Origin of the sequence: Mycolicibacterium peregrinum (assembly GCF_001665625.1) — a bacterium.
Taxonomy (GTDB): Bacteria; Actinomycetota; Actinomycetes; order Mycobacteriales; family Mycobacteriaceae; genus Mycobacterium; species Mycobacterium peregrinum_B.
Genome location: NZ_LZSY01000067.1, coordinates 57,672 through 106,274, shown reverse-complemented (window position 1 = coordinate 106,274; position 48,603 = coordinate 57,672). Strand labels below are relative to the sequence as shown.

At 67.3% G+C, this 48,603-nt stretch carries 44 protein-coding genes (1 of these 44 cut by a window edge); 16 read left to right on the top strand and 28 right to left on the bottom strand.

The annotated features are described in order from the left end of the window. Positions 1 to 301: 301 nt before the first annotated feature. Together tyrS and A5779_RS09285 are read right to left on the bottom strand one after the other, a co-directional pair. Positions 302 to 1,588 (bottom strand): tyrosine--tRNA ligase, encoded by a 1,287-nt coding sequence (tyrS, locus tag A5779_RS09290; RefSeq protein ID WP_207549053.1) that lies wholly within the window; start codon positions 1,586 to 1,588, stop codon positions 302 to 304. Positions 1,589 to 1,615: 27 nt separating this feature from the next. Next, positions 1,616 to 2,227: a DNA-3-methyladenine glycosylase gene (locus A5779_RS09285; RefSeq protein WP_064881113.1), complete on the bottom strand. Its 612-nt coding sequence runs from the start codon at positions 2,225 to 2,227 to the stop codon at positions 1,616 to 1,618. Between the two features lie 80 nt (positions 2,228 to 2,307). Between A5779_RS09285 and A5779_RS09280 the strand changes: the two genes are divergently transcribed. Genes A5779_RS09280 through A5779_RS09270 form a run of 3 tightly spaced genes read left to right on the top strand, consistent with a single transcriptional unit; the run spans position 2,308 to position 4,478 of the window. Next, positions 2,308 to 3,093, top strand: a complete 786-nt coding sequence (locus tag A5779_RS09280) for an ABC transporter ATP-binding protein (protein ID WP_064881071.1) — start codon at positions 2,308 to 2,310, stop codon at positions 3,091 to 3,093. Next, positions 3,018 to 3,845, top strand: coding sequence for an ABC transporter permease (locus A5779_RS09275; protein WP_082941613.1), 828 nt, complete (start codon positions 3,018 to 3,020; stop codon positions 3,843 to 3,845). The genes A5779_RS09280 and A5779_RS09275 overlap by 76 nt, the downstream gene beginning before the upstream one ends. A 6-nt stretch (positions 3,846 to 3,851) precedes the next feature. Continuing rightward, positions 3,852 to 4,478, top strand: a complete 627-nt coding sequence (locus tag A5779_RS09270; RefSeq protein WP_064881069.1) for a TetR/AcrR family transcriptional regulator — start codon at positions 3,852 to 3,854, stop codon at positions 4,476 to 4,478. On the opposite strand, the gene A5779_RS09265 is transcribed toward A5779_RS09270, so the two are convergent. The 3 genes from A5779_RS09265 to A5779_RS09255 form a co-directional block, all read right to left on the bottom strand. Further along, positions 4,461 to 4,679, bottom strand: a complete 219-nt coding sequence (locus A5779_RS09265; RefSeq protein ID WP_055120282.1) for a Trm112 family protein — start codon at positions 4,677 to 4,679, stop codon at positions 4,461 to 4,463. The two genes, A5779_RS09270 and A5779_RS09265, sit on opposite strands and share 18 nt — an antisense overlap. A gap of 9 nt (positions 4,680 to 4,688) precedes the next feature. Beyond that, positions 4,689 to 5,192 carry a hypothetical protein gene (locus tag A5779_RS09260; protein ID WP_064881067.1) on the bottom strand — a complete coding sequence of 168 codons (504 nt, stop codon included), beginning with the start codon at positions 5,190 to 5,192 and terminating at the stop codon, positions 4,689 to 4,691. A 76-nt stretch (positions 5,193 to 5,268) separates the two neighbouring features. After that, positions 5,269 to 8,277 (bottom strand): acyl-CoA synthetase, encoded by a 3,009-nt coding sequence (locus A5779_RS09255; RefSeq protein ID WP_064881065.1) that lies wholly within the window; start codon positions 8,275 to 8,277, stop codon positions 5,269 to 5,271. A gap of 155 nt (positions 8,278 to 8,432) precedes the next feature. Between A5779_RS09255 and A5779_RS09250 the strand changes: the two genes are divergently transcribed. Continuing rightward, positions 8,433 to 10,226 carry an ABC-F family ATP-binding cassette domain-containing protein gene (locus A5779_RS09250; RefSeq protein WP_064881063.1) on the top strand — a complete coding sequence of 598 codons (1,794 nt, stop codon included), beginning with the start codon at positions 8,433 to 8,435 and terminating at the stop codon, positions 10,224 to 10,226. On the opposite strand, the gene argH is transcribed toward A5779_RS09250, so the two are convergent. The 9 genes from argH to A5779_RS09205 all read right to left on the bottom strand — a co-directional run bounded on the left by argH (position 10,223) and on the right by A5779_RS09205 (position 19,602). Further along, a complete protein-coding gene (gene argH / locus A5779_RS09245; RefSeq protein ID WP_064881061.1) occupies positions 10,223 to 11,650 on the bottom strand; it encodes an argininosuccinate lyase in 1,428 nt (475 codons plus the stop codon). The two genes, A5779_RS09250 and argH, sit on opposite strands and share 4 nt — an antisense overlap. Positions 11,651 to 11,725: 75 nt before the next feature. After that, complete coding sequence (locus A5779_RS09240; protein WP_064881059.1) at positions 11,726 to 12,925, bottom strand: argininosuccinate synthase; 1,200 nt, start codon at positions 12,923 to 12,925, stop codon at positions 11,726 to 11,728. Positions 12,926 to 12,948: 23 nt separating this feature from the next. Continuing rightward, positions 12,949 to 13,425 carry an arginine repressor gene (locus A5779_RS09235; RefSeq protein ID WP_064881057.1) on the bottom strand — a complete coding sequence of 159 codons (477 nt, stop codon included), beginning with the start codon at positions 13,423 to 13,425 and terminating at the stop codon, positions 12,949 to 12,951. Positions 13,426 to 13,429: 4 nt separating this feature from the next. Beyond that, positions 13,430 to 14,365, bottom strand: a complete 936-nt coding sequence (argF, locus tag A5779_RS09230) for an ornithine carbamoyltransferase (RefSeq protein WP_064881055.1) — start codon at positions 14,363 to 14,365, stop codon at positions 13,430 to 13,432. Further along, entirely contained in the window at positions 14,362 to 15,537 is a 1,176-nt protein-coding gene (locus A5779_RS09225; protein WP_064881053.1) for an acetylornithine transaminase, read from the bottom strand. The genes argF and A5779_RS09225 overlap by 4 nt, the downstream gene beginning before the upstream one ends. After that, a complete protein-coding gene (argB, locus tag A5779_RS09220) occupies positions 15,534 to 16,412 on the bottom strand; it encodes an acetylglutamate kinase (protein ID WP_064881052.1) in 879 nt (292 codons plus the stop codon). Before argB ends, A5779_RS09225 begins: the two co-directional genes overlap by 4 nt. Beyond that, the gene (gene argJ, locus A5779_RS09215; protein WP_110777044.1) at positions 16,409 to 17,626 is read right to left on the bottom strand and encodes a bifunctional glutamate N-acetyltransferase/amino-acid acetyltransferase ArgJ; all 1,218 of its coding nucleotides are present in this window, start codon (positions 17,624 to 17,626) and stop codon (positions 16,409 to 16,411) included. Before argJ ends, argB begins: the two co-directional genes overlap by 4 nt. A gap of 35 nt (positions 17,627 to 17,661) precedes the next feature. After that, positions 17,662 to 18,696: an N-acetyl-gamma-glutamyl-phosphate reductase gene (argC, locus tag A5779_RS09210; protein WP_064881050.1), complete on the bottom strand. Its 1,035-nt coding sequence runs from the start codon at positions 18,694 to 18,696 to the stop codon at positions 17,662 to 17,664. 48 nt (positions 18,697 to 18,744) lie between these two features. Further along, the gene (locus A5779_RS09205) at positions 18,745 to 19,602 is read right to left on the bottom strand and encodes a MerR family transcriptional regulator (RefSeq protein WP_064881109.1); all 858 of its coding nucleotides are present in this window, start codon (positions 19,600 to 19,602) and stop codon (positions 18,745 to 18,747) included. Between the two features lie 45 nt (positions 19,603 to 19,647). Between A5779_RS09205 and A5779_RS09200 the strand changes: the two genes are divergently transcribed. Further along, positions 19,648 to 20,277, top strand: coding sequence for a maleylpyruvate isomerase family mycothiol-dependent enzyme (locus A5779_RS09200; protein ID WP_064881048.1), 630 nt, complete (start codon positions 19,648 to 19,650; stop codon positions 20,275 to 20,277). Between the two features lie 3 nt (positions 20,278 to 20,280). On the opposite strand, the gene pheT is transcribed toward A5779_RS09200, so the two are convergent. Both pheT and pheS read right to left on the bottom strand, forming a co-directional pair. Beyond that, entirely contained in the window at positions 20,281 to 22,773 is a 2,493-nt protein-coding gene (gene pheT, locus A5779_RS09195) for a phenylalanine--tRNA ligase subunit beta (RefSeq protein ID WP_064881046.1), read from the bottom strand. Beyond that, positions 22,773 to 23,816: a phenylalanine--tRNA ligase subunit alpha gene (gene pheS, locus A5779_RS09190; RefSeq protein WP_064881107.1), complete on the bottom strand. Its 1,044-nt coding sequence runs from the start codon at positions 23,814 to 23,816 to the stop codon at positions 22,773 to 22,775. Before pheS ends, pheT begins: the two co-directional genes overlap by 1 nt. A 347-nt stretch (positions 23,817 to 24,163) precedes the next feature. Here pheS and A5779_RS09185 point away from each other — a divergent pair, with 347 nt between their 5' ends. From A5779_RS09185 to A5779_RS09175, 3 genes are all read left to right on the top strand, one after another. Further along, on the top strand, positions 24,164 to 25,141 hold the full coding sequence (locus A5779_RS09185) for a hypothetical protein (protein WP_064881044.1): 978 nt from the start codon (positions 24,164 to 24,166) through the stop codon (positions 25,139 to 25,141). Further along, positions 25,138 to 27,630, top strand: a complete 2,493-nt coding sequence (locus tag A5779_RS09180) for a hypothetical protein (RefSeq protein ID WP_064881042.1) — start codon at positions 25,138 to 25,140, stop codon at positions 27,628 to 27,630. Before A5779_RS09185 ends, A5779_RS09180 begins: the two co-directional genes overlap by 4 nt. A gap of 245 nt (positions 27,631 to 27,875) precedes the next feature. After that, positions 27,876 to 28,496: a hypothetical protein gene (locus tag A5779_RS09175; RefSeq protein ID WP_064881040.1), complete on the top strand. Its 621-nt coding sequence runs from the start codon at positions 27,876 to 27,878 to the stop codon at positions 28,494 to 28,496. 27 nt (positions 28,497 to 28,523) lie between these two features. Here A5779_RS09175 and A5779_RS09170 read toward each other — a convergent pair whose 3' ends face one another. Further along, entirely contained in the window at positions 28,524 to 29,441 is a 918-nt protein-coding gene (locus tag A5779_RS09170; RefSeq protein ID WP_064881038.1) for an adenylate/guanylate cyclase domain-containing protein, read from the bottom strand. Positions 29,442 to 29,668: 227 nt separating this feature from the next. Here A5779_RS09170 and A5779_RS09165 point away from each other — a divergent pair, with 227 nt between their 5' ends. Continuing rightward, the gene (locus A5779_RS09165; RefSeq protein ID WP_064881036.1) at positions 29,669 to 30,688 is read left to right on the top strand and encodes an oxygenase MpaB family protein; all 1,020 of its coding nucleotides are present in this window, start codon (positions 29,669 to 29,671) and stop codon (positions 30,686 to 30,688) included. Between the two features lie 27 nt (positions 30,689 to 30,715). Beyond that, positions 30,716 to 31,954 carry an acyl-CoA dehydrogenase family protein gene (locus tag A5779_RS09160; RefSeq protein WP_064881034.1) on the top strand — a complete coding sequence of 413 codons (1,239 nt, stop codon included), beginning with the start codon at positions 30,716 to 30,718 and terminating at the stop codon, positions 31,952 to 31,954. A gap of 9 nt (positions 31,955 to 31,963) precedes the next feature. Here A5779_RS09160 and A5779_RS09155 read toward each other — a convergent pair whose 3' ends face one another. Genes A5779_RS09155 through A5779_RS09145 form a run of 3 tightly spaced genes read right to left on the bottom strand, consistent with a single transcriptional unit; the run spans position 31,964 to position 34,211 of the window. Next, complete coding sequence (locus A5779_RS09155; protein WP_064881032.1) at positions 31,964 to 32,368, bottom strand: RidA family protein; 405 nt, start codon at positions 32,366 to 32,368, stop codon at positions 31,964 to 31,966. Between the two features lie 35 nt (positions 32,369 to 32,403). Next, positions 32,404 to 33,153: an IclR family transcriptional regulator gene (locus A5779_RS09150; protein ID WP_064881105.1), complete on the bottom strand. Its 750-nt coding sequence runs from the start codon at positions 33,151 to 33,153 to the stop codon at positions 32,404 to 32,406. Continuing rightward, positions 33,150 to 34,211, bottom strand: coding sequence for a sugar kinase (locus A5779_RS09145; RefSeq protein WP_269085838.1), 1,062 nt, complete (start codon positions 34,209 to 34,211; stop codon positions 33,150 to 33,152). Before A5779_RS09145 ends, A5779_RS09150 begins: the two co-directional genes overlap by 4 nt. 162 nt (positions 34,212 to 34,373) lie before the next feature. Here A5779_RS09145 and A5779_RS09140 point away from each other — a divergent pair, with 162 nt between their 5' ends. Both A5779_RS09140 and A5779_RS09135 read left to right on the top strand, forming a co-directional pair. Then, positions 34,374 to 35,681, top strand: coding sequence for an amino acid deaminase (locus tag A5779_RS09140; RefSeq protein WP_064881030.1), 1,308 nt, complete (start codon positions 34,374 to 34,376; stop codon positions 35,679 to 35,681). Between the two features lie 98 nt (positions 35,682 to 35,779). Then, positions 35,780 to 36,409 (top strand): bifunctional 4-hydroxy-2-oxoglutarate aldolase/2-dehydro-3-deoxy-phosphogluconate aldolase, encoded by a 630-nt coding sequence (locus tag A5779_RS09135; protein WP_064881028.1) that lies wholly within the window; start codon positions 35,780 to 35,782, stop codon positions 36,407 to 36,409. Positions 36,410 to 36,445: 36 nt separating this feature from the next. Here A5779_RS09135 and A5779_RS09130 read toward each other — a convergent pair whose 3' ends face one another. The 5 genes from A5779_RS09130 to infC all read right to left on the bottom strand — a co-directional run bounded on the left by A5779_RS09130 (position 36,446) and on the right by infC (position 39,060). Then, positions 36,446 to 36,886, bottom strand: a complete 441-nt coding sequence (locus A5779_RS09130) for a hemerythrin domain-containing protein (RefSeq protein ID WP_064881026.1) — start codon at positions 36,884 to 36,886, stop codon at positions 36,446 to 36,448. A 123-nt stretch (positions 36,887 to 37,009) separates the two neighbouring features. Then, complete coding sequence (locus A5779_RS09125) at positions 37,010 to 37,753, bottom strand: TrmH family RNA methyltransferase (RefSeq protein WP_064881024.1); 744 nt, start codon at positions 37,751 to 37,753, stop codon at positions 37,010 to 37,012. A gap of 23 nt (positions 37,754 to 37,776) precedes the next feature. After that, a complete protein-coding gene (gene rplT / locus A5779_RS09120) occupies positions 37,777 to 38,166 on the bottom strand; it encodes a 50S ribosomal protein L20 (protein WP_003885175.1) in 390 nt (129 codons plus the stop codon). Positions 38,167 to 38,206: 40 nt separating this feature from the next. Continuing rightward, positions 38,207 to 38,401 carry a 50S ribosomal protein L35 gene (gene rpmI / locus A5779_RS09115; protein WP_036449598.1) on the bottom strand — a complete coding sequence of 65 codons (195 nt, stop codon included), beginning with the start codon at positions 38,399 to 38,401 and terminating at the stop codon, positions 38,207 to 38,209. A gap of 23 nt (positions 38,402 to 38,424) precedes the next feature. Next, a complete protein-coding gene (gene infC, locus A5779_RS09110; protein WP_055114751.1) occupies positions 38,425 to 39,060 on the bottom strand; it encodes a translation initiation factor IF-3 in 636 nt (211 codons plus the stop codon). Between the two features lie 227 nt (positions 39,061 to 39,287). Between infC and A5779_RS09105 the strand changes: the two genes are divergently transcribed. From A5779_RS09105 to A5779_RS09095, 3 genes are all read left to right on the top strand, one after another. Then, positions 39,288 to 39,674, top strand: coding sequence for a DUF1844 domain-containing protein (locus A5779_RS09105; protein ID WP_064881022.1), 387 nt, complete (start codon positions 39,288 to 39,290; stop codon positions 39,672 to 39,674). Positions 39,675 to 39,741: 67 nt separating this feature from the next. Next, a complete protein-coding gene (lysX, locus tag A5779_RS09100; RefSeq protein ID WP_064881020.1) occupies positions 39,742 to 43,071 on the top strand; it encodes a bifunctional lysylphosphatidylglycerol synthetase/lysine--tRNA ligase LysX in 3,330 nt (1,109 codons plus the stop codon). Positions 43,072 to 43,118: 47 nt separating this feature from the next. Further along, positions 43,119 to 44,480, top strand: coding sequence for an alpha/beta hydrolase (locus A5779_RS09095; protein ID WP_082941610.1), 1,362 nt, complete (start codon positions 43,119 to 43,121; stop codon positions 44,478 to 44,480). Between the two features lie 3 nt (positions 44,481 to 44,483). On the opposite strand, the gene A5779_RS09090 is transcribed toward A5779_RS09095, so the two are convergent. Both A5779_RS09090 and A5779_RS09085 read right to left on the bottom strand, forming a co-directional pair. After that, positions 44,484 to 45,575 (bottom strand): hypothetical protein, encoded by a 1,092-nt coding sequence (locus tag A5779_RS09090; protein ID WP_064881018.1) that lies wholly within the window; start codon positions 45,573 to 45,575, stop codon positions 44,484 to 44,486. Then, entirely contained in the window at positions 45,572 to 46,912 is a 1,341-nt protein-coding gene (locus tag A5779_RS09085) for a hypothetical protein (protein WP_413784901.1), read from the bottom strand. The genes A5779_RS09090 and A5779_RS09085 overlap by 4 nt, the downstream gene beginning before the upstream one ends. A 63-nt stretch (positions 46,913 to 46,975) precedes the next feature. Here A5779_RS09085 and A5779_RS09080 point away from each other — a divergent pair, with 63 nt between their 5' ends. Beyond that, positions 46,976 to 47,419, top strand: a complete 444-nt coding sequence (locus A5779_RS09080; protein WP_064881014.1) for a hypothetical protein — start codon at positions 46,976 to 46,978, stop codon at positions 47,417 to 47,419. A 1-nt stretch (position 47,420) separates the two neighbouring features. Here the strand turns inward: A5779_RS09080 and A5779_RS09075 are convergent, their stop codons facing one another. Next, positions 47,421 to 48,603, bottom strand: partial view of a CHAT domain-containing protein gene (locus A5779_RS09075; protein WP_064881012.1) — the 3' portion only. It continues 14 nt past the right edge of the window; only the last 1,183 of its 1,197 coding nucleotides appear in the window; its start codon lies beyond the right edge, outside the window; the stop codon is at positions 47,421 to 47,423.

Genomic DNA, 48,603 nt, shown 5'->3' with positions numbered 1-48,603 from the left:
CCCTAAACGGGAAAAAGAGCGTGGCCAAAAACAACAAACAAAAACCACCAAACACACTATTGAGTTCTCAAACAACACGCCCGAGTTTGTCGCGCAGAAATCCCGCGGCTAAAAGCCGCTGAGCTTCTGCGGGCAGTGAGAATACCCACCGTAATGGGTGTCTCTCTCGGATTTTGTCTTCGCTCTCCGGCGCTTGTCCGTGTCGCTCTGACCTGGAATAAGTTACGTGAGCGCTAACAGCGAGTCAAATCGCCAGGTCACTGCGACGTTTTCCCAGGTCAGAGCGTGACTTCCGGACGCCCTAACCGCCGGTGCGCTCGACGCCGGCAATGTGCCGCTTGCCACGTCGCAACACGAGCCAACGCTCATGCAGAAAATCGGAATGCTGTGGTAGCCACTCGTCGCTTTCAATACGAATGTTGTTCACGTACACCCCGCCCTCGGCGACATTGCGGCGCGCGGCCCCCTTACTCGCCGCCAACCCGGTGCTCACCAACAAATCCACGATCGAGTCCGGGCCGCCCGGCTTCAGCTCGGCAACCTGCCCACTACTGGCCTCGCGCAGCGCGGCGCCGAGCGTCGATCCGTCGAGGTCGGCCAACTCGCCACGACCGAACAACGCCTGGCTGGCGAGCTCGACCGCCTTCGTCGCCCCTTCTCCGTGCACCAACGTGGTGAGTTCACGCGCGAGCCGCTTCTGCGCGGCGCGTTCATGCGCACGGTTCTTGGTCGCGTCCTCGAGCTCCCCGATCTCCTCCGGCGTGAGAAAGGTGAACCACCGCAGGTAACCGATGACGTCGGCATCAGCGGCATTCACGAAGTACTGGTACCAGGCGTAGGGGCTGGTCATTTCGGGGTCGAGCCACACGTTGCCGCCGCCGGTCGACTTGCCGAACTTCTTACCTTCGGAGTCGGTGACCAGCGGAGTCGTCATCGCATGCACGGTGGCACCCAGCTTCTGGCGCACCAATCGGGCGCCGGCGACGATGTTGCCCCACTGATCGGAGCCACCGATCTGCAATGCGCAACCATGCCGCTGGTGCAGTTCCACGAAGTCGTTGGCCTGCAGCAGCATGTAGCTGAACTCGGTGTAGGAGATGCCGTCGCCTTCGAGCCGGCGTCGGACCGTCTCCCGGTCCAGCATCACGTTCACCGAGAAGTATTTGCCCAGGTCGCGTAGAAATTCGATGGCCGAGAGCTGGCCGGTCCAATTGAGGTTGTTCTCGACGATCGCACCGGTCGGGCTGTCGTCGAATTCGACGAACCGCTCCAACTGACCGCGGATGCGGCCGGCCCAGTCCGACACCGTGTCGGCGGTGTTCAGCGTGCGCTCCCCCGTGTCGCGAGGGTCACCGATCATCCCGGTCGCCCCGCCGGCCAGCACGATCGGCCGGTGTCCGGCACGTTGGAACCGCCGCAACGTGAGCAACGGAACCAGGTGGCCTGCGTGCAGGCTGGGCGCGGTCGGGTCGAAGCCCGAATAGACGGTCATGGGGCCTTTGGCCAGGTCGTTCGCCAACGCATCGCGGTCGGTCGACTGGGCGATCAGCCCACGCCAGTCCAGCTCATCCAGGATTCCCATGCTCATGACGACGATCATGCCGCATTGCGCAGGTCAATCACTGGTGCCGGGCGCAGGTGCACGCGGGCTGCGCCGATATGCCGACACCTCTCCCCGGCCGGCAATCCAGAACCGCCATTGCCGGTCGGCGGCCTTGCTCACTCCGACCCGCGGGCCGTCGACTCCCGGGACCGCATCGCCCAGCGTCAACCGCACCGGACTACCGGCATCGAAGAGGTCAATCCCGTTGTCCTCCATAGCAATTCCCAACGCAGAGCACAGGTTTCCCGGCCCTCTCGCCAACGCAACGGGGCGCACCGCAGGCCCCCGGCGCCGCGCGGCCACCTCGGTGCCGGCACTTACCGCCGCAGCGCGCAGCAGGACCGCGCCCGCCACACCGTCGTAACCGCAGACCACATTCGCGCAGACATGGATGCCGTGGCTGCGGTAGGTGTACAGGTGTCCGGGCGGGCCGAACATCACGAGATTCCGTCCGCCTGCACCGCGAAACGAATGCGAGGCTGCGTCGGGCCAGGGGCCGTCGGGCGGGCCCCCGTACGCCTCGACCTCCACGATGACGGCGCGGACACCGCGTCCAGTCAGCTCGGCCCCCAACAGCCGACGGGCTGCGAACAGCGGATCTCCGGTCAGCAGTTCGGCGCCCATCTGCAAGCCCACCCGAGCGATTTTGCACTTCGCAACATCCACCGTTGACACCGGCCATACGCGAGCGCAGTATTCATCACATGATGACTTCATCGATCGATGAATTCTCGGCCGGATTCCCGTCCAATGCCGACGCCCCTGCCGTCGACATCACCGGACTGCAGGTCAGCCGTGGTGGCCGCCCCGCGATTCGAGACCTCTCGGTGCGGATCTCCCGCGGTGCCATCACCGGTCTGCTCGGCCCGTCAGGCTGCGGCAAGACCACCCTGATGCGCAGCATCGTCGGGACCCAGATCGTCGAGGGCGGCACCGTCATGGTCCTCGGACACCCCGCCGGTTCGGCACCGCTACGCCACCGCGTCGGATACGTCACGCAGGATCCGACGATCTACAACGACCTGCGGGTCATCGACAACGTCCGCTACTTCGCCGCGCTGTACGGCACGTCGGCGGACTCGGCCGCCGACGCCATCCGGGCGGTCGGACTCGACGATCACCGCACCGCCTACTGCGGCAACCTCTCCGGAGGTCAACGGACCCGGGTCTCGCTCGCCTGCGCCCTGGTGGCCGAACCTGAACTCCTGGTGCTCGACGAGCCGACCGTCGGCCTCGACCCGGTCCTGCGCGTCGACCTGTGGGAACAGTTCAACGAACTGTCACGGCGCGGAACAACCCTGCTGGTCTCCAGTCACGTCATGGACGAGGCCGACCACTGCGGTGACCTGCTGCTCATGCGCGAAGGCAGGTTACTCGCCCACACCACCCCTGACCAGCTACGGAAGGACACGGAATGCACGTCCCTGGAGGAAGCGTTTCTCACCGTCATCCGGCGCAGCGCCACAGCCGGGCACAACCGAGCCGACTGAGCCCGGCGGCCTACCTGGCCACCACCGGACGGATCCTGCGACAGCTCGCCGCCGACCATCGCAGCGTGGCGATGATCCTGTTGGTCCCCAGCCTGATCATCACCCTGATGTATTTCATGTTCCAGAACGCACCGCACGCGCCGGGGCAACCGACACCGTTCAACAATGCCTGCCTGATCATGCTCGGCGTCTTCCCGCTCATCGTGATGTTCCTGATCACCTCGATCACCATGCAGCGGGAACGAGTCTCGGGAACTCTCGAACGCATTCTGACCACGCCACTGCGGCGGTTCGACCTGCTCGCCGCCTACGGCACCGCGTTCTCGATCGCAGCCGCGGCGCAGGCCACCCTCGCCTGCGTCGTCTCGTTCTGGTTCCTCGGACTCCACACCGAGGGCAGCCCCGTTCTGGTGTTCCTGATCGCGATCATCAACGCCGTACTCGGCGTCGGTCTAGGGCTGTTGTGCAGTGCGTTCGCCCGCACCGAGTTTCAGGCCGTGCAGTTCATGCCGGTGGTGATCGCGCCCCAACTGCTGTTGTGCGGCATCATCGTGCCGCGGGCCGCGCTGCCGGACTGGCTTCAGTGGATCAGTAACGTGCTACCGGCCAGCTACGCACTCGAAGCCCTGCAGCAGGTCGGCGCCCACGCTGAGCTGACCGCCGTCGCGGCACGCGACATCGCGATCGTGCTCGGCTTTGCGGTGCTGGCACTGTGTCTGGCCGCGGCCACCCTGCGCCGTCGAACCCCCTAGGAACCCGTGAGTACCGACGTCGACTCCAGCAGAGAACGCAAACGGCCCGGCCGCCCGGCCGGACCATCGGACAAACGCGAGCGCATTCTGACCAGTGCGCGGGAATTGTTCGCCCGCAACGGAATCGACAAGACATCGATTCGCTCCATCGCCTCCGATGCCGGAGTGGACGCGGCACTGGTGCACCACTACTTCGGCACCAAGACCCAACTGTTCGCCGCGGCGATCCACATTCCCATCGATCCGATGACGGTGATCAGCCGGCTGAAAGAGGTGCCGGTGGACCAGATCGGGCACACGCTGCCGTCAATCCTGTTGCCGCTGTGGGATTCCGAGATCGGCAAGGGCTTTGTCGCGACGCTGCGCTCGATCCTGGCCGGCAACGACGTATCGCTGGTCCGGTCGTTTCTCCAGGACATCATCATCGGCGAGATCGGGCCCAGGGTGGACAACCCGCCCGGCAGTTCCCGGATCCGCATCCAGTTCGTCGCCTCACAATTGGTCGGGGTCGCGATGGCGCGTTACATCCTGGAGCTCGAGCCCTTCGCCACGCTGCCGGCGGATCAGATCGCCGAGACGATCGCACCCACCCTGCAGCGCTATCTGACCGGTGACTTACCCGGACTCGCCTGACCCGGCCAGCTCCATCAACCGCCGGTGCTCGGCGTCATCTTCGATGGCCACGGCCTCGTCGACCAGAAGGACTGGGATGCCGTCCTCGATCCGGTAGGCGCGCCGCAACCGGGGGTTGTAGAGCCAGTCCGTTCCGGCCAGCAGCAGCGGCCCGCGGTCCTGCGGGCACACCAGGATGCTCAGAAGCTTGTCGTCGACCACCACGTGAAGTTAGCCCAGCGGGATCTGGATGCCACCACTCGGGCCGGGCTGTCCCCCGCCGCCCGGAATGGGAGCGATACCTGGATTGACGACACCCTGCTTCGGAATCTGTGCCTGGGACTGCGCTTGCAACTTGCGCTGATATGACAGGGTGCTCTTGAGCGCGTCGATCAGCGGCACCTGATTGGGACGCTTGTCGAGGGCCTTGGTGATGGCCTCACGGTTGGCGTTCGACGGCTTGTACCCCTGTTGACGCAGCTTGAGGATGTCGTGGATCAGTGTCGAGATCTGCCCGCCGCCCTCGCCGGTGTCGTAGTCCTTGGCGATGATCGACAGGGCTTCGTCAGCAGTCATCTGCGGCGCCGCCGGCGCGTCGGCCGCCGGAGTCGGCTGGGCGGGCGCTACGGGGTCGGCGGTAGCCGTCGGCGCACCCGCGCCCACCAGCAGGCCCAGGACCAGCGCACCGCCGGTCACGACCCGACGCCAGCTGTTCGCACCCGATCCCGATGTCATCGATCCTCCAGTCGTTCTGCCGTCCGCCGGAGCGTAACAGCGCGTTCTGGCCCCGGCATCCCGTCGGGCGACGCGACTATTCGGCGTCCGCCTCGTCGTCGGCACCGCCGGCGACGAGTTCGGCCCGACTGGCCGCGGTCAATTTCTTGTACGTCCCTGTATCGGCGTCGAGGTACCAGCAGTTACGCCGGCCGGATTTCGGGATGCCCGCGGCCCGCAGCGGCGCGACGAGCGGGCGGTAGGACGCACCAAGTTCCATGTCGGCCACCACGTGCACCACGTCCGGCGGGTTGCCGGCGGCCAGATCCTCCAGAGCGAGCGACAGATCGGCCGTCGGGACGCTGCCGCCGGGGCGCAGGGCCAGGGCCGTCACTGCCAACTGCCGGCCCGACTCCTCGATGCCGTAGGTCACCGACATGTCGACCGCGTCGAGCCGCCCGACCGCGTCGTTGACACTGGTCGCGAACACCGGGCCCCGTTCGGTCCGGATCACCGCACCTCGGTTGTCGACCAGCCAGTAGTCACCGTCCTCATCGCGACGGAACAGGAACTCGGTGGACACCCAGGTGTCGGCCGGTGCGAAGACACCGCGCTTGACCACCGCGGTCGGATCGACCGGGCCACGCGGGTGTGCCAGGAGCACACCCACCTCGTTGGCCTCGGCCTTGCGCACGAACCCCTGCTCGTCTTCCAGGATCAGGTCGTCGTCGGCGTCGTAGGCGGCGAGTTCGACGGTGCCGCCACCGGGCAACGGCCGTCCCTTGCTGCCGATCTTGGCTCCGGACACATTGGCCAGCACGGCCTGTCCGTCTGTGGTGGCGAAGAACTCCACGACTTGGGCCGGCTCGAACACGTCGACCACGCGTTTCCACAGCCCGGCCGGCATCCCGGATCCGATGAACAGCCGGACCGGGTGACTTCCCGTGAGCGAGAACGACGGATCGTCGATGACCTCGCGCAGCATGGCCCACGTGTAGGACACGACGGTCACGCCGTACTGCCGGATCTCCTGCAGGAACCGGTCGGGCTGCAATCCGCGCGACAGCGCGATGCGTGAACCGCCGACCACGGCACCGCCAAGACTGACCAGCAGGCCGGACTGATGATGCAGCGGGGTCAGGCAGTAGACCGTGTCGCCGCGGCCCAGATTCGCCGCCGACGCGGTGCCGAACGCGGACAGCGCCCACCGGAAGTTGGTGATCTGGCGGGCCACGAGCTCCCCACCGACTTCGCTGAAGGCGACGAACGCCAGGTCGCGCGCGAGACCCGGGTTGGGTCGGTACCAGCCGGGCAGTTCGACGACGTCGGGGTCGATCTTCTCCATATCGACGACATCGGCGTCCTCGGGGACATCGAGGTCGCGGCTCTCACCACCGGGTCCACCGAGCGGCCCGCCGCTGCCGAGAACCAGCACGCGCATGTCGAGCTTGCAGGCCACATCGAGATGGCTCGGGTCGGCGATGATCTCGGCCACGCCACCGAGCCGGGCCGCCTCGGCCAGGTCCGCCTCTGGCAGCAGCACGGCCACCGCTCCCAGCCGGGACAGGGCCGCGATGGCCACCAGGGCACTGGGCCGGGTGTCCATCAGGACGCCGACCCGGGCACCCTGGCGCACACCGACGTCGATCAGTCCGCGAACCACGTTGTTGATCCGGCGATCCACGGCCTCATAGGTGTGCACACGGCCGTCGAACAGCAGTGCCTCGCCGTTGGGGACGCTGCGCGCCTGCTCGCTCATGATCCGGCCCAGCGAGATCCGGGTGTGGTCGTTGACCTGACCCAACCGGGCCAACCGGGGCAGCGTGCGGGCCGTCTCGATGACCAGGGTCCGGGCGTTCTTGTTCGCCGTCACCAGCGCGTCGGCGGCCGAGCGGGCCACGCCGAACGCCATCTCGGTGGCTGCGGTGGCGCCGTGGGTCACGCGGGCGGAGAACGACACCCCACCCTCGGGATGATCAGCCGGCTGCGATCCCATCGGCACCACGCCGTCGGGCATCTGTTCTCCGCCGAGCCATTTCACCCACTGCGCCACTGTCGGCCAGGTCTGGGTCGAGGCCTTGGACCCCACAACCAGGCCGAAATGTCCTGCCCTGATCAGGTATTCGTAGACGTCCGCATCCGGTGCGGCCCGTTTGATGCCGCGTACCGCGGCCGGTTGGCCGATGTCGTCGACCTCACCGATCACCGCCAGGATCGGGCAGTCGATGTCAGAAAGCGTGACCAGGTCCCCGTGGACGGAGAAGCCGCCGGTGATCATCCGGTTGTGCGCGATGAACTGCTTGAGCAGTTCGGAGATCGCCGGTCCGGACCAGGCGATCCAGCCCTCCGACGACAGGAAGCGGCGCTGCTGCTCACGCGGCAGCAGGGCCTCCCGGTCATGCAGTTGACGCAGGAAATCCAGGCGCGACTGCGCGGTCTTGATCGGGTCGAGCATCTGAAAGCCGGTGCGCGCCAACCACCCCGGGATGTCGATGCGGCTGAACACGTGGTCGGCCATGAAATCCGCGGCACCCGCGGCGACCCCCGCCGGAAGGTTCATCGGCAACGCGGCCAGGGTATCGACCGGCGAACCGAACGCGATGATGCTCGCCAGATCCTTGGACCGCCGGTAGGCCGCAGCCTGGTAGGCGAACATCCCGCCCTGCGAGTAGCCGGCCAGGTGCACGTCGCGGCCGGTGACCTCCTTGACGATGTCGATGGCCTCCGAGAGCGCGACCACGTGGTCTGCGAGGTTGCGCTGCATACCGCCCTCGACCTTGTCGGGCGAACCGAAGTCGATGACCCACGGGTCGACGCCTGCGGCGTGCAGGATGCCGACCGCACCGTCGTCGCGCGTCACGTCCCACATGTCGGCCGACATCATCATCGGATGCACCATCAGCACCGGAGGACGGAGATCCTGGGCACCAGGGCGGGCGTCGGGCGGGAAGTACCGCCGCAGCCGGTACATCGGCACACTCTGGATGATCTGGAACGGCGACGGGACCGCACCGGTCTCCAGGCCTCCGTAGCGCAGCACCTCCAGACCGTTCTGCGCGGTTGCCAGCAACCGCTCGACCGGTTTGGTCACTGCCGAGAAATCCACCAGTTAGCTCCCCACACCTGACAACTCACCCGACCCCCGATTGACGTCGTCATCATGGCATAACAGCAACCAATCGCCGATGTGATCAGCGCTATGCCGACAGTGGCCCCGTGCGATGCCGGATTCCCGGGCCCCGGACGATAGGGTCGGCGGCGATGGCACACCTGCTCGGGGGCGAAACCCTGCATCTGGAGTACCCCGCCGGGGTGGTGTTCGACTCGGTCACCGTCGGCGTCAGCGAAGGCGACCGGATCGGCATCGTCGGCCGCAACGGCGACGGCAAATCCAGCCTGCTGGCCATGCTGGCCGGCCGACTCGAACCCCATTCCGGACGGGTCACCGTGCGCGGCGGAGTGCGGATCGGCGTACTCGATCAGGCCGACACCCTTGACGACGCCGACACGGTCGGCCACGCCGTGGTCGGCGACGTGCCCGAACACGAGTGGGCCGGTGACCCCCGCGGGCGCGATGTCATCGCGGGACTGCTCGCCGACCTGCCGTGGGACGCCCGACTCGGCACGCTGTCAGGCGGACAGCGGCGCCGGGTGGCTCTGGCCAGGCTGCTCGCCGGCGATCACGACGTGCTGGCGCTCGACGAGCCGACCAACCACCTCGACGTGGAGGCGATCACCTGGCTCGCCGCGCACCTCAAGAAGCGCTGGTCCGCGTCGTCCGGCGGGCTGCTGGTGGTGACGCACGACCGCTGGTTTCTCGACGAGGTCTGTACGACCACATGGGAAGTGCACGACCGCATCGTCGAACCGTTCGACGGCGGCTACGCCGCCTACATCCTGCAGCGCGTGGAGCGTGACCGTCAGGCCGCCTCGATCGAAGCGCGTCGGCAGAACCTGGCCCGCAAGGAACTGGCCTGGCTGCGCCGCGGCGCGCCGGCCCGCACCTCGAAGCCGAAGTTCCGTATCGACGCGGCCAACGCACTGATCGCCGACGTTCCCGAGATCCGGGACAAGGTCGCACTGCAGTCCCTGGCGGTGTCCCGGCTCGGGAAGCAGGTCGTCGACCTGCTGGACGTGTCGGTGAGCTACGGCGACCGTGAGGTGCTGCAGCAGGTCGAGTGGCGGATCGCCCCGGGTGAGCGCACCGGGATCCTCGGCGTCAACGGTGCCGGAAAATCGACCCTGCTGGGCCTGATCGACGGCTCGGTGCAACCGACCTCGGGACGAGTCAAACACGGTAAGACGCTGCAGGTGGCGACCCTCACCCAGACCGTCGACGAGCTTGAGCCACACCTCGGCGATCCGGTGCGGACAGTACTGGCCAACCTGCGCACGACGTATGTGTTCGGCAGCGGGTCGAAGGCCCAGGAGCTCACGCCCGGGCAGTTGCTGGAACGTCTCGGGTTCTCGAGCGCCCAGTTGTCGACACCGGTCAAGGACCTCTCCGGCGGACAACAACGTCGCCTGCAACTGCTGTTGATCCTGCTGGCACAGCCCAACGTGCTGATCCTCGACGAACCCACCAATGACCTGGACACCGACATGCTCTCCGCCATGGAGGACCTGCTCGACTCGTGGCCCGGCACGCTGATCGTGGTGAGCCACGATCGCTATTTTCTGGAGCGGGTCACCGATCAGCAGTACGGGATCCTCGGCGGGCATCTGCGGCATCTACCGGGCGGGGTGGACGAGTACCTGCGGCTGCGGGCCGCACATGGGTCGGCGACCGGCGCGGCGCAGGCACCGGCCGCAGGCACGGCACCGGACGGGTTGTCCGGCGCCGAGCTGCGGGCAGCGCAGAAGGAGGTGTCCGCCCTGGAACGCCGGCTGGAGAAGCTGCAGGAACAGATCAACCGGTCCCGGACTGCGATGGCGGACCATGACCAGTCGGATTTCGAGGGACTCGCGGTCAAGGTGGCCGCCATCCGCGCGCTGGAGGACGAAGTCACCGAGGTCGAGGAACGCTGGTTCGAACTCGGCGAGCAGATCGGCTAGCGGCGCAGCCGGATCCGTAACTCTTCGGCGGTCTCGCGAACCACGCCGAGCTGCCTGGCGACCTGGACCGGTGACGTACCGCCACGCGCACTGCGCGCGTTGACCGAGCCCTCCACGGTCAGGACCTCGCGCACCTGTGCGGTGAGCGCGGGGTTGATCGCGGCGAATTCGTCGTCGGTGAGTTCGTCGAGCCCGACCCCACGCCCCTCGGCGACTCGCACGGCCTCCCCCGCGGCCTCATGGGCCACCCGGAACGGAACCCCTTCGCGGACCAGCCATTCGGCGATATCGGTGGCCAGCGTGTAACCGGCAGGTGCCAGCGCGGCCATCCGGTCCTCGTCGAACGTCAGCGTGCCGACCAGGCCGGCCATCGCCGGCAGCAACAGCTCCAGCTGGGCCACCGAGTCGAAGACCGGCTCCTTGTCCTCCTGCAGATCCCGGTTGTAGGCCAGGGGCTGCGCCTTGAGCGTGGCCAGCAGGCCCGTGAGGTTTCCGATCAGGCGTCCGGACTTGCCGCGGGCCAACTCGGCGATGTCCGGGTTCTTCTTCTGCGGCATGATCGAACTGCCGGTCGACCAGGAGTCGTGCAAGGTCACGTAACCGAATTCGGTTGTGCTCCACAGGATGATGTCTTCGGCGAGCCGGGACAGGTCCACCCCGATCTGGGCGAAGATGAAGGCCGCCTCGGCGGCGAAATCGCGGGCCGCGGTGGCGTCGACGGAATTGTCTGCCGCTGAGGCGAATCCGAGATCCGCGGCGATCGCATCGGGATCCAGGCCCAGCGACGATCCCGCCAGCGCCCCGGAACCGTAGGGCGAGACGGCAGTGCGGTCGTCGAAGTCGGCGAGCCGGTCGACATTGCGCAGCAGTGGATGAGCGTGCGCCAGTAGATGATGTGCGAGCAGGATCGGCTGAGCGGCCTGCAGGTGGGTCTTGCCCGGCATGATGGCCGTCGGATGCGCGGCAGCCTGCACCGCCAGGGCGTTGACCACCTCGAGCACGCCGTCGGCGACGCGACGGACGGCGTCGCGCAGCCACATCCGGAACAACGTGGCCACCTGGTCGTTTCGCGAACGTCCGGCCCGCAGCCGGCCACCGAGATCCGGCCCGACCCGGTCGATGAGGCCGCGCTCCAGCGCGCCGTGCACATCCTCGTCGGTGACCAGCGGCCCGAAACTGCCGTCGGCAACGTCGGAACCCAGGCTGTCCAGGCCCGCGAGCAGCCCGTCCCGCTGCTCATCGGTGAGCAGGCCGGCCCGGTGCAGAACTCGGGCGTGGGCCTTCGACGCGGTGACGTCGTACGGCGCCAGCACCCAGTCGAAATGGGTCGACTTGCTCAGCGCGGCAAGGGCTGCCGAAGGACCGTCGGCGAACCGGCCGCCCCACAGCGAGCCTTCGTTGGTGGTTCCGTCGTTGGTGCTCATCTCACTTCTTTCCGCGAGCAGACGCGTAGGTACCCCGCACACGGCGATTTCGGGTACCTACGCGTCTGCTCGGCATCAGAGGCCCAGGTCGCGCTTGGCCGAGATCTTGGAGCTCAGACCGTGCAGCTGCACGAAGCCCTTCGCCGCGCTCTGATCGAAGCTGTCGCCCTCGTCGTAGGTGGCCAGGTTGAAGTCGTACAGCGACTCACCGGAACGGCGGCCGTTGACGATGACGCTCCCGGCATGCAGAACCAGCCGGATGTCGCCGGAAACGTGCTCCTGCGTGTGCTCGACGAACGCCTCCAGCGACCGCTTCAGCGGGCTGAACCACAGGCCGTCGTAGGTGAGCTCGCCCCACTTCTGGTCCACGCCGCGCTTGTACCGACCCAGCTCACGCTCCAGCGTCACGTGCTCGAGCTCGGTGTGCGCGGTGATCAGCACCATCGCGCCCGGCGCCTCGTAGATCTCGCGGCTCTTGATGCCGACCAGCCGGTCCTCGACCACATCGAGCCGGCCCACACCCTGGGCACCGGCCCGGGTGTTGAGCTCCTGGATGATCTCCAGCACGCTGAGCGGACGACCGTCGATCGCGATCGGGCGGCCCTTGTCGAAGCTGATGATCAGCTCGTCTGGGGCGTTGAAGTTGACCGTGGGGTCCTGGGTGTAGTCGTAGACGTCCTTGGTCGGCGCGTTCCACAGGTCCTCGAGGAACCCGGTCTCCACCGCGCGGCCCCACACGTTCTGGTCGATCGAGAACGGTGAGCGCTTGGTGACGTTGATCGGGATCGCGTTCTCCTCGGCGAACGCAATGGCCTTCTCACGGGTCCAGGCGTAGTCGCGGACCGGGGCGATGACGTCCAGTTCAGGTGCGAGGGAAGCGAAGCCGACCTCGAAGCGCACCTGGTCGTTGCCCTTGCCGGTGCAGCCGTGCGCGACGACAGTGCCGCCGTGGGCACGCGCGGCGTCGACCAGATGCTTGACGATCAGCGGGCGGCTGATGGCCGACACCAGCGGGTAGCGGTCCATGTAGAGCGCATTGGCCTTGATGGTCGGCAGGCAGTATTCGTCGGCGAACTCGTCACGGGCGTCGACCACGACCGCCTCGACCGCACCGCAGTCCAGGGCACGCTGGCGCACGACATCCATGTCCTCGCCGCCCTGGCCGAGATCGATGGCGACGGCGACGACCTCTTTGCCGGTCTCCTTGCCGATCCAGCTGATCGCGACCGAGGTGTCCAGACCTCCGGAGTACGCCAGGATGACGCGTTCGGACATGAGCAATCTCCTTGTTTTGGGCTCTACTTCAAGTTCTCGATGGTGTTGGCAAGTTCGGCCCCGGTCATCGGGTCGCGCGCCACCATCAGGATGGTGTCGTCACCGGCGATGGTGCCGACCACATACGGCAGGGCGGCGCGGTCGATCGCGCTGGCCAGGTAATGCGCCGCCCCGGGCGGGGTGCGCAGCACGGCAAGGTTAGCGCTGGCATCGGTCGATACCAGCAAGTCCCCCAGCAAGCGGGTCAACCGTTCGGTGCCACCCGACACACCCCGCACCGGGCTGCCGTCCTCGGGCACCACATACACCCCGACTCCGCCATCGGCGCCGCGCAGTTTCACCGCGCCGAGCTCCTCCAGGTCCCGCGACAGCGTGGCCTGGGTGACCTCGATGCCCTCCTGGCCCAGCAGGGCGGCCAGTTCGGTCTGGCTGCTCACCTGCCTGGCCGACAGGAGGGCGACGATGCGGGCCTGTCGGCCGGCGCGGGTCGGTGCGCTCATAGTCTCAGGCGCTTGTCTTTTTTTCGAGCAGCCACACCAGCATGGCCTTCTGCGCGTGCAGCCGGTTCTCGGCCTCGTCGAACACCGCGCTCTGCGGGCCGTCGATCACCTCGTCGGTGATCTCGTGACCGCGGTGCGCCGGAAGGCAGTGCAGCACAATGGCTTCCGGGTCGGCACGCTTGAGCAGATCGGCGTTGACCTGGAACGGACGGAACGGCCGCACCCGGTCGAGCCCGTCATTCTCCTGGCCCATCGACGTCCAGGTATCGGTGACGAGCACGTCGACCCCGTCGACCCCGGCCTGTGCGTCATCGGTAACGGACACGGTTGCTCCAGTTTCACTGGCGCGGCGCTTGGCGGCCTCGACGAAGTGCGGGTCTGGTTCGAATCCGGCCGGCGCGGCGATGGTGACGTGGATGCCTGCGGTGACACCACCCAGCATCAGCGAGTGCGCCATGTTGTTGGCGCCGTCACCCAAATACGTCATCCGCAAACCCTTGAGCTCGCCCCGGCGCTCGGCCAGCGTCTGCAGGTCGGCCAGCACCTGGCACGGGTGGAATTCGTCAGACAGTGCGTTCACGATCGGCACCGTCGATCCCGAGGCCATGGCCGTCAGCCGCTCCTGGGCGAACGTGCGCCACACGATGGCGTCGACGTAGCGGGACAGCACCGCGCCGGTGTCCTCGAGGGTTTCCTCGCGGCCCAGCTGGGTACTGCGGCCGTCGACCACCACAGCGTGGCCGCCGAGCTGGGCGATGCCCATCTCGAACGAGAACCGGGTGCGGGTGGAGTTCTTCTCGAAGATCACCGCGACGCCGCGCGGGCCCTCGAGTGGGCGCCGCGAGAACGGTGCCTTCTTGAGTTCGGCGGCCAGGGCGAGCACCTCGGCCTGCTCATCGGGTGACAGATCGTCGTCGCGCAGGAAATGCCGGATGGTCATGAAGCAGCCTCCACAGCGGTGTCGAGAACGGCAGGCAGAGCGGACAGGAACGTCTCGATCTGCGGTTCGGTGATGATCAGTGGCGGCGCCAACCGGATGACGTCCGCGGCAGCGGCATTGACCAGGAACCCGGCGTCGCGCGCGGCGGCCTCGACGGCCTTGGCGCTCGGTGCGGTCAACACCACGCCCTGCAGCAGACCCTTGCCGCGCACGTGGTCGACGAGCGGATGACCCAACTCCTCGATGCCGTGGCTCAGCGTCTTGCCGAGCACCCCGGCGCGCGCGATCAGATCCCCGTCGGCGAGCGCCTTGAGCACCGCCAGCGCGGCGGCGGTGCACACCGGGTTACCTCCGAACGTGCTGCCGTGCAGACCCGGGGTGAGCAGATCACCGGCCGCGCCGATGGCCAGGCAGGCGCCGATCGGCAGCCCGCCGCCCAGGCCCTTGGCCAGCGTGACGATGTCCGGGGTGATGCCGTCGTGCTGATGCGCATAGAACGCGCCGGTACGCCCGACGCCGGTCTGCACCTCGTCGAGGACCAGCAGTGCGCCGTTCCTGGTGGTGATGTCGCGGGCCTGCGCCAGATATCCGGCCGGCGGGACGACGACGCCACCCTCCCCCATGATCGGTTCGAGGAACACCGCAGCGGTATCCGAATCGACCGCAGCGGCAAGGGCTTCGGCATCCCCATAGGGCACATGGGTCACGTTGCCCGGCAGCGGCTCGAACGGTGCCTGCTTCGCGGGCTGGCCGGTCAACGCCAGCGACCCCATCGTACGGCCGTGGAAGGCCCCTTCGGCGGCAACGATATTCGTCTTCCCCGTGAGCCGGGTGATCTTGAAGGCGACCTCGTTGGCCTCGGTGCCCGAGTTGCAGAAGAACGCCCGCGCCGGCGCACCCAGATGCCCCACCAACGCCTCGGCCAGCGCGATGCCCGGCTCGGTGGCGTACAGGTTCGACGTGTGGCCCAGCGTGTTGAGCTGGGTGGTGACGGCCTCGATCACCCCGGGATGGCGGTGCCCCAGCAGGTTGACCGCGATTCCGCCGAGCAGGTCCAAGTAGGACTTGCCGTCGGTATCGGTCACCACGGCGCCGTCACCGCTGGCCAGTGCCAACGGCGGGGTGCCGTAGTTGTTCATCATCACCGCTTCCCAGCGGTCCTGGAGGGTCATGCGGCTACCACCTTGGTTCCAGTTCCTTCATCGGTGAAAAGCTCGACCAGCACACAGTGTTCGACGCGGCCGTCGATCACGTGGGCGCTCGGCACACCGCCCTCCACCGCCCGCAGACAGGCCTCGATCTTGGGCACCATGCCCGATTCGAGCGTGGGCAGCAGCCCTGTCAGGGCCTCGGTGTCGATCTCGCTGACCAGCGAAGAGCGGTCGGGCCAGTCGGTGTAGAGCCCCTCCACGTCGGTGAGCATGATCAGCTTCTCGGCACCCAGCGCCTCGGCCAGGGCCGCAGCGGCGGTGTCGGCGTTGATGTTGTGGACCACACCGTCGATGTCCGGCCCGATGGTCGACACCACTGGAATACGCCCTGCGGCAATGAGATCCATGATGGATTCGGCGTTGACGTATTCGACGTCGCCGACCAGCCCGATGTCGGTGGCCACTCCGTCGACGGTGACGCTGCGCCGCACGGCGGTGAACAGGTGCGCGTCCTCACCGGTGAGGCCGACCGCGTACGGGCCGTGGGCATTGATCAGATTGACCAGTTCCCGGCCCACTTGACCGAACAGCACCATGCGCGCCACGTCGAGCACCTCGGGTGTGGTCACCCGAAAACCGCCCTTGAAATCGCCTGCAATGCCCAGCTTCTTGAGCATCGCGCTGATCTGGGGCCCGCCGCCGTGCACCACCACCGGGTGGATGCCGCAGTTGCGCAGGAACACCATGTCAGCGGCGAAGGCCGCCTTGAGGGTGTCGTCGGTCATGGCGTTGCCGCCGTACTTGACGACGACGATCTTGCCGTGCAGTTGCTTGAGCCACGGCAGCGCCGAGGCGAGCACCTGGGCCTTGACGCCGCGCTCGATGGCCTGGTTCATGAGCTGTAGGCCGAGTTCTCTTCGACGTAGGCGTGCGACAGGTCGGTGGTCCTGATGGAAGCACTGTGGCCTCCCACACCCAGGTTCACCACCACGGCGATGTCTTCGCCGGACAGGTCGACGTCGCGGGCTCCCGGAGCGCCGGCACCGTCGACGCACACCGGAGAACCGTTGAACGACACGCTGATCCGTTCCGGGTCCAGCTTCACCGGCGCTATGCCGACCGCGGCCAGAACCCGGCCCCAGTTCGGGTCGGAACCGAACAGCGCGGTCTTGACCAGGCTGTCTCGGGCGATGACGCGGGCCGCGACCAGTGCATCGTCCTCGGTTTCGGCGCCCGTCACGGTGATGACGACCCGCTTGGTGACGCCTTCGGCGTCGGCCTGCAGCTGTGCGCACAGGTCGTCACAGACCCGCAGCACCGCCTCGTTGAGATCGTCCTGGCTCGGCGCGATCTCGCTGGCGCCGGACGCGAGCAACAGCACGGTGTCATTGGTCGAGCAGCTGCCGTCGACGTCGAGCCGGTCGAAGGTCAGCGCCGTGGCCCGCCTCAGCGCGGCGTCGAGTGCCGCGCTGTCAGCGACCGCATCGGTGGTCAGGACCACCAGCATGGTGGCCAGTGACGGCGCCAGCATCCCGGCTCCCTTGGCCATCCCGCCCAGGGTCCAGTTGTCCCCCGACTCCACCGAATGGTGCAGCGCAACCTGTTTCGGCACGGTGTCGGTGGTCATGATGGCCCGGGCGGCGTCGTCACCCCCGGTCAGACCGCCCGCGATCTCGTGCACGATCTCGGTGACGCCGGCCAGTACCTTGTCCATCGGCAACCGGTCACCGATCAGGCCCGTCGAGCACACCGCGACCTCGATGGCACCGGTCTCGGTACCCCAGTCGCTCAGTGCAAAGGCCACTGCCTCGGCGGTGGCATGGGTGTCCTGGAATCCCAGCGGCCCGGTGCAGGCGTTGGCGCCGCCCGAGTTCAGAACCACGGCACGCAACCGGCCGGTGGTCAGCACCTGCTGCGACCACTGCACGGGCGCAGCCTTGATCTTGTTGCGGGTGAACACGCCCGCCGCGGCGTGATCCGGCCCCTCGTTGAACACCAGCGCCAGGTCCGGTGCGCCGGATGCCTTGATACCGGCGGCGATGCCGGCCGCCCGGAAGCCTGCGGGTGCGGTGACGCCCTGGGTGCGGACCAGCTTGGTACCTGTTGTCACTCCCTCAGGCGATATTGTCGCCTCCGGTTCCGGTGTCACGGTGCTACTCCCACGATCGACAGTCCTTCGGTTTCGGGCCAGCCCAGCGCCAGGTTCATCGACTGCACCGCGGCGCCGCCGGTGCCCTTGGTGAGGTTGTCGATGGCAGCGATGGCCACCAGGGTCTGAGCCGCTTCATCCACGGCGACCGCGATCTGCGCGGCGTTGCTACCGATCACCGAACCGGTCTTGGGCAGCTGCCCCTCGGGCAGCAGGTGGATGAACGGCTCTGCGTCGTAAGCCTTTTCGTAGGCTGCCCGGACCTCGGCCTTCGAAGCCTCGGTGTGGGCGGTGCAGGTAGCCAGGATGCCGCGGGAGGTTGGGATCAGCACCGGGGTGAAGGAGACGGTGACGTCTTTGTCGGTCACCGAACGCAGGCCCTGGGCGATCTCCGGGGTGTGCCGGTGCTTACCGGCGATGTTGTAGGCACGTGCCGAGCCGATCACCTCGGCGCCCAGCAGGTCGACCTTGGCGGACTTGCCCGCGCCCGAGGTGCCGCTCACGGCGACGACCGTGACGGCCGGTTCGACGAGGTCGGCGGCGACGGCAGGCAGCAGCGCCAGCAGTGCCGCGGTCGGATAGCAGCCCGGCACCGCGATGCGTTTGGTGCCCTTCAGCCGGTCCCGGGCCCCGGGCAGTTCCGGCAGACCGTAGGGCCAGCTGCCCGCGTGTGCCGAACCGTAGAACTTCTCCCAGTCGGCGGCGTTGGTGAGCCGGAAGTCGGCACCGCAATCGATGATCAGGGTGTCGGGACCGAGCTGCTCGGCCAGCGCGGCGGAGTGTCCGTGCGGCAGGCCCAGGAACACCACGTCGTGGCCGGCCAGCACCTCTGCGTCGGTGGGCTCCAGAACACGCGAGGCCAGCGGCAGCAGATGTGGATGATGCTCGGCCATCGTGGTGCCGGCGCTGGAGGCCGCGGTCAGCGCCCCGATGGTCAACCGGCCGTCAGCGTAGGCCGGGTGCCCGAGCAGCAATCGCAGGATCTCTCCGCCGGCGTAGCCGCTGGCGCCGGCGACCGCTATCGAAGTCATGCAGCAATTCTGCATTGTTATGCATGCAGATGCAAATTCATTAATCAGCTATGCGCAGCCACGCAGCCCTTCGTAGAGCCAGCGCTGAATGGCACCTACCGTAGTCGTCTCACCTGCTATCTCACCGAAGAGGTCCCAGTACCGGCGGACATGCGGATCGGTGTCGGCGCCGGCGTTGACGACGAGCGCACGCCGGAAACTCTGCGTGTCCGTGTCCGTGCGAGCCTTGGCGTGGGCATCGACGAATCGGTCGACCGCAGCGCAGGATGACGGCGATTGACCGGCACGCACGAGCGGCGACGCCATGTCACACGCCTCGGCAACACCGGCGACCAGACCCCGGCGATCGCTGATACGGGTGGGTTCGAACCGCCACAGCTGCCGGGCCATCACCCTCCCGAATACCGGTTGCCGGGCAAGGGCCACAAGCTCGGCGTAGGCGACAACGCTGCCCGGACGTGCCTGGTCCGGTGATTGCGGCACGGTCATCTCCACGAGACCGTCGAATATTTCCCCCTGCGCCGCCCCAGCGAACAATCGCCGCCAGAAGTCGATCAGTACGTCGTGTCCGCGACGTCCGTCCTGCGCGGTCGACAATGCCTCCAACGACGCCCGCCGCCTCGCCAGGTCAGCCAAATCCGCATCGAGGGCGCGCTGTTCGGCGTTCACAGCATCGCCGATGGAGATCCGACCTACCAGGATGGCACCAATGGCATCCAGGCCGAGACCGGCAGCGCGCAAGCGCCGAACCAGGATGAGCGATTCGGCCGCTGTGTCGTCGAAAACGCGATGCCCACCCGAACTCCGGCGAGCTTCGAGAAGGCCCTCATCGCAGTAGTACCGGATCGTCCGAACGGACACGCCAGTGAGCCGCGACAACTCACCGATGCTTGTGCCGTACGTCACAGTGCCTTGAACCTCCACCTGACTGGAGTTCCTAGCGTAGGCCGCATGAACACCGAGGACATCTGGCGCGCCGTCGACACCGAACGCCGCGGGCTCCTGCACCTACTCGAACCACTCACCGCGTCGCAATGGCGCCACGCCAGCCTGTGTGAGAGGTGGCAGGTTCGAGACGTCGTGGCCCACCTGACGCTTTCCACACAGGCCAATGTCGGTCGAATACTGGTCAATCTGTTGCGAGCGCGCGGCAGCTTCGACCGAATGGTCTGCGATACCGCGACCCGCCACGCAGCGGAGAGTGCGGATCATCAGTTGCTCGAAGAGTTGCGCGGCACGATCGGCTCGCGCTTCGCCGCGGTCGGCACCACACCGGCTGATCGGCTGATGGACTTGCTCGTACACGGCCAGGACATCGCGGTACCGCTGCAACTCCAGCACGAAATGCCCACCGCGGCTGCACAGTTGGCACTGGAGCGGATTTGGAATCCGCGATTCCCGTTCCGGGCCAGCCAGAGGCTGGCCCCCTACCGGCTATGTGCTGTCGACACCGGCTGGGCAGCCGGGGCCGGACCCCTCATCGAGGGGCCCGTCTCGGCATTGCTCCTGCTGGCGACGGGACGTCAGGCAGCTGCTCTCCCCCACCTGCGCGGTGACGGCGTCGAGCTACTTGTCGCCTGAGATTCAGCCGCGCAGGACAGCGCCGACGCGCTCCGTGGCCACCGCGACCGCGGCATCGCGCGCGGCGCTGGCCTCGTCCTCGGTCAGGGTGCGGTCGGCAGCCCGGAACCGCAGTGCCAGGGTCAGCGATTTACGCCCCTCCCCGATCTGCGGGCCGGTGTAGACGTCGAACAGTCGGACGTCCTCCAGCAGCTCACCAGCCCCGTCGCGCACCGCGTCGACGACGGCAGCCGCGGCCACATCGTCGGCCACGATCACGCTGATGTCCTGGAACACGGCGGGGAACGGCGACACTTTCGGTGCGGGCAGCGTCTCGACGATCGGTACTGCATCGAGATCGAGTTCGACGGCACAGGTGCCCTTCGGCAGCCCCGTCCGCTCGACGACCGCCGGATGCAGCTGGCCGGCGTAGCCGACGACGGCATCGCCGACGAGCACCTCGGCGCAGCGCCCCGGGTGCCACGGCAACTCCTGGGCGGCGCGGAACGTGAACTCCACTCCGGCGGCCCGGCCGATCACCCGCACCGCCTCGAACGCGTCGGCGGCCTCCACCGGACGTCCCGGACCCCAGGGCCCCGCAGGCTCCCGCAGTCCGGTCAGCACCGCCGCGACATGCTGCGGCTGATGGGGCAACGACGCGTCGAGCCCGGCGATCTCGTCATCGGTCGGCCGACGGTCATTCGGGATGCGCTCGACGGATCGGGTCTGCTCGGTCGGGTGCACCACCTGCTGAATCCCGAACAGCGCCACATCGGCGGAGCCACGGGACACGTTGCGGCCCAACGCTTCAAGCAATCCGGGCAGCAACGTGGTGGCCAACGCGGGCCGATCGGCTTCGAGCGGGTTCAGCACCTTGGTGGTGTTGCGGCGGGCGTCGTCGGCGGCCAGGCCCCAGGCGTCGAACACTCCGGCCGGCAGGAACGGCGTGGGCAGGACCTCGACGAACCCGGCCAGCGCGAGTGACTTGCCGATGGCGCGGCGACGCTTCTGGACCGGGGTCAGACCACGACCGGCCGGCGCGGTCGGAAGCACCGACGGGATGGACTCCAGGCCCTCCAGTCGCAGTACCTCCTCGACGAGGTCGGCACGCTGACGCATGTCGGGCCGCCAACTCGGCGGGGTGACGGTGAGCAGGTCGGAACCGGTGACTTCAGCACCGATCTGGATCAGCCGCCGCGCCGTGGTGCCTGCGGCGTAGTCGACGCCGGCGGTGCGGTCGGGCAGATCGGCGGGGATCTCGACGGCCGGTTGGGACCAGTCGGTGCGTCCGCCCACCCGCCAGTCGGTGAGCTTCGGTTCGACCGTTCCGCCGGCGATCTCGGCCAGCAGGGTCGCGCAACGGTCCAGTGCGGCAACCGAAATGGCCGGGTCCACGGACCGCTCGTACCGGCGGCCGGCCTCGCTGGCCAGGTGCAGTCGACGCTGGGTGCGCGACACCGCGGCCGGATCCCACACCGCGGCTTCCAGCAGCACATCAGTGGTGGAATCGCGCACCTCGGTGGTGCCCGCGCCCATCACGCCGCCGATCGCCGCCGTCGCGACATCGTCGACGATCAACACGTCGGCCGAGTTCAAGGTGCGCTCGACATCGTCGAGGGTGACAACCTTCTCGCCGTCGCGGGCGAACCGCACGTCGAAGCCGCCGGTGATCAAGCTGCTGTCATGCGCGTGCATCGGATGACCGAGTTCGAGCATGACGTAATTCGTCACGTCGACCGCCGGGGAGATGGCGCGGATACCGCTGAGCATCAATCGACGCTGCATCCACCACGGCGACACCGCCGCCGGGTCGATGCCCGTGACCGGGCGCAGTCCGAAACGCTTTACCCCGGTGCCAGACTGGACGGTCAGCGGCCAGGCCTCGCCCTCGGCGGGCAACGGTGTCACATCGGCCAGGTCGACGAACTCGAGGTCGTTGGCGCAGGCGATCTCGCGGGCCAGTCCACGGACGGACAGGCAATAGCCGCGGTCCGGCGTGATCGCCAGATGGAACACCACGTCGTCGAGGCCGAGGATGTCGGCGGCCGGGGTGCCCGGTTCAGCCGTGCCCTCGGGCAGGACCAGAATGCCCGCGCCCTCGACGCCCAGATTCATCTCCGACGCCGAGCAGATCATTCCGTCGGAAACCCGGCCATAGGTCTTGCGCGTGGCGATTTTGAAGTCACCGGGCAGCACAGTGTCGGGCAGTGCCACCACAACCAGATCGCCGACTGCGAAATTCGTTGCACCACAAACGATATCGCGGAACTCGCCGTCGAGATTCTGGACGCCGACATCGACCTTGCACGCCCGGATGGGCTTCTTGAACTCGGTCAGTTCCTCGATCTCGGCGACTCGGCCTACGGTCAGCGGACCACTCACCGGGCCGATCGGGATGATCTCCTCGACCTCGTGCCCGATCCGGATGAACGTCTCTTCGAGCTCCTCGACGGACGCATCCCAATCCGGGGCACCAGCGCGGACGGCCTCCCGCAGCCAACTGAATGGAATCCGCATCAGGCACCGACCCCGAACGGCAGCGAGAAGCGGACGTCACCCTCGACCATGTCACGCATGTCAGGAATTCCGTTGCGGAACTGCAGGGTTCGCTCCAATCCCATACCGAAGGCAAAGCCGGAGTAGACGTCGGGGTCGATACCGCAGGCGCGCAACACATTCGGATTGACCATGCCGCAGCCGCCCCACTCGACCCAGCCGGGGCCGCCCTTCTTGCCGGGGAACCAGATGTCCACCTCGGCCGAGGGCTCGGTGAACGGGAAGAAGTGCGGACGGAACCGGGTGCGCCCCTCCGGGCCGAACTGGGACCGTGCGAACGCGTCCAGCGTGCCGCGCAGATTCGCCATGGTCAGACCCTTGTCCACGGCGAGCCCCTCCACCTGGTGGAAGACAGGCGTGTGGGTGGAGTCGAGTTCGTCGGTACGGAAGGTCCGCCCGATCGAGACGACATAGACGGGCAGATCGCGTTCCAGCAATGCGCGGATCTGGACGGGCGACGTGTGGGTACGCAGCACCTGCCGCGACCCGTCCGGGGCGATCTGGAAGGTGTCCTGCTCACTGCGTGCCGGATGATCCGGAGGGAAGTTGAGCGCGTCGAAGTTGAACTGCTCGGTCTCGACCTCTGGGCCCTCGGCCAGTTCCCACCCCATGGCCACGAACGTGTCCGCGACGTTCTCGGCCAGGATGGTGATCGGGTGCCGGGCGCCCACCGGCTGCCGCGTCGAGGGCAGCGTCACATCGATGCGTTCGGCGACCAGCACCGCGGCGTCGCGCTCAGCCCGCAGCGCGGCCAGCCGCTCGTCGTACGCGCGCTGGGCCTCGCCGCGGGCGACGTTGACCCGCTTGCCGGCGTCGGCGCGGTCGGCCTTCGGCAGCGTCGCCAGCGCCTGGCGCGCCAGGGCGATCGGGGCACGATCGCCGAGGTGCTCGGTCTTGGCGCGCGCGAGCGCGTCGAGGTCACCGGCCAGCTCAAAGGCATGCCGGGCCGCGCTGACGGCTTTGGTCAGGGCTTCTTCTGAGAGATCACTGGGCTGCTCAGCCACCCGGCGATCATAGGCGATGGCCTGATCAGGCTTCGAATCCGTTTGCCCGTACGAAGGGCAGAGCCACCACGACAACTCTGCGTCGAGCCGTTCCGCCTCGTCCGCCTCGGCATCTCCAAAGCCCACGCCCGCTGCGACCGTTGGGCAGCCAAATCAAATTAGCGCGCGAGGTGCCCGATGAATGCCGTTACGCTTGTGAACGGATCGATCTCGCCACCTCAGGACAGTTTGCCGAAGTAGCTTTTTCGAATTTTCCGGTGCCCCGGCCAACTGCTCTACGGTGCGCAGTCTTGACCGGCGGAAAGCTCGTGCCCGCCGCTATAACAATTGCTATAGAAGGTGGTCAGGTGGATCGTCAGAAGTTGGCTGATGAGTGGGACGACGGGATCTCGCCCGCGGTGGCGGGACTGGCCGGGCTGGCCGAACCTTACGGAGTCGCCCTGGACTACTCCGCCCAATCACTGCGCGCACTCGAACACGTCATCACCAACCTGTTCCACCAACCCGACGACCTCTTCACCGACGACGACCGCCCCGCCGTCCGCGCACTGATCGCCTACATCGGCCTGACCCTGACCCACCTCACCACCGGACACTGGGACTGGGACAACCAACCCGGCTTCGCCGAACAGGCACAACCCACCCTCACCGACACCGCATTACTCGACCGCATCACGACCACCTACTGGGGCTGGGACGACAACCCCGCCGGCACCCCCGCCGGTCTCCCCATCGCCGTACCCGGTGACGGACTCGGACTCCACCCCGTCTCACCTCTGCACCTTCTTTTCGCCACGGTCATCGACCGGCCCACCGACGCAGGTCCACTGGTCCAGGCCTTCACCGCCTGGAGCGAAAAGGTCATCACCCCACCACCGCCCGGCGTCGTCGGCATCGACCTGCTGCCCAGCCCAGAACCCTCACCCGTCCTCGACGACTGGCTGGCCGCCCGCCAACGCGACTTCCCACAATGGGCCACCCGCTACCCCGGAAACTGGGACTTCACCCCCGAATCCATCGACCGCCTCACCGACCTCATCCACCACCACACCCCCACCGTCGAAGCCATCAACGACCCCGCCAACACCGACCTACTCGCAGGCGCCTGCTGGTATCTCGGCGAAATGCTGCGCCGCAGCCGACCCTCCCGCTGGGTCTACGTCGACTACACGAGGGAGCCCGGGGACCCCGCCCTCGTCGCGTACGAAGTGCAGAGCAATGACGACAGGGACGTCACGGGCCCGTTCCGGCTGTTTCGCCTCGGCATCACCAAAGGCCAACCCAAAGCCCGCGGCTACTACGACCGCTGGGCAGCCAAATCATGACCGGGCACAAGCTCACCACTTACGCCATGGTGATCGTTTTGGTCATCGCCGGCTCGACGTGGCTGGGGGATGCTACCGCCCACGCCGAGTACGGGGCCTACGGCGAGTGCACCACCGGGTTTGCCCTGCCGGGGTTCGATGCCACCGAGGTGGCACCCGAAAACAGCACCGTCGAGTACCGGTATCCGGGTCTGGATCCGGGCCTGGAAGCGATCGATGAACCGTCGAGCGACGAACTGAGGATCCTCGACGACGAAGGCCTGTCCGGCGGCACCGAGAATCACATGCTCATCACCTGGCGCAACTACACCCGGGCCAAAGCTGCCGCCGGAGCCAAGCCCATGGCCTTCGGGCGGTGGAAGTCGAACTACATCACCGTCATCAAGAACCGGCGCGTCGGACCCGCCTTCGAAGACTTTCTGTGGAACGAACTGTGGAAGCTGTCCGACAGCGGATCGGCGGGCTGGATCAAGGGCTCGAAGATCAACCCCGGGATCCTCCCGAACGGACCGGTTTTCGATATCACCAACGTCGACACCAAGATTCCCGAACGGCTGTGGACCATCGTCGAAGCGAAGTCCGGAGACTCGCTTTCGTCGCACGCAAGAAGTCAGTTCAAGGAACACGTCAAGATGGCCGGCCAAACCAGGTCTTCGTTGGTGATGATGTTCGGCAAGCTGCCCAGCCCCGCTACGCAGCGCTGGATCAAGCGCACCCTGGATGAGCTGAGGAATGACAAAGACGTACGGATGCCGACGGCGGTGTGCGTCAAGTACTGGCCGACGAAGGCTGTGCCCGAAGGACCGGGCGGTCCCGGCGGCCCGGGTGGTGCAGCTTCGTTGCCGCTTCCGTTGGGAGACGCTCCGGACAACCCCGAGGATCAGGCGGTCCGAGACGAGATCGAGGTCGCACTCGATCAACCCGCCAGTCCGACGCTACAGCCGGCACCACCGGCTCCCGCACAGCAGCCGAAACCGGCGCCCATCCAGGTTCAGGCCGGCCCGGCACCGGCACCACAACAACCGGCACAACCGCCGATGCCACGGCAACAGCCGGCACCACAGCAACGGCCGGCGCCCGCACCTGCGGTTCCAGCTGTCCCGGCCCCGCAAGCGCCTGCCGCACCGCCACCGCCGATCGTCATTCCAGTGCCGGTCCCCGTGCCCGCGCCGATACCGGCGGCGCCGATTCCCGTACCGGTACCGGTACCGGCGCCTGTGGCACCAGCACCTGCAGCTCCCGCCCCGGCGGCACCCGCACCCCAGCAGGCACCTCTGGCGCCCGCCGCGCCCGCGATCGGCTACGGCGGGATCGATTTCTCGACCCTCGAATTGCGCTATGTCACCGACACAGTCGCGGGTAAGCCGGCAATGCAGTACGCGTTCCGGGCCAGCACCACATCCGACGATGTGCCGTCCTACGGCGGGAAGCGCAATGCCCAGATGGCCATGGACGCCTTCTACGTCTGGATGGCGCTGTCCCCCGACAAGTTCTGGGTCAACCTGAACCCCACCGAGCCGGACCGAGTCATCGACCGGGAGTTCGGCAACACACAAGCGGGTCAGGTGCTGCTTGAGGCGGACTTGGAGATGAAAGAGGTGTCGGGCCGGCTGCAGCGAGACGACACGCCGCTGGGCAAACGATTCGAAGACGCGCTGCGCGGCACGGACAAATGCTTCCTGGGCCGCAGACAATGGATAGAGCCCACGCCGGCCACCGTTCGGGAGGACGGCGACCAGCTGTACATCATCGACGCACCACTGACTGTCAAGGTCGGGCTCGAGGACGGCGATATCAGCCCGAACCAATCATGCGACGGCCAGGATCCGGCGATCACCGCGCAAAACGGTCAGCTGTACCAGGACATGATCATGCCCGCGGTGGTCGAGGCGATCAATCATGATCCCGAGTTCGCCGACCTGCGCCGGGTGTACGCCAGCCGGATCGCTGCCGAGTGGTACCGGAAGCGCAACGCGGACAAGCCAACTCAGTATGCGGATGTCATCGATTCGGGCAATGTCGCCGCCTGGACCGTACCGTGGAATTCGCGTGAGGTCTTCGACCGCTACGTCTATTCGTACACCCACGCCAAACCGACCTTCAGCTGGAAAACCCAGGAGGGTGACCGAACGTGGACTCGGGGCCGCTCCTGGGGAGGCGTCGACTTCAGCAAGATCGAACTGAAGGACGTCGGCGAACAGGAGTTCAAGACGAAGTACGCGTCCATCGCCACTGCGGCGGGACCGTCGATCGTCGGCCCGGTCGAGCAGCAGACCGGTGATCAAATCTGGATAGGCGACATCAACACTTCTGTTCCGCTGAACCAGATTTGGCCGCAGCAACCGACGTCGTGGACGCCATACGAAATCCCGAACCCCGCGTCCTCGAAGCCGTACTTCTATCTGCTGGTGACCCTACCCGTGGCGGCCTGGCTCGTAACCGGTGGCGCGCTGTGGTGGCGCCGCCGCAAAGCCGGAAACGGAGGCTGACCGTGTCACTGGATCCCTTCGGTAACTACGACCCATTCGCCGACCCAGCCCCACCGCAGTCCACGGTGCCGCCGCGGCCGACTCCGTCACCTCAGCCACCTCAGCCACCGCGGCCGGCTCCACCACCTCGGCCGGCTCCACCACCTCGGCCGGCTGCGGCACCAACCGCGCCGGCCTGGACCGGAGTGCTCCGGACCGCCACACCGGGGCCTCCCGCGCCACTCCCGCACACCGGGTCGTCTACCGTGCCGCCGTGGGAGGCAGGCGGCCCGCCGTGGACGGTTTTCCTGGCTGGTTACCTGGTGGGTGGGATCGCCACACTGCTCGTGGTCGGCGCCATCGGCACGCTGCTGGCCCTACCGGAACTCGAATTCATATACGGCGGCACCACATTTCCCGGGGTGACATTGGCGGCAGTTTCGGTCGGCGTCGCCGGGGCACTGGTGTGGCTGGCCGTTCGCTACGCCGGCCGACATCGAACCGCCCGTACACCAATACTCGTCGGCATCGCGGTCATCGCAGCGGTCGCCGTCGTGATCATCGTGCTGGCTCCGGGTGGCCAGGTCTCGTGGTTCAGGACGCTGACGCTGATCCTCAGCGCCGCAGTACTTCTCCTCGCGGTCGCGATCGTGGCGCTGATCCTCCAGCCGAAGTCCAAGTCCTATTTCGTCACGCCGTCAACCGCAGACCAGCTGTCGATGCTCGGGCTGCCACCCGTCGCGCCTGCGCCGACCAGCGCGAGGCCTGCAGAACCCGACACCGTCACCACCAGGCCGGTCGCTCCGCCACCCACGTACGCGCCACCTCCCCGACAGGCACCCGCACGTCCGGCGCCGCCCGGGCAGGACTACGACCCATTCCGGTAGTGCCGGGCGCGCCCCGGTGAGTGCGGCCTATGCGCCCGGCGCCCCGTCACCCTCATGTTCGCCGGCCGGTAACCGCCTGGGAATTTTCACCCGGTACATGATCAGATCATCGGGCACGCCCTCCGGCTTCGCCGAAAAGACCTGCCGCCGTTCACGTTTGACGGTCACCCCCAGAAGGGCGAGCTCATCTTCCGAGATGCCCTCCAACGTGGTGTGCGAGATCATCAAGCCGCCCCTGGCGGCCCGCTCCATCACGCGAGCGGTGATGTTGACGTCGATACCGAGCCAGTCCGACCCGATGCGCTGCGGACGCCCGGTGTGGATACCGATGCGCATCCGCGGTGCGTAGCCGTCCAGGTCGATGTTCTTGACCCCCTCGCGCGCCACGAGCATCGCGCGCAGGGCGGTTTCCGGATCGGAGAACACCGCCATCATGCCGTCGCCCATACGCTTGACGATGTGACCGCGGGCCTCGAGGACCGGGGGTTCGATGACCTGAGCCACCCGTCGCAGCAGCCGCAACGTGGCGTCATCGCCGGCGCGGAGCGACCACGACGAGAAACCGACCAGGTCGGTGAACGCCAGCGTCACTTCGGGATTGGCCGGGGTTCCCGAGACACGTTCGGTCAGCGCCTGCCACACCTGCAGCGCGCCCAGGCTCACCTCCCGAGAGGCGGCATCACGGTCCAGCAGGCGGTCGGCCACGCGCGCGGCCGCGCGGGGTCCGCCCTCTCCGGCTGCCGAGAGACGGTCACCGAAATCAGGATCGCCCGGCAATGCCCGCCGCGCCCGCCGGACCAGGTCAACGACAGCCGGGCTGCGATTGGTGCGTTGCAGCCAGCCCAACGGACCCGGCAACCCGGGTGCCTTCGCAGGACGCTGCTGTGGCGCCTGCCCGATATCCCCGACCTCGCCGGACGGGTCATCGAACGGCTCGCCATCCACAGCGCAAGAGTAAGTGGCGCGCAGACCGGGCGGCAATCGCGCCACGAGCGATGGTGCTCACCCTCCCCTGGCGGCGACAAACCGGCCTGGTCACGGCCCTATGGCGCCGCGGTAGCCGACGAATAACAGTGCACAGCGACGCGCCGTGGCGTCGTAGACAACACACGTTGTCACTACTATCGTGAGCTGAGCTGTGATTCACGTCATGACGAGTCAACGAGGACGCAATGACCACACGAGCCACCACCAGCGAGCACGATCCACTCGGACCGGATTCGCTGACCTGGAAGTACTTCGGCGACCTGCGCACGGGGATGCTCGGCGTCTGGATCGGAGCGATCCAGAACATGTATCCCGAACTCGGCGCCGGGGTCGAGGAGCATTCGATACTGCTGCGCGAACCCCTGCAGCGGGTGGCCCGGTCGGTCTACCCGATCATGGGCGTCGTTTATGACGGCGACCGGGCGGCCGACACCGGCGCGCAGATCAAGGGTTTTCACCACACCATCAAGGGCGTCGACGGCCAGGGCCGGCGCTATCACGCGCTGAACCCTGAGACGTTCTATTGGGCGCACGCCACGTTCTTCATGCTCATCATCAAGACCGCGGAGTATTTCTGCGGCGGGCTCACCGAAGCCGAGAAGTGTCAACTCTTCGACGAGCATGTGCAGTGGTACCGCATGTACGGCATGAGCATGCGGCCCGTTCCGAATACCTGGGACGAGTTTCAGGAGTATTGGGACGCCAAGTGCCGAGACGAGCTCGAGATCAACCGGGCCACCCTCGACATCTTCACTATCCGGATCCCCAAACCGTGGTTCGTGTTGATGCCGACACCGGTGTGGGACCAACTGTTCAAACCCCTTGTCGGCGCACAGCGCTGGATCGCGGCCGGCCTGTTCGACCCGGCGGTGCGGGAGAAGGCCGGCATGCGCTGGACGCCCGGCGACGAGGTGCTGCTGCGAATCTTCGGCAAGATGGTCGAGTTGGCATTCGTCGCGGTACCCGACGAGATCAGGCTGCACCCGCGCGCCCTGTCGGCCTACCGCCGTGCCGCCGGGAAACTACCGGTCGACGGCCCCCTGGTCGAAGCACCTGGCTTCATGGCCCCGCCCCGCGACCGCCGCGGGATGCCGATGCACTACCTGCCACGTCACAAGACCCTGCTGGACCGGGCCGGCGCGCTGGTGCACACCACCTTCTCCCTGCCGGCGCTGCGACGGCCGGCCAGGCGCAGTGCAGCCTGACTTTTGACACCTGTCTAAGCTGGCGAGATGCTTGATTGGTCTGACGTTGACATTGCTGTCCGGGACGCAGTACGCGAGTTCGTGGACAAGGAGATCCGGCCCCACCTCGACGAGCTGGAAAGCGGCGACATGGAGCCGTACCCGATCGTGCGAAAGCTTTTCGCCACATTCGGTATTGATGCTCTCTCCAAGGAATCGCTGGACAAGCGGCTGGAGAAGCTGCGCAGCGGTGACAGCAAGCCGTCTGGTGCCCGCGGTGGAATGTTCGGCGGCAGCGGTTCGCCGGGCATGGGGTTCGTCCTGATCAGCGAACTGTGCCGGGTGTCGATGGGCCTGGTCACGGGCCTCGGGGTCAGCTTGGGCCTGACGGTGTCGACGATCCAGAGTCGCGGCACCCTGGCCCAGCAGGAACGCTGGCTGCCCGGCCTGGTGACCTACGAGAAGATCGGCGCATGGGCGATCACCGAGCCCGATTCGGGTTCGGATGCCTTCGGCGGCATGAAGTCCTATGTCACCCGTGACGGCGACGACTACATCCTCAACGGCCAGAAGACGTTCATCACCAATGGCCCGGACGCCGATGTGGTGGTGGTCTACGCCAAGCTCGACGAGGGTGATGGTGCGGACAAGCGCAACCGCAAGGTGCTGACCTTCGTCCTCGACCGTGGCATGGAAGGCTTTGTGCAGTCGAAGCCGTTCCGCAAGATGGGTATTCACTCATCGCGTACCGGCGAGCTGTTCTTCAACAACGTCCGGCTGGGACGCGACCGGCTGCTCGGCGAGACCGAAGGGTCCGACGAAGGCGCCGACGAGGGTAGGGCCAGCGCCCGGTCGAACTTCTCGGCCGAACGCATCGGGGTGGCCGCGATGGCGCTGGGCGTGATCGAGGAATGCCTGCGGTTGAGCGTCGACTACGCCAAGACCCGCACCCTGTGGGGCCAGGAGATCAGCCAGTTCCAGCTGATTCAGCTCAAGTTGGCCAACATGGAAGTGGCCCGGATGAACGTGCGCAACATGCTGTTCCGCGTCATCGAATCCGCCGAGAAGGGCGTCTCGATCTCCCTCGCCGAGGCTTCCGCAATCAAGTGGTACTGCTCTCAGGCCGCCACCGATGTCGCGATGGAGGCGGTGCAGCTGTTCGGCGGCAACGGCTACATGACCGAGTACCGGGTGGAGCAGTTGGCCCGCGACGCGAAGTCGCTGATGATCTACGCCGGCAGCAACGAGGTGCAGATCACCCATGTGGCACGGGGTCTGCTCAGTTAGCGTGCCCGATTATCCGACGACGGCGAGCGCGTCGATCTCCACCAGCATGACCTCGTGCGGGAGGTCGACGAATACCGTTGTCCGGCAGGGAAGCTGGTCGGATTTGACGTTCTCAGCGATGAACTCGCCGTACACCTCGTTCATGGCCGTGAAGTCCTCGCGCATGGTGAGGTAGACCCGGAACATCAGGACGTCGTCGACGCCGGCGCCACCGGCCGCCAGGATCGCCTTCACGTTTTCCAGTGTCCGGCGGGTCTGCGCTTTGACGTCGCCTTCGCCGATGTAGGTGTTGGTCGCAGGGTCCATCGGACCCTGCCCCGACACCTGCAGGAATCCGCCCTTTCGGACGCCCTGGCTGAAGGTGTGAGCGGGGGCCGGGGCGTCGTCGGTACGGATGACCCGCGAATCAGACACGGTGAATCTCCTCTGGTTTCGGTGCTATCGATGAATCAGGAGGGTGGACGGTAACCGCACTCGGCCGAGATGCGTCGGGTTGCCGCCTGCAGCGGAGGCAGGAGTTCAAGGACGCGCTCAAAGGGCAGCACCACATCGGGCACCGACACCGAAACCGCAGCGACCACACGCCCATTCGCACCGCGGATCGGTGCTCCCACGCAGTTGATCGACGGCTCGTTCTCTTCACGGTCCTGCGCCCAGCCCTGCGCGCGCACGGTCTCGATTTCCCGCAGATATGCATCCGGGGAGGTGATGGTGTTGGCGGCGCGCTGGGTGAAGTCCATCGTGGCGACGATCGGCCGCAGTTCGGCATCGGACAGGTCAGCGAGAATCACCTTGGCCACGGCGGTGGAATTCAGGTTGGCGGTCAAGCCGATTCGCGAGTACATGCGGATCTGATCGTGCGATTCGAGCTTGTCGATATACACGATGTCGCCGCCTTCCATCGCGGCGAGGTGAGTGGTGCGGCCGTACTCGCGATTGAACTCGACGAGGTACCGCGAAGCGATCTGGCGGATCTCCCGCTGGTCGGTGCCGTGGGCAGCCAGTTCGAATATCCGTGATCCGAGGTGATACCGGTTGTTGTTGTCGCGGTAGGTGAACCGCTCCTCGGACAGGGTGCGCAGCAGCCTCATCACGGTGGTCTTGTGCACATCGGTGGCGGCCGCCAGCTCGTCCAGGCCGGCCGGACCTTTGCCGAGCTGAATCAACAACTGCAGTGCGCGCGCGACGCTCTGACTCACCGCCTGCTCCCGCACACTGTGAACCCGACCTCGCTCACCCTCGTGGCAGCCCACTCGCCGTCGGTGCAGATGAGCAGATGCTCGATCAGCTCGTCGGGCGGGGGTGGCGCGGAGTCCGCCGCGACAGTCAGGGTGACGGCAGCTCCGATGTGACCGCGCCGCAAGCATGATTCGGGGTCTTCATCGAGGACGACGCCGCTGAGGAATCCGGCGGCGAATGCGTCCCCTGCACCCACCGGTTCCACCACGTCGACGCGTAGTGCAGGGACGACGAACTCCTCGCCGGAGCGGTCGACAGCCAGCGCCTGATCCGCTCCGTCCTTGATGACCAGCGTCGCGGGCTCCGGCAAGATGCGGCGCAATGCAATTGGGTCGTCGGTCCCCATGACGCGGAGCGCCTCGTCGGCGCCCACCAACACCACGTCGGCCAGGTTGGCCAGCGCAATCACCTCGGCGGTGTCGCCGTTCGGCCACAGCTGTTCACGCCAGTTCACATCAAAACTCACCGGCCCGTCGATGCCTGGTCGGTCGGTGAGCAACCGGCGCATCATGGCCCGACAGGTCGGCGACAGGGCAGGCGTGATGCCGCTGCAGTGCACCACCGATGCATGCGCGAACGCGGTCACAACCGCCGGCGCATCGAGGAATTCGGGTGACATCGCCGACGCCGCCGACCCCGTCCGGCTGTACCGGCTGACGCTGCGCGGCTCCCCGTTGGTATCCGGCGTGGCCACCTTCGAGTAGTACCCGGTGGGCAGCTCGGGATCGATCTCGACCGCGGAGATGTCGACGCCGCGCGCGGTCAACTCGGATGTGATCAATGCACCGTAGGCGTCGTCACCGAGCCGGCCGATGAACGACGCGGGGATGCCCCAGGCGACGAGGCCGGCCGCCACGTTGGCTTCCGCACCGGCCAGGTGCAGTTCAGCTTGAGTACCGGCCAGGTGCAGTTCGGCTTGAGCACCGGCCAGGTGCAGTTCGGCTTGAACACCGGCCAGCACCAGCGGTTCACCGAGGCAGGCGACGCCGCCGGCAGTAGGTGCGGGCAATTCGGGCACTGCGGTCCTTGGGGTCAGACGATTGACGCGGTGTCGCCACTCATGTTAGACAGATCACATACGAAATTGCAACTCTGATTGCATTATATGCAACAGAGCAGCTCACGCCGATTGCCACCGCAATCGCCACCAAGGAAATCACCACGGAGGACAAGGATCGGCATGACGACGCGAGGTGAGCCACTGCTGGACAGTCGAGCATTGGGCGACCTCCGCTCCGAACGGCTGTCCGTATTGGACAAGGCCCTCCCCGCCGCGGCCGATGGGCTCACCACCGAGGAGTTCCTCGCCACTCGCCCCCGCCTCTCGGAATTCACCACACCGGTGATGACACTGGACAATTCGGCGATCGAGGACAACGTGGCCGCCATGTCCGCCTGGTGCAGTGCGCACGGGGTCGAACTGGCACCCCATGGCAAGACCACCATGTCGCCGGTGTTGTGGGACCGCCAGATACGCAGCGGCGCATGGGGTATCACCCTTGCCACGCCCAGCCAGGTGCGGGTCGCGGTGAGTTTCGGGGTGCGCCGGATCCAGCTCGCCAATGCCCTTGTCGACCCGGCCGCGCTGCGCTGGCTCGCCGGGGAGATGTCTGCCCATTCCGACCTTGAGGTGATCACCTGGGCGGACTCGTCCGCCACCGTCGATGCGATGAACGCGGCCCTCGCCGAAACCGAGGTGGCGCGGCCGATTCCGGTGCTCGTCGAACTCGGGGCGGCCGGCGGGCGCACCGGCGCGCGTTCGGTGGACGAGGCCGCGGCGGTGGCCGAGCACATCGCGGCGAGCGCCGTGCTGCGCGTCGCCGGGGTGTCCGGCTACGAGGGATCGCTGGCGCACGACGCGTCGGACACGTCACTGGCGCGGGTCCGGCATTACCTGGAGGACATGGCCCGGCTGCATCGGCGCATCGACGCCGCAGGCCTCTACCCCGCCGGGTCCGACCGATACGTGACCGCCGGCGGCAGTGCCTATTTCGATGCCGTGGCGGATGTGCTGGCCCCACTGGCCGGCGGTCACACACATGTCGTGGTCCGCGCGGGGGCCTACATCATCCACGACGACGGTTTCTACACCGGGATCACGCCGTTCCGCCGCAGTGACGAGCCGTACCGGCTGCGCTCGGCGATGCACACCTGGGCCCGGGTGGTGTCGCGCCCGGAACCGGGGCTGGCCCTGCTGGACGCAGGCAAGCGCGACGTCCCGTTCGACGAGGGTCTCCCAACGCCGCAACTGATCGCTTCGCAACTCGGCGCACCCGCCCGTCGCCTCACGGGAGCCGAGATCGTGGCCCTCAACGACCAGCACGCGTTCCTGACCATCCAGCCCGGCTCGGACATTCGCGTGGGTGACGTTGTACGACTGGGGCTTTCCCACCCGTGCACGGCCTTCGACAAGTGGCGATGGATCCCGGTCGTGGCCCCCGACGAGACGGATCCCGTCGTCATCGACCTCATCCGCACCTACTTCTGACCCGGATACGCGATGCCCGCCCTGATCCGCTCAGCCACTGTCGTCGACGGCGCGACAGCCGGACGGTCGCTGCGACGCGGCGTGAGTGGAGGTGTGCAATGACAGAACTCGACGTCCTCCGGGCGGATCGTGTGCTCAGCGTCGTCCGGGCCGAGACGATTCCGGACGCGGCCGATCTGTGCCACGCGCTCGCGGCGGGTGGTATCCGCACGGTCGAGCTGACATTCACCACCCCCGGCATTCTCGAGCACCTGCGCTCGTGCGCCGAATCGGTGGCCAGGGCTGGGATCACGCTCGGCGTCGGCACCGTGATGACTGCCGGCCAAGCCCGCGACGCCATCGACGCGGGTGCGCGCTTCCTGGTCACCCCCGGCCTTCGACCCGAGGTCGCCGAGGTCGCGACGGCCGGCTCGATACCGGTGTTCCTGGGTGCACTCACCCCGACCGAGGTGGCACAGGCGGTCGATCTCGGATCCGCTGCGGTGAAGATCTTCCCAGCCGGCAGCATGGGTCCGAAATACCTGTCCGATCTGCACGGGCCATACCCGGACGTCGAGCTGCTGCCGTCCGGCGGAATCAACGACGGAAACGCCCGGGCCTACCTCGATGCGGGCGCGCTCGCCGTGTGCGCAGGTACCGGCGTCGTTTCACCGGCGCATGTCGCGACCGCGAACTGGGATGAAATCACCAACCGGGCAAAGAGTTTCGTCGCCGCCATTTCCCGCTGAGCCTGATCCAACCATCACTGGTCCACGCCGCGAGGGTCAGGAAATCATGTGCCGGCCGGGGTGTGCCTGTTGCCAGCCTGCCATCGCGGCGTCCCAGTCGGGCCCGTCGAGCGCGGTGAGCGCGGCCGGAAACAACCCGTCCTCTTCTTTTGCGATGTGGACGTAGAGCTCTTCGATCTCCTTGCGGACCCGTTTCTGATCATCAGGGTCAGACAGGTCGACCACCTCGAGAAACGCGGCCAGCTCACGATGTTCGGCCACCAGCGGGTCGATGTGCTCGGCGTAGAGCTCGTCAGTGTGCATCACCGCGAACAGCCCGTCCTCCTCACCCTGCCAGTGGGAGCGCAACTCCTCGAACATCTCCCCCAGCCGCCGGCGGGCCACGTCCAGCTCACCGCGGTCCAGGGCGCGCACCGCTTCACGGCCATGGTCGACCGCCCGCTCGTGCTCGGCGATGTAATCCCGCAGCAGTGGCATGTCCCGGCATCCGCAGTATTGGCACACGACGCACCTCCCCACAGCATCGTGTCACATCACCCGAGTGGCCACTTGTGATACTCGAATCGCGAAAAACCGTAGGATAAGTGGCCATTCGGCGCACTATCTGCGGTGGGCGCGGGCGCTCTGATACAGGCAGATCGATGCCGCCGAGGCGATGTTGAGACTTTCGGAGTGTCCGGGCATCGGAATGTGCACCCGGTGATCGGCCGCCACCGCCAGTTCGGTTGGCAGGCCGTGGGCTTCGGGCCCGAACAGCCAGGCTGTGGGCCCGGCCAGGTCCACCTCATCGAGGCTGACCTCGCCGTCGATCGTGGTGGCGAGCACTTGCATTCCGGCGGCCTGCAGCTGCGCAACGGTTGCCGCCTCATCGGGCTCGCCGATCACCGGCAGAGAGAAGATGCTGCCGGCCGACGCCCGCAGACACTTGCTGTTGTAGGGGTCGACGCTGTTGCCGGCCAGCACCACCGCGTCGGCACCCATCGCGTCGGCGGCCCGGATCAACGTGCCCGCGTTTCCCGGCTCCGAGATCTGCACGGGTACCGCGATCAGTCGGGGCTCATCGGCCAGGACGTCGTCGAGCGATACTTCCGGCAGCCGGCACACCGCCACCAGGCCGACCGGTGTCACGGTGTCCGACAAGGCTTTCGCCGCACGCTCGGTGACCAGCTGCACCGGCACGGCGGCCAGCAGATCGCCGAAACGGTCCATGGCGGCCTCGGTCGCGAACACCTCGGAAACAAGTCCGCGCCGCAACGCGGCCTCGACGAGGTTGGGTCCCTCGGCAAGGAAGCGTGCGGCGCGGCGGCGCCCGACGTGGCGCTGCAGTTTGACCGCAGCAGCCACCCGGGCAGAACGCTCGGTGAGCGTCAGGCGGCCTCTCCGGAGGGCGCATTGACATCTTCGGGAAGAGCGGCCTTGGCGACCTCGACCAGAGCGGTGAACGCAGCGGCGTCGCTGACGGCGATCTCGGCCAGGTTCTTGCGGTCCACCTCGACGCCGGCGGCCTTGAGGCCCTGGATCAGGCGGTTGTAGGTGATGTCGTTGGCGCGGGCCGCAGCGTTGATACGCGAGATCCACAGCTTGCGGAACTCACCCTTGCGGGCGCGACGGTCGCGGTAGGCGTAGGTCAGCGAATGCAGCTGCTGTTCCTTGGCCTTGCGGTACAGACGGGACCGCTGGCCCCGGTAGCCCTTCGAGGCCTTGAGTACGGTACGCCGCTTCTTCTGGGCGTTGAGTGCGCGCTTCACGCGTGCCATGGGATGTTCCTATTCTCGTTCGGTACGGGGAGCGGCAGGTCTAGCCGTTGAGCAACTTGTTGACACGCTTGGTGTCGTTGGCTGCAACCACGGTGCGGCCGTCAAGCCGGCGGGTGCGCTTGGTGGCCTTGTGCTCCAGCAGGTGGCGGCGGCCGGCCTTCTGGCGCACGATCTTGCCGGTCCCGGTCTTGCGGAAGCGCTTCGATGCTCCGCTGTGGGTCTTCGCCTTGGGCATGAATCCTCAGTTCTGTGTTGAAACTAGTTCTGCGTAACGTCTGGTTCTTCTGATGCGGCCTGCTGCCCGCCTGGGCGCTCGGCCTGCTCCGCCGCCTTGGCGCGAGTCTTCGCGCCGCGGTGCGGTGCCAGCACCATCGTCATGTTGCGGCCGTCCTGCTTGGCTGAGGTCTCGACGAAGCCGTACTCGGCCACGTCTGCGCCCAACCGCTGCAACAACCGGTACCCGAGTTCGGGCCGGGACTGCTCGCGTCCGCGGAACATGATGGTCACCTTGACCTTGGATCCGGCTTCGAGGAAGCGGACCACGTGGCCCTTCTTCGTCTCGTAGTCGTGATCGTCGATCTTGGGACGCAGCTTCTGTTCCTTGACGACGGTCTGCTGCTGGTTCTTGCGAGACTCGCGCTCCTTGAGTGCCGTCTCGTACTTGAACTTGCCGTAATCCATGATCTTGCAGACCGGGGGTTTTGCGGCTGGTGCAACTTCGACGAGGTCGAGATCGGCATCCGCGGCGACGCGGAGAGCATCTTCGATGCGGACAATGCCTACCTGCTCGCCGTTCGGTCCGATCAGGCGGACTTCAGGTACGCGGATGCGCTCGTTGATGCGGGTCTCAGTGCTGATGGGGCCTCCTATGTTGGGTCTGCTGAGGAGACCCACCCATCCGCATCTCTGCCCCGAAGAACAGAAAAGCCCTGCTCAAAGCAGGGCCCAATGCCGACCGATCACGGCTTGCGCCGCCTGCAGCTCCAAAGCCGGAGCACAGAACCGGTGTCCGAGAACACCGGCGACCGGACCGTTATACCTTGTGGCCAACGGTGGGAGTGGGACTCCACTTGCTGTCCCTGACATGAGCCGGGACGGTCGCGCATGACAGTCTAGCAGGCATGACGGATCCGACCGAAACGCCCGACGAGGCGACGCCGCAGGACTCAGGCAATCTGGACGGCCCAGCCGTTCGCGAACTCGCCGACATCCCCGCGGTGGAAGTCATCACCCGGGCGGCCCTCATGTTGATGAGCGCCGCGGCCGAGAAGATCGGACTCTCGGCCGAGGATCCCGACGATAGCCCGCACCGTGATCTTGATGAAGCCCGCCGGATCATCACCGCACTGGCCGGACTCGTGACGGCATCGGCCGAATACCTGGGACCGCACGCAGGCCCGGTGCGCGACGGCCTCAAGAGCCTGCAGCTGGCGTTCCGCGAAGCCAGTGCGCATCCCGACGAGCCCGGCAAAGGCCCAGGCGAGCAGTACACCGGCCCAGTCTGGTAATCACCTGCGCGGTGTCTGTGCGCGTGGTGGACCCAATTGACGGTTTGACCGCCTATTCTCCGGGCGTATGACCGTTATCAGCCGCGGCAGCCGCACCGGGGTCCAGCCCGCGTCGAGGTTCTCCTGGGTTCCCGCAGCAGCCGGCTGGATCGTCGGGGTGATCGCCACTCTTTCGCTGATCGCCAGTGTGTCTCCTGCGGTGCGTTGGTTGATCCAGGTGCCGCGAGAGTTCGTCAACGACTACATCTTCAACTTCCCCGACACCAGCTTCGCGTGGGCGTTCGTACTGGCGCTGCTGGCGGCCGCGCTGGCCGCCCGCAAGCGGATCGCCTGGTGGATTCTCGTGCTCTACATGGTGGGCGCGATCGGCTGGAACCTCGGCGATCTCGCCACCGGCGGCGACCCCGTCGCCGACGACGTCGGCGAGGTCATCGGCGTGGTGTTCCACGTGGTGGCCATCGTCGCGCTGGTGTTGGCGCGTAATCAGTTCTGGGCCAAGGTGCGCCGCGGCGCCCTGCTCAAATCCGCCGTGGTCCTGGTCGCGGGCATGGCTATCGGCATCTTGGCCGCCTGGGCACTACTGGAGCTGTTCCCCGGCACCCTGCCCCCGGAATGGCGATTGCTGTACGCGGTCAACCGGGTGAGCGGTTTCGCGACCGTCCCGACCGAGGTTTTCGAGGGCTATTCGCACACGTTCCTCAACGCGATCTTCGGGTTGTTCGGCGCGATGGCGTTGATGGCCGCCGCGATCGTGCTGTTCCAGTCACAGCGCGCCTCCAATGCGTTGACGGGTGAGGACGAATCGGCGATCCGCGGCCTGTTGGAGGTCTACGGCAAGAACGATTCGCTGGGATACTTCGCCACTCGCCGCGACAAGTCGGTGGTGTTCGCGCCCAACGGCCGGGCCGCCATCGCCTACCGCGTCGAGGTGGGCGTGTGCCTGGCCGGCGGCGATCCGGTCGGTGATCCCAAATCGTGGCCACAGGCGATCGCGGCCTGGCTGCAGTTGTGCCAGACCTACGGCTGGGCCCCGGGCGTGATGGGCGCCAGTTCGGCGGCGGCCGAGGCGTTTCGGGCAGCCGGCCTGAACGCGCTGCAGCTCGGCGATGAAGCCATTCTGCATCCGGACAACTTCCGGCTGTCCGGGCCCGACATGCGTGCGGTGCGCCAGGCCGTCACCCGGGCCCGGCGCGCCGGCACCACGGTGCGCATGCGGCGCCACCGTGAGCTGGACCGGGCCGAGATGGACGAGGTGATCCGCCGCGCCGACGCGTGGCGAGACACCGAGACCGAACGCGGCTTCTCGATGGCGCTGGGCCGGCTCGGCGACCCGGCCGACGGTGACTGCCTGCTCGTCGAGGCGGTCCAGCAGCGCGACGGCAACCCCGAGCCGGAGGTGGTCGCGCTGCTGTCATTGGTGCCGTGGGGCACCAACGGCGTCTCGCTCGACGTGATGCGCCGCTCCCCGCAATCCCCCAACGGCACCATCGAGCTGATGGTCAGCGAACTGTGCATGCAGTCCGAAAGCATTGGGGTCAGCCGGATCTCACTGAACTTCGCAATGTTCCGGTCGGCGTTCCAGCAGGGCGCACAGCTGGGCGCCGGTCCGGTGGCCCGGCTGTGGCGGGCCCTGCTGGTGTTCTTCTCCCGGTGGTGGCAACTGGAGACGCTGTACCGCTCCAACATGAAGTACCAGCCCGAGTGGGTGCCCCGGTACGCCTGCTACGAGGACGCACGGCTGATCCCCCGGGTCGGGGTGGCCTCGGTGATCGCCGAGGGATTTTTGGTGTTGCCGTTCTCCCGACGCAACAAGCAGCACACCGGCGAGCACGTCGCGGCCCCGGCGGATCTGGTGGGTTCGGGCCGGTTGCATCACGACGGCAGCGCACCTGACATGTCCGGGCTGCCGATCGACCCGGCCGACGGCGACGAGCAGCAGCGGCTTCCCGAGCAGGTGCGGGTCAGGATGGCGAAGTTGCGGCAGTTGCAGGCCGCCGGCGTGGACGCCTATCCGGTGGGCCAGGCCCCCAGCCACACCATTGCCGCCGCACTGGAATCGGTCGACGGGAACACGCTCACCGTCGCCGGCCGGATCCTGCGGATCCGGGATTACGGCGGTGTGCTGTTCGCCCAGTTGCGCGACTGGTCCGGCGAAGTCCAGTTGCTGCTCGACAACGCCCGCCTGACCGAGGCCACGACCGCAGACTTCACCGCAACCATCGATCTGGGCGATCTGATCGAGGTGAGCGGTTCGATGGGCCACAGCCGCAACGGCACCCCCTCACTGCTCGTCGACAGCTGGCGTTTGACCGGCAAATGTCTCCGCCCGCTGCCGGACAAGTGGAAGGGCCTGACCGACCAAGAGGCTCGCGTGCGGGCGCGCTACGTGGACCTGGCCGTCAACACCGAGGCGCGGGACTTGATCCGGGCCCGCAGCGGCGCTCTGCATGCCATCCGGGAAACGTTGTACGCCAAGGGTTTCCTCGAAGTCGAAACCCCGATCCTGCAACAGATCCACGGCGGAGCGAACGCCCGGCCGTTCCTGACCCACATCAACGCCTACGACCTGGACCTGTATCTGCGGATCGCACCCGAGCTCTACCTCAAGCGGCTGTGCGTCGGCGGCGTCGAGCGGGTCTTCGAACTGGGCCGCGCATTCCGCAACGAAGGCGTGGACTTCAGCCACAACCCGGAGTTCACCCTGCTGGAGGCCTACCAGGCGCATGCCGACTACAACGTGTGGATCGACGGCTGCCGTGAGCTGATCCAAAATGCCGCTCAGGCCGCCAACGGGGCCCAGGTCTTCCAGCGGCCGCGCGCCGACGGAGTCCTCGAGCCGGTCGACATCTCGGGTCGGTGGGCGGTAAAGACCGTGCACGACGCGGTGTCGGAAGCCCTCGGCGAGCACGTCACCGTCGAGACCGACCTGGCCACCCTGCGCAGGCTCTGCGATGCGGCGCACATCCCCTATCTGACCCACTGGGACGCCGGCGCGGTGGTGTTGGAGATGTACGAGCACCTCGTCGAGGACCGCACGGAAGAGCCGACGTTCTACAAGGACTTCCCCACCTCGGTGTCGCCGTTGACCCGGCCGCACCGCAGCATCCCCGGGGTTGCCGAACGCTGGGATCTGGTGGCCTGGGGCGTCGAACTGGGTACCGCCTACAGTGAGCTCACCGACCCCGTCGAACAGCGCCGCCGACTGCAGGAGCAATCGTTGCTGGCCGCGGGCGGTGACCCCGAGGCGATGGAGCTCGACGAGGACTTCCTGCAGGCCATGGAGTACGCGATGCCGCCGACCGGTGGTCTCGGTATGGGTGTGGACCGCGTGGTCATGTTGATAACTGGACGTAGCATCCGCGAAACGCTGCCGTTTCCCCTGGCCAAACCTCGTTAGCAGGCTCCTCACAGCCGATCCCAAGATTGGGCGGCGACGATATTGCTGTGACCTTCACTCACCACCTGTCCTTGATGCACGGCTGGGTTCCGACCAGCATCCAAGTCATCACCGCCGTGGTGTTGATCGCCGCAATCGGCTGGCGTACCCGTCGCTGGGCACTCATCTGGCTGCCGTTCGCCGCCGCGGTCGGCGGCGTCCTGGTCGCGGGCACCAACTGGTACATCGAGTCCGAGGGGTTGGCTGGGAATCCGGCGCCGCGGTCGCTGTGGGTGTGGATCGCGCTGACCGGCGTGGCGGTCGTGGTTCTGGCTGCCGGCTGGCGCGGCAGCCAGTGGTGGCGGCGCGGTTCCGCCGTCATGGCAATCCCGCTGACGCTGCTGTGCACCGCGCTGGCGCTGAACCTGTGGGTCGGCTACTTCCCGTGGGTGCAGACCGCGTGGAACCAGCTGACCGCCGGCCCACTACCCGACCAGACCGATCAGGTCACGGTGACCGCCATGCAACGCCAGGGCACCATCCCCGCCAAGGGCAGCGTGGTCCCCGTCGAAATCCCCAACACGGCCTCGGGTTTCCGGCATCGCGGCGAGTACGTGTACCTGCCGCCGGCGTGGTTCGCCGCCAATCCCGCGCCGAAGTTGCCTACCGTGATGATGATCGGCGGTGAGTTCAACACCCCGGCCGACTGGATGCGGGCGGGCAATGTGATCAAGTCGATGGACGATTTCGCCGCCGCCCACCACGGTTACGCGCCCGTGCTCGCGTTCGTCGACCCGGGCGGCACCTTCAACAACGACACCGAATGCGTCAACGGCAAGCGCGGAAACTCCGCCGACCATCTCACCAAAGACGTTGTCCCATATATGAACAGCCATTACGGCGTCAATCCGGCGGCCGCCGGATGGGGCATCGTCGGTTGGTCGATGGGCGGCACCTGCGCCGTGGACCTGGCGGTCATGCACCCCGAGCTGTTCAGCGCGTTCGTCGACATCGCCGGTGACCTGGGCCCGAACTCGGGAACCAAGGCGCAGACCATCGACCGGTTGTTCGGCGGCAGCACCGCCGCATGGGACGCATTCGACCCGAGCACCGTGATCAACCGGCACGGGCCGTACGACCAGATGGCCGGCTGGTTCGACGTCAACGACACGTCCACGCCGGGCAAGCCCGCAGCCCGCGCCAACGACCAGGCCAAGGCCGCCAACGCCCTGTGTGCGCTCGGGTCGAAACACGGCATCGAGTGCGCGGTGGTGACGCATCAGGGCACCCATGACTGGCCGTTCGCCAGCCACGCGTTCACCGCTGCCCTCCCCTGGCTGGCCGGCGCGATCGGCACCCCGCAGGCGCCCGCAGTCGGACTGCCGCAGTCGTCACCCTCGGCGGCGTTCATCCAGACGGCCGCCAAATAGCGGTCAGTAGTCGGATTCGGCCGCGCGGAGCTCGGCGAGGAAGGCATCTGTACCGGGAACGGCCAGCCGGGCCCGCGCGACTGCCCGCACCCGGTCGCGGTCGGAGACCGACTCGCCGGCGCCGGCGGCCCCGACCCGCACCGAGGTGTGGGGCCAGTCCAGGTTCCAGGCCTGGGTTTCGGTGAGCGGCTGTCCCTCCGGATCGTGCAACTCCAGTACCGCACGACCCGTGGCATCGAGGAAACCGGAAGCGGCGCAACCGTTACCGCGTATCTCCACCTCGATACCCAGCGGCGAATCGAGCCCCGAAAGTGCCACCTGCACCTCTGCGGCAACGCCCGCGCCGGCCGCCGTCACCGACCATTCGACGGTGCCCTCGGCGGCGTCGAACACACCGGGCGGCACCGACGACCACGCGACGGTGCCGGTGCCGCGGGCGATCAGTCCTGCCGCAATCGCACCCTCGCCGGCGCCCGCCGCCAGGGCGTAGTCGTCGCGCCGGGGTGCGGCACCGACGGGGTCCGGCCAGTCGAGCCCGATCTCACCGGCCAGCTCCCGGCATTCCTCGACCAGCGCCGCAATCCTCGGATCACCCTGGCCGGCAAAAGAACTCAACACGCCGAGATGTGGCGCCAGCAGGCCTGCAACGTCGGAGTCGAGGGTGTCGTCGGTGAAGAAATCCTCGGCGCGCACCGTCAGCAGTGCCAGCTCCGCATCGAGCACCGGTCGTTCCAGTGCCGCGATACCGTCCCGGTCACTCGCCGGCCACCACCGCCGCAACCAGTGCCCGATTGCCAAGCGCCGCAAGGGGTCCGTCGTACCGGGCAGCATCTCGACCCCGGCCAGGTCGACCGGCTCTCCGGTCTCCCGGTGGCGCAACGCGTCCAGGAGCGCGACGTGGCCGGACTCGCCGACCACCCGCCACAGCCAGTCCGCGCGCTCGGGGTCGGTGAAGGTGATGGAAGGCGGTTCGCCGACACCCTCATCCACAACCCAGGACAGGACGGCGCCGCTGACCTCGAGAACCGCGACCACAGGCACGGCGCCGGTGCGCGGACCGGTACTCCACAACCCGCCGACAGCAGCCAATCTCACTCTGCCACCTGCACTTCCAGCATCGCCTTGATCCGCTGGCGGTGGTCGAGGCTGACCGATCTGGCCACACCTTCCAGCAGGGACCGCAGGTCGTCGACATCCGCGCAGGACTCCTGCCAGACATCTCGGCCGTGCAACCGCGCCCACAGCCGGCTCAGATAGGGACGGCAGAAGGCGGCAAGATCATCGATGACCTGCCGCTGACGCGGGTGCACCGCGGCACCGTCCGCCAGATAGCGGCGGGCGTGCAGCACGTAGGCCTCCTTGGCCAGCCGGGCCTGGATGCGTGCCGACAGCTGGTAGCGGCCCGCGGCCGACGCGTCGAGCGGATGCAGGTCGGTGGCCACCTCGATGCCCGCGAGCAACCCGGCCTGTTTGTCCTCGGCCAGCAGCCCCCACGGGGCGCAGGCCCGGTCCACCTCCTCGGCGCACAGCAACGGGATGTCGGGTAGTTCGTCGCGGTCGAGTGCCCGGCGCAATGTCGCGCGCACCCGGTCCACCACGGTGCGGTCTAGTGGACGGTCCCCCTCCGCAGGACCATCGATCGTCGGGTGCTGTTGCGGCAGCGTTGAACTCAGCCCGATATCGACGATCGACCACGGCAGCCCGGCGTCCGCGTGGCGAGTCCCGGCACCAAGGTTGTACGGCGTGACGTCGGCCACCAGCGCCGACCACACCCGCCGGCGGGCCGCCTCGGCACGGTGGCTGTCGGCCGGGCCGAGCACGGTCACCAGACCGGCGAAGAACGGACCGGTGATCGCGTCGGATGCCACGACGTCTTGCCAGCTGCGGTCGAGTTGGCGACGCAACCGGTCGATGACGTGCGGATCGGCCACGTGCTGATTGAGGGCCTCGGTGGCGGTGCGGTCACGGCCCTGGTGGAGATCGGCCAGCACCTCTGCGGCCACGACCGCGCGATCCGAGGACGGGACACCTCGGGTCACCGCAAGTTCGAAACACACCGGGAAATAGAGCTCCTGGGCGTTGCCGGTGGTGATGCGCAGGCGCCGGCGCTGCTGTTTGAGCTCGGTGAACCAGGCTGCGGCGGCCCGCAGCTGCGGGCCGTTGCGGATCATCTGCGCGTGCAGTTCGGCCGCCACCTCGGGAGCCAGCACCGGCGCCGAGTAGTGGGTGTTGCTGCGCAGCCTGAGCACCAGCGGGTCGATGATCCGTTTGACCGTGCGGCGCAGCGGCCCGCCGTCGTCGCCGCTGAACACCTCGACCCCGGGGCCCAGAGCGCGCCAGGCGCGATCGATCACCGCACGGCGTGGTTGGGCAGCATCCACCCCCGAAACGGGGCCGGCCTGCGCCCCAGACGTTTCGGACCCGATGCTCACCGGCACCAGGATAGAGGCCGAAGTTGGGTTCGGTAGCGCCCGCTCGGCCGGACCCTTGGGGACATGACCGACACCGTGCTGCTCGCCGTCCTGTGCCTGTTCTGCGCCGGCGCCGCGCTGAGCGCCACCCGCCGGGTGCGGGGTGTCCGCCGCAACGACGAGGCCGACGAGCGTCTGGTCACCCTCGGCGAGCTGGTGGCCGAGTTCGACCACATGCTGATCCGCAAAGGACTCATCACCCGGGCGCAGCTCGAGTTGATCCGTACCGGCACCCGGTCACGCGGGATCATCACCGGAATGCGGGCCACCGGGACCATCCGCGAGGACTACCGCGAGGTCGAACTCGACCTGATGGTCAGCCGGCGCGACGGCGGCCAGTTCCCGGTGCATCAACGCGCGCTGATCCCCGCGTCGGCGCTGGCGAAGGTGTCACCGGGCAACGTGATCGATGCGTACTACCGGCCGGGCGATGAGAACACGGTGGCCGTCTGCGTCACCCCGTCCTGACTCAGCGGGCGCCGTCGACGGTGAAGGTGGCCAGTGCGGCCCAGTGCAAGGGGCTGGCGGTCCGGTCACCGTCACGCCACCGGCGCATCATCGCCCGCTGCCAGCGGTTCACCGCCAGACCCGCGTCGTTCTCGCGATGAGCCAGATCCACGCCGACGATGGTGTCGGTCATCGGATCGGCCTCGGGGCCTTCCGGACTGAACTGACGGAACCCGGCCGTGGTCGGCAGCGACCACAAGGTCGCCGTCACCAGTTGCGCACCACCCAGGATCATCGCGGCCACCAATCCGGCGGCCTCGTCGAACCGGTAGTCACCGCCGGATGCGCACGCCAGCAACGCCACTCGGGGTGGAATCGGCAGTTGTGTCGCAATCATCTCCCCCGCGGTCAGCGGCCGGGCCTCGGCCAGGTGCAGGGCTGCACGATCGGCGTGCCCGGCGGCACCGTCTGCAGCACTGGCATGCCCGACGTAGAGCAGCCGGCTCGGGTCCTGCGCACAGGCGTCGGCCAACCAGCCCCGGTCGGTGTCCGTGCGCCGGAACAGCTCGACGGCCGCGTCGACCTTCGGCAGGACCGTGTCGCGCACCAGTTCATCGAAATGCTGCGACAGTGGCGTCTGCGGCGATGGACGGCCCAGCACCGAGCCCAGCGCCGAATCCGGTCGCTGCCCGGGAATCCGGGGATCCAGTACCAGCACCGGCGGGTGGTCCTGGCGTTCGGGCCAGCCGGCGGGGCTACGCGGCGCATGAACGATGTTGGGCGGTACCGCCATCAGCACGTCCACCAACTCCATCAGCCGGAAGCCGTGGGGGCCCGGCATCGCCAGCTGGCCCCAGGGCACCCGACCCAACCGCGGACTCGGCGTCACGAACAGCACCGGACGGACGTCGGCGACGCGGTCGGCCAGCAGCTGCCAGGCGTCGATGCCGATCAGATTCGAGCCGAGCACGCGAGCCAGTTCGAATTCGGACTCCGGGGTCGCGAACGCGCCGGTGACCACGGCCCGTTCCACTGCCTCGGTGGGCGTTTCGGTACCGATCGGATCCGGCAGCGCCGGGTTGAACAACGCCTCCACCGCCTCCATGTGCGGTTCCTCGATCACCCAGGTAACCGAACGTTGCGGCTCTCCCACCACGCGCAGGCTGACATAGGTCGCGATGCCGACGTCGGCGAAACGCATCACC

What these genes read in the sequence shown, in the direction of transcription:
- A5779_RS09235 (WP_064881057.1), bottom strand. Translation starts at nt 13,425, where the DNA reads ATGAGCGCACCGACCCGCGCCGGCCGACAGGCCCGCATCGTCGCCCTC.
- A5779_RS09130 (WP_064881026.1), bottom strand. Translation starts at nt 36,886, where the DNA reads ATGCCACTGCTGCGGGATTACATCGCCGAGCACGAGCGGGCGGTCGAC.
- A5779_RS09285 (WP_064881113.1), bottom strand. Translation starts at nt 2,227, where the DNA reads ATGGGCGCCGAACTGCTGACCGGAGATCCGCTGTTCGCAGCCCGTCGG.
- A5779_RS09105 (WP_064881022.1), top strand. Translation starts at nt 39,288, where the DNA reads ATGACGGATCCGACCGAAACGCCCGACGAGGCGACGCCGCAGGACTCA.
- tyrS (WP_207549053.1), bottom strand. Translation starts at nt 1,588, where the DNA reads ATGAGCATGGGAATCCTGGATGAGCTGGACTGGCGTGGGCTGATCGCC.
- lysX (WP_064881020.1), top strand. Translation starts at nt 39,742, where the DNA reads ATGACCGTTATCAGCCGCGGCAGCCGCACCGGGGTCCAGCCCGCGTCG.
- argH (WP_064881061.1), bottom strand. Translation starts at nt 11,650, where the DNA reads ATGAGCACCAACGACGGAACCACCAACGAAGGCTCGCTGTGGGGCGGC.
- A5779_RS09260 (WP_064881067.1), bottom strand. Translation starts at nt 5,192, where the DNA reads ATGACATCGGGATCGGGTGCGAACAGCTGGCGTCGGGTCGTGACCGGC.
- argB (WP_064881052.1), bottom strand. Translation starts at nt 16,412, where the DNA reads ATGAACCAGGCCATCGAGCGCGGCGTCAAGGCCCAGGTGCTCGCCTCG.
- argF (WP_064881055.1), bottom strand. Translation starts at nt 14,365, where the DNA reads ATGACCATCCGGCATTTCCTGCGCGACGACGATCTGTCACCCGATGAG.
- rpmI (WP_036449598.1), bottom strand. Translation starts at nt 38,401, where the DNA reads ATGCCCAAGGCGAAGACCCACAGCGGAGCATCGAAGCGCTTCCGCAAG.
- A5779_RS09225 (WP_064881053.1), bottom strand. Translation starts at nt 15,537, where the DNA reads ATGACCCTCCAGGACCGCTGGGAAGCGGTGATGATGAACAACTACGGC.
- argC (WP_064881050.1), bottom strand. Translation starts at nt 18,696, where the DNA reads ATGACTTCGATAGCGGTCGCCGGCGCCAGCGGCTACGCCGGCGGAGAG.
- A5779_RS09160 (WP_064881034.1), top strand. Translation starts at nt 30,716, where the DNA reads ATGCTTGATTGGTCTGACGTTGACATTGCTGTCCGGGACGCAGTACGC.
- pheT (WP_064881046.1), bottom strand. Translation starts at nt 22,773, where the DNA reads ATGCGGATTCCATTCAGTTGGCTGCGGGAGGCCGTCCGCGCTGGTGCC.
- A5779_RS09240 (WP_064881059.1), bottom strand. Translation starts at nt 12,925, where the DNA reads ATGTCCGAACGCGTCATCCTGGCGTACTCCGGAGGTCTGGACACCTCG.
- A5779_RS09200 (WP_064881048.1), top strand. Translation starts at nt 19,648, where the DNA reads ATGAACACCGAGGACATCTGGCGCGCCGTCGACACCGAACGCCGCGGG.
- A5779_RS09180 (WP_064881042.1), top strand. Translation starts at nt 25,138, where the DNA reads ATGACCGGGCACAAGCTCACCACTTACGCCATGGTGATCGTTTTGGTC.
- A5779_RS09135 (WP_064881028.1), top strand. Translation starts at nt 35,780, where the DNA reads ATGACAGAACTCGACGTCCTCCGGGCGGATCGTGTGCTCAGCGTCGTC.
- A5779_RS09250 (WP_064881063.1), top strand. Translation starts at nt 8,433, where the DNA reads ATGGCACACCTGCTCGGGGGCGAAACCCTGCATCTGGAGTACCCCGCC.
- A5779_RS09280 (WP_064881071.1), top strand. Translation starts at nt 2,308, where the DNA reads ATGATGACTTCATCGATCGATGAATTCTCGGCCGGATTCCCGTCCAAT.
- A5779_RS09165 (WP_064881036.1), top strand. Translation starts at nt 29,669, where the DNA reads ATGACCACACGAGCCACCACCAGCGAGCACGATCCACTCGGACCGGAT.
- A5779_RS09140 (WP_064881030.1), top strand. Translation starts at nt 34,374, where the DNA reads ATGACGACGCGAGGTGAGCCACTGCTGGACAGTCGAGCATTGGGCGAC.
- A5779_RS09275 (WP_082941613.1), top strand. Translation starts at nt 3,018, where the DNA reads ATGCACGTCCCTGGAGGAAGCGTTTCTCACCGTCATCCGGCGCAGCGC.
- rplT (WP_003885175.1), bottom strand. Translation starts at nt 38,166, where the DNA reads ATGGCACGCGTGAAGCGCGCACTCAACGCCCAGAAGAAGCGGCGTACC.
- A5779_RS09080 (WP_064881014.1), top strand. Translation starts at nt 46,976, where the DNA reads ATGACCGACACCGTGCTGCTCGCCGTCCTGTGCCTGTTCTGCGCCGGC.